Source organism: Bradyrhizobium sp. 31Argb (assembly GCF_043638955.1).
Lineage (GTDB): Bacteria > Pseudomonadota > Alphaproteobacteria > Rhizobiales > Xanthobacteraceae > Bradyrhizobium.
This window is the reverse complement of record NZ_JBEGDB010000037.1, coordinates 1-47,161: the sequence shown is the minus strand read 5'-3', so window position 1 is coordinate 47,161 and position 47,161 is coordinate 1. Positions and strand designations below refer to the sequence as shown.

Below are 47,161 nucleotides of genomic sequence, written 5' to 3'. Positions count from 1 at the left end.
GCGCGAAACTACTTCGCCGTCGTCGCCATTGCCGCCACTCTGCTCTGGATAAGGTAACTGTCCACACGGCCTAGGCCATGCGCGATCGGATGCGATCGACCAGCACCGCCACGATGATGATCACGCCCACGAGGGCCTGCTGCCAATAGGAGTTGACCTGCGCGAGCACGAGGCCGTTGCGGATCACCTCGAGCAGCACGCAGCCGACAATGGCCCCGAGCGGGCCGCCGACGCCGCCGGCGAGATTGGCACCGCCGATGACGGCGGCCGCAATGACGTTGAGCTCGTAGGACGTCGCCATGTTTGCCGGCGCCGATCCGAGCCAGCCGGAGATGATGATGCCCTGCAGACCCGCCGCGAGCGCGCAGATCACATAGACCTCGACCTTCACCCGCACGACCGAAATGCCAGTCAGCGCGGCCGCCTTCTCATTGCCGCCGAGGGCAAAGACGTGACGGCCGAAACTGGTGTGATGCAGCACGACCGCCATCGCGACCGCGAGAACCACGAGATAGATGAACGGCGCGGGCATGCCGAACACAACGCCCGATGTCAGCGCATAGAAATAATCGGCGTCGGGGCCGCCGGGAAAACTGCCGCGGCCGTTGGAGACGACGTAGCCGAGGCCGCGCACGATCGAGAGCATGCCGAGCGTGGTGACGAAAGGCGATAGCCCAAGCACCGCGATACAGAAGCCGTTGACGAGGCCGACGATCAGCGCGACGCCGAGCCCCGCCAGGAGCGAGACGAGCAGGATCAAACCCGGCACATTGGCGATCACGGTCTTGCCGTCGGCGGCCAAATGCACGAACCACTCCGCGGCAGGCGTGCCCGGCGTCGAGATGTGCGTCATGACCATCGAGGTGATCATCGCGGAAAAGCACATCATCGAGCCGACCGAGAGATCGATGCCGCCCGTGATAATGACGAAGGTCACGCCGAGCGTCGCGATGGCGATGAAGGAAAAATTCTTCGCCACATTCTGCATATTGCCTTCGGTGAAGAAATAGGGGCTCGCGAAGTTCATCACCACGAACAGCGCCACAAGCGCGAGCAGGACGTAACCGGTCTGCGAGGCAAAGATGCCGCTCTGCCACCATTTGGCCTTGCCGACATTGGTGAAGGTGATGATGGGAGATTCCGGGGGCGTGGCCATCACGCGGCCTCCTTCGCTCCCGTGATGAGGGAGGTGACTTCCTCGGGGCTGGTGTCGCCGATCGCCTTGTCGGCGCGCTTCTCGCCGCGGCGCATGACGACGACGCGGTCGCAGACCGCGAACACGTCGGGCATGCGGTGCGAGATCAGCATCACCGCGACTCCCTGCTCCTTCAGGCGGTGAATCAGGCTTAAGACCTGCTCGACTTGGCGGACCGAGATCGCGGCCGTCGGCTCGTCCATCATCACGAGCTTGGCATTGGAGAGCCGCGTCCGCGCGATCGCCACCGCCTGACGCTGACCGCCCGACATCTGCTTGACGAGGTCGTGCGGACGGGTCTCCGACCGCAGCTCTCCGAACAATTCCAGCGCACGCGCCGCCATCGCCTTGTGATCGAGAAAGGCGAATGGACCAAATTTGCGTTTGAGCTCGCGGCCGAGGAAGACATTGGCTGCCGCCGTGAGATTATCGGCGAGCGCGAGGTCCTGGTAGACCACCTCGATTCCGACCGCGCGGGCATCGATCGGACGGGCGAAATGAACCGCCTTGCCGTCAAAGCGAATCTCTCCGTGACTCGGCGGGAAATTGCCGGCGATGATCTTGACGAGCGTCGACTTGCCGGCGCCGTTGTCTCCCATCAAGCCAACCACCTCGCCGGGGAAGATGCGCATGTCGACCCCGTGCAGCGCGCGAATGGCACCGAACTCCTTGCCGATGCCTTTCAACTCCAAGACCGGCTGCCCGGCAACGTGAGGGGTTACCATTCAGAAGTGGACCTCGGTGCGCATACCAAGAACCCAGGCATTGTCGGTCTTCACGCCGTCGGCATTATACCCGCGCCCGCCGGGATTGATCACATACTGGACGTCGAATTTGAGGTTCATCCAGCCGGTTGCCTGCCAACCGTACCAAGCTTCGATCGGAACTTCGTTACCGCCTGCATTCGGGCTGAGAGCGGCCGAGTTCACGTGGGTCGTGCCCACCGCGAAGCCGACTTCGTCCTGGGGGCGCGACGCGAACGTTCCGGTGTGCTTGACGCCCCAGGCGATCTGGTAATCCTGGTACGACGTCCGGTGATCGGCGACGGTCGTATTGAGGAAGGTATACCAACCCAGCGCGCCGGGACCATCAACGGTCAACCGCTGCAGGATCGACTCATAAACGCCGAAGCGGCCTCTTTGATCTCCCAGATTTTGATCCGGAACACCGCCGACACCCGGGATGGTAACAATGATACCCGGGAGGCCACCATCAATCGTCGACTGACTGTCGTACCAGCCGCCCAATCTCCAGGTCCCGTACAGGGCACCGCTCGGGCTCCAGGTCAGCTCCATCGGCACGAATACACCCGAGACTGGTTTTGAGGAGGGGATGCCCGGCAAGAAGTACGTGCTGGGTTCTGAGGTCGTCAGATAATTCGGATTGGAGTCGTAGACGCCGACCGAAAACGTCCATTCCTTGGCGAAGTTGTAGTGGACGACACCGGCCCATTGGCTCACCGGCCAGTTGTAGATGTAGCCCCCCAGGATGTTGCCGGGCTGGCCGCCGCAGAAGGTCAGGTTGATGAACTCGCACAGACCGAAGAAGAAGTCGGAGCCGACTGGAAGACGGCCGCCCTTCAGTTCAAGGCGGTCATCGAACAGCTTCTGCGAGTAGTAGAGTTGGGTCAGGCGAAAGATATTGCCGCGGCCGAAAACTTCGTTGGTCAACTGCAAGGCCGGAATGCCTGCCTCGGTATTCAGGTTGTCGCCGAAACGCTGGACCAGCGTGAGGCCGACCGTGCCGCCCGGGATGCCGGCAAGCTTCGCCATATCGAGCTTGGCCCCGAACCACAGTTGTCCGGCGTTGGCCGCGGTATTCCTGTTTCCGCCCGACAGGTTGCCGACGGATTCATTACCCAGCGTCAGGCCAATATCGATGCCCTGCTCCTTCAGCTTGGTCCTGCCGAGATCGCCAAACAGGTATGGCCTTGTCCAGAAATCATCCGCCGCGACATAAGGAAGGGGCGGAGCTTTCGTTGAAAAATCGGCCGCATGCGCTCCTCCGCTCAACAGAGACGACAAAGCAATCCCCACGCCGCACACACGTGCGGCGTTTACAGACCTATGCAAAAACATCTTGTGGTACTCCCAGCGTCCCCGGCTTTGCTTATTTTGTGTCACGTCCCCGCCCAAAGCCTCGCGCCTGGAACGTGCTCCCTTCCCAGCACACGCCGATTTTGGCTGCCGAAGAAGCGGCCATCTGGAGCGCCTGGTCGTGGTTCTCTATCGAACTGTCATGCCTGATCGCCCATACTCGTTGGCAACGCAGCCGCGCCGCGCGGTGATGCGCTTTGCTTTCCTTGCACAAGTGTCGATTTCGGCGCCGTACGGGCCAGGCCGGCCAGCACCATCTTGCGCCGCCGACGGCTCTGCAATTGCTGATCCGCCAGCACGCCGAGCAGAATCACCGTCCCCATCACTGCGAAGTTCAGGGAATTGGGAATGCCCAGGATGTTCACCAGGTTCTGCAGCACCTGCAGCAGCGCCGTCCCCAGCACGATACCGAGAATGGAGCCCTCGCCGCCGCGCAGGCTGCACCCACCCAGGACGGCAGCCGCGATCGCATAGAGTTCGTAGAAGTTGCCGAACGAACTTGGAGAGACCGAGTTGGTGTAGAACACAAACAACACGGTCGAAACCCCGGCGAGCCCGCCGCTGATGATGTAGGCGGTCGCGATCACGATATCCGTGTTGATACCGGAGAAGCGCGCCGCTTCCTCGTTTTTGCCCACGGCATAGAGCCAGCGCCCGTAGACCGAGCGGTGCAGCAGCACGCCGAGGATCAGCGCAAGGATGATCAGGAAGACGAAGGTGTTCGGGATACCCGCGATATTGCCGGAGGCGATGTTGCTCAGTGTGCTGGCCTCGTCACCGTAGCCGAAGCCGCGTGTCGAATCGCTCGTATAGTAGCGGGCGGCGCCGCGATAGATCAGCAACCCGCACAGTGTCACGATGAAGGGCTGCATTTTCAGCCGTGTGATCAGGAAACCCTGGATGCCCCCTAGCGCCAGTCCGCCCAGCAGGACCAGCAGCAGCGCGAAGGGCCAATAAATCTGATAAGTCGTCAGAAGGTCGACGAATACGACGCCAAGCAGCGCGAACATCGAGCCGACCGAAAGGTCGATGCCTCCGGTGATGATCACAAGCCCCACGCCGAGCGCGAACACGCCGAACAGGCCGATCAGATTGGCCATATTCAGCAAGTTCACCAACGATAGGAAGGCTGGGTTGATGGCGCCCGTGATGGCGGAGATCACCACCAGCAGCAGGCACAGGCCAAGTTCTTTCTTCATCATGGCGCAACAGCTTCCATGGTTTCCAGCGCTTGGCCGACCGCCAGCCGCAACACGTTGTATTCGCTGAACTGCTCGCGCTCGAGCACGCCGCTGACACTCCCTTCATGCATCACCGCCACCCGGTCGGAGACGCCGATGACCTCCTCCATGTCCGAGGAGATCATCACGATCGCGACGCCCTGGTCGGCGAGGTCGCGCATCAGCACATAGATCTCGCTCTTGGCACCGACATCGATGCCACGGGTCGGCTCGTCGAAGAACATCGCTCGCGGCTGCATGGAAAGCCACTTGCCCAGCACCACTTTTTGCTGGTTGCCGCCGGAGAGCGTCACGGCCTCGATATCGATGCTCGGCGCCTTTATGGACAGGCTCCTAACCTGTTCTTTCGCGACCTTGCGCTCGGCCGCGCCGTTTACGAGCCACATCCGCGCATAGTTCAGCAAGCTCGCGAGCGTCACGTTCTCCCGGATCGGCAGTTCAAGCACTAGCCCGGATTTCTTGCGGTCCTCCGGCACCAGATAGATCCCTTGCCTGATCGCGTCCCGCGGCGACGCGACACCGACCGGCGCGTTGTCGATCCTGATCTCGCCACCCAGCAGCGGGTCAATGCCGAAGGCCGCGCGGGCGAGCGAGGTGCGGCCGGCGCCCACGAGCCCTGCCAGGCCAAGAATCTCGCCGCGCCGCACGGAAAGATTAATCTGCCGGTCGGGAAAGGCTGATGTCACGAGGCCGACGATGTCGCAGCCGCCCGGCTGCGACGGCCGTTTCGGCGGCGTATACAGCGCCTTCAAGTCGCGGCCGATCATCAGCCGGATCATTGCGGCATGGCTCAGCTCGTCCCGCGCCAGCTCCCCTACCGTGCGCCCGTCGCGCAGCACCACGACGCGGTCAGCGCAGGTCATGATCTCGCCCAGCCGGTGAGAGATAAAGATCACTGAGATGCCGTGCGCCTTCAGGTCGGCAATCACCTCCAGCAGCCGTTCTGTCTCCGAAATTGTCAGGCTGGAGGTCGGCTCGTCCATGATGATCACGCGGGCGTCAATCGAGAGCGCCTTGGCGATCTCCACCATCTGACGCTGCGCGATGGACAGGTCGTCGACCAGCGTGTTCGGCGTGAAATCGGCGCCCAGCCGCTCCAGCAGCGGCGTCACGCGGGCGCGCATCTCCGCGTTGTCCACCAGCTTCAGCGGGCCGCCAATAAGCTTCTCGCGCCCAATGAATACGTTGGCCGCGACGTCGAGATTCTCGAACAGGTTCAGTTCCTGGTGCACGAAGGCGACGCCGGCCCGCGTCGCCCCGCTCACCGTCATCCGGGCGTGGTCGTTGCCGCCGATGCGGATCACGCCCTCGCTCGGCGCGATCACGCCGCCCAGCACACGCATCAGCGTCGATTTGCCAGCGCCGTTCTCACCGATCAGGCCCAGCACCTCGCCGCGGTACACGCGCAGGTTGACGTTGTCGAGGGCCCTGACACCGGGATAAGTCTTGCTGATCCCGGCAAGTTCAAGCAGCGTTTCCGCCATTTGGCGTTTCCTCCCGCACAACGCCCGGCCGCCTGTGGCAGCCCGGCGGTGAAGCATACTGAAGTCACTTCTTCAGCAGTTCCTTCAGAGATGCGGTGAACTCCGCGACGTTGGACTTGCTGATCACCTTGGTCGGCACGATCAGCTTGCTGTCCGCTGGGATCCAGGACTTGTCGCCGTTCAGCGTTTTGATGATGTTGGTGGCGGAGAGATAGCCGAACTCGTACGGCTGCTGCACGACCGTGGATTCGATCGTGCCGTCGGAAATGCCCCGCAGCGTGCGCTGGTCCTCGTCGAAGCCGACAATCTTCACCTTGCCGACCTTGCCCGCTGCCTTCACCGCGTCATAGATCAGCGGTGTCTCGTAGCTCCACAGGCCGGACAACAGCGCAATGTCGGGATATTTGACGAGTACGTTCTCCATATTCGCCTTAGCCTTGGCGAAGTCCACCTGGTCGGTGAACACGTCGACCAGCTCGACCTTGGTGCCGGCGATCGCTTCCTTGATACCCTGCACACGCTCGCGGGCGTTATCAGCGTCCATCGTTCCGACAAACAGCGCGATCTTGCCGCCATTCGGCAGCGCCTTCTTGATCTCCTCGCCCGCCTGCCGCCCAGCCGCGACGTTGTCGGTGCCGATATAGGCGAGACGATTGCTCTGCGGCGCGTCGCTGTCCGTCGTGATCAACACGGTCTTGGCCGCAACCTTGTTGAGTTGTTCGGTTGCGTGCGGCGCATCGTCTACAGAGATAGAGATGCCGGCGACGCCGCGTACCAGCAGGTCGTCCAACTCGCGCCGCTGGCCCGCCGCGGTTCCATCGTTGGTGACGATCAACTCGATATTGTATTCCGGGTGCTCCTTCTGCGCCTTCTCGAGCCCGCGGCCGGCGATGGTCCAGAAGTCAGCCGCGACATTGGTCACCAGCGCGATTGTCTTTTTCTGCTGCGCCTGCACCACCCCAGTGGCCATCACGAGCGCGGCTGCGCCCGCCAGCAGCGGCACGATCAATGTCTTCATTGAGCTCTTCATGTGCACCTCCCTGTCGTCACCCCGGTATGAGGGGATCCACGCGCGGCGCTTCTTGCGCCTTATTTTGTTTACACTACGAATAAATTATCGGAACACAATCTCGAGTCAAGGATGTTGTTGCCGATTTTCTCGCGCAACGATAGTATAATTGGTACGATAAGGTAGCCTTTATTGTTCTTTTTGGCCATCTCCTGCGTCTCACGCGTTGATTAATTTCACTGAACGAATTAAAAATGGCCGCATGGATGAGCAGCCCGAGCCGCCGAGACGTGCTTCAAGCGTGGCCCGCGGATCGAATCGCGGCCGCCTCGTCGAAGTCTTGCGACGTCAGGGACCATTGCCGCGCGTGGAGCTCGCCCGCAGCACGGGGCTGAGCTTCGCGGCCATTTCGGCCATAACGTCGAGACTGATAGCGGAAGAACTGTTGTGCGAGGCCGAGACCGACACCGGGGCGGCGACGTCGTGGCCCGACGATACCGACGAAGAGGATGCGGACGGGCTGAATGGCCGTCGCCGTGGCCGGCCGGCGGTACTGCTGACCCTGAATCCGGAGTTTGGCCGCATCATTGCGGTCTCGCTACGCATGAACCTGATTGAGACGCTGATCGCGGACTTCAGTGGCTCTGGCTTGGCGCAATCGCGACTTGCACTCACGACGCGCGCTCTCGATGCAGATGCGTTGTGCGATCTCATGATCGCGCAGATCGATGCTGTGCTTGACGCGACGGCAACGCCGCGCCATCGGCTGTTGGGAATCGGGATTGCGCTGCAGGGCATCGTGAACGCCGACACCGGACGGCATCTGTGGAGCCCGGCGCTGTCGGTCACCGACATCGATCTGGCGAAGCCGATGCGTCAGGCATTCGGGGTCGAGGTCGTGATGGCGAACGACGCTGTCGCAGTTGCGCTGGCCCTCGCAGCCGCGGAGCCGGCACTGGCGCAGGGCCTCTCGGCCACGATCATGGTCGGCCACGGCGTCGGGATGGGCGTCGTTGTCGACGGTGAAGCGCGCTGGGGCGCCGGCGCCGGCAGCGAGATCGGCCATGTCAAGTTGGCGCCGAACGGTCCGCAATGCCGCTGCGGCCAGCGCGGCTGCATCGAGGCCTATCTCGCCGACTATGCGCTCTACCGCGACGCCCGCACCTTTCTTGACCTGCCGCCGGCGGCGTCGCAGCAGCCGTCCGAGGCGCAGATGGCTCTGCTGCGCGAGCGAGCACTGGGCGGCGATCCCCGTATCGAGCACTTATTCCGGCAGGCAGGCCACGCGCTTGCAGAGGCGGTCGCCGCAACGATATCGGTGCTGCGCCCGCACCATGTCATCCTGGCGGGCCCCGGCCTGCAGGCATTTGACATGATGCGCCGCGCCTATGAGGAGCGGCTCGACCAGGCTGTGTTACCGTGGCTGCTCAAGTCCACGGCAATATATGTGCGTCCAAGCGAGTCGGCGGCAATTGTCGACGGCATGGTGCGGCGGACGCTGCGGGTCGTGGACCGAAGCCACATCGAGACGACCGAGTGAACACCGGGAGCCGTGGCCCTTGTTTGAGCCGCAGCCAACGCAACCGACGCCCTTCAGGCGCAAAATCGAGAGGATGCCAATGCAGGGCGCCATCTATCCAAGTCTCAAGGACCTGACTGTACTGGTGACCGGCGGCGGTTCCGGCATCGGCGAGGCCATCGTCCGCCGGTTCGTCAGCCAAGGCTCGCGGGTCGGTTTCATCGACATCGATGTGGAGGTCTCAAAGCGGCTGGTGGCCAGCCTGCCGGCGCATGCGAGTGTGCACTTCGAGCACGCCGATCTACGCGACATCGCCGCCCTGAAACGCGCGGTCGCAGGCGTCCGCGAGGCGTTCGGACCGATCACCATCCTGGTCAATAACGCGGCCCGCGACGACCGTCACGCGATCGAGGACGTCACGCCGGAATACTGGGACGAGCGGATCGCGGTCAATCTGAAACATCAGTTCTTTAGCGCCCAGGCGGTCGCGCCGGATATGATCCAGGCAGGGGGCGGTTCGATCGTCAATATCGGCTCGGTGAGTTGGGTAATCGGCCAGGGCAACATGCCCTGCTATACCACCGCCAAGTCCGCGGTTCAGGGCCTAACCCGTGCGCTCGCCCGCGATCTTGGGCCGAACAATGTGCGGGTCAATTCCATCCTGCCCGGATGGATCATGACCCAGCGGCAGCAGGATCTATGGTTGACGCCCGAAGGTGAGGCCGAAATCATGCAGCGGCAATGCCTTAAGCGCAAGCTGGTGCCGGACGACATCGCCCGCGTCGTCCTCTTCTTCGCCGCCGACGACAGCGGCGCCTGCACCAACCAGAACTACATCGTCGATGGTGGCTGGGTCTAACCATATTGCCGACTGCGCCGACGAGATCTGGCGAGCTAGACGGATGCGTGTCGAGCCTGAAGTGCACCGTCGCAGTCAGACAATCGCGATAAGCCTTCGTTCCTGGCGAAGGCAGTCGCCGGTATTTCCAGATTGTCCAGCCTACCCGTGTCGGTCATGCTGCGATGATGAAAAATCATTCTGCCGCGAGCGGATCGGATATCTTGCTGGGTGTGATCGCGATCCGGCTTGCGGCCCTGGTTGTGACAGGTTCAATCTTGCTGCTGTTGCCGCGGCAACCTCGTGACGACGATTCAGCCTGCGCCCTCCCCCTCGCGGACAGGTCTGACTTGCAAATTGCATCGAAGGCAGAACGCGTACGCGTCAGCGATCCGGTGGCGGGCGACATGCTCCTGCATGACTAGGGCATGATCCGGAAAAGTGGATACCGGTTGCTCCGCGCCGTCCGTCGCCGATCAACCGGCTGGGGTAGTACCATGCGCACGCAAGCCACGGCGAACCAGTGAGGCCCAACCGTCTTCCGCGGTCTCCGCAAATTCAAAGAGACCGAGGTCGGCCGCAGAAATCATGCCCTCCTCGACGAGGGCCTCGAAGTTAATGATTTTGCGCCAATACCTCTCGCCGAACAGCACAATGGGCGCTGGAGGGGCCTTCCGCGTTTGCTGCAGCGTCAGCACCTCGAACATCTCGTCCATGGTTCCGAAACCACCGGGAAAAATCGCCAGAGCGTTCGCACGCATGGCCAAATGCATTTTGCGCATTGCGAAGTAGTGAAATCGGAAGCTGAGCTCTGGTGTGATGTAGCGATTGGGACTCTGCTCATGTGGCAGGGTGATGTTGAATCCGATACTTGGAGCACCGACGTCGGACGCGCCTCGGTTTGCCGCCTCCATGATGCCGGGGCCGCCGCCAGTGGCGACGACATTGTCCCGCCATCGGTTCTTGGGATCGAAGGCGCCGCCGCGTTGCGAAGCGATGCGCCCGAATTCGCGCGCGACCTGGTAGAACTCCGATTGCTGCAGCAATCTCTCGGCCACCTTCTTCTCGGCCTCCGTCCGAGCCGCTTCGGCGGCGGCCGCAGCCTGCTCCGGAGACGGCACACGCGCGCTGCCAAAAACGATGATAGTCGAACGGATCCCCCAATCCCGCAACGCGAGTTCGGCTTTGGCATATTCGAGGGCAAAGCGAATCGATCGCATCTCGTCGCGAAGCAGAAATTCGGTATCTTCAACCGCCAGCAGCGTGCTCCGCGGGCCATGCGGGGTCGTCTGTTCATTCATATCGCTATTGTCCATTCTGCAGATTAAATTCGACACGTTCTACGGTACCGCTAGCCATGACGCCGGGATATTGCCTCATCGAATCTATCAAAATATAGGTCAATCATGCTACTCGACGCTCGCAACCTGCTGCGGCGGATCGTGCGCACAGGGCGTTCACGCGCTCGCGCGCATCTGATCCGGATTGCTGACGGGCAGCAACCTCGAATGTGCGTCCCAAGGGTTTACACTGAATGTCTATGAAAAAGATCGGCTTTCTATCGTTCGGGCATTGGACGCCTTCACCGCAATCGCAGACGCGATCGGCATCCGACGCCCTTCTGCAATCCATCGATCTTGCCGTTGCCGCCGAAGAGTTGGGAGCGGACGGTGCGCATTTCCGTGTGCATCATTTCGCTCGTCAGCTCGCCTCGCCGTTTCCGTTGCTGGCAGCCGTAGGCGCCAAGACCCGCCGGATCGAGATCGGTACGGCAGTCATCGACATGCGCTATGAGAACCCGCTGTACATGGCCGAGGATGCGGGCGCGGCCGACCTCATTGCCGGTGGGCGCTTGCAACTCGGCATCAGCCGCGGATCACCCGAGCAGGTCATCGATGGGTGGCGCTACTTCGGCTACGTTCCACGCGACGGCGAGACCGCTTCCGACATGGCCAGGCACAATACGGAGATCCTGCTCGAGCTGCTGCGCGGCGAGGGCTTCGCAAAGCCCAATCCGCATCCGATGTTTCCGAACCCTCCAGGCCTCTTGCGCCTCGAGCCGTACTCGGAAGGCTTGCGCGACCGCATTTGGTGGGGCGCCGGGTCGAACGCCACCGCGGTCTGGGCGGCCAAGCTGGGCATGAACCTGCAAAGCTCCACCCTGAAGGACGACGAGACCGGAGAGCCGTTCCACGTCCAGCAAGCCAACCAGATCCGGGCTTTCCGCGAGGCCTGGAGCGCGGCTGGTCACAAGCGCGAGCCTCGCGTGTCAGTCAGCCGCAGCATCTTCGCGCTGGTCGACGACCGGGACCGCGCCTACTTTGGACACAGTGGTCAGGACGCGGACCAGGTCGGCTTCATCGACGAAAAAACCAAAGCAATCTTCGGCCGCAGCTATGCCGCCGAGCCGGACGTGCTGATTGCGCAATTGGCCAAGGATGAAGCTATCGCGGAGGCCGATACGCTGCTCTTGACCGTGCCCAATCAGCTCGGCGTGGATTACAACGCGCACGTCATCGAGGCGATCCTGACTCACATCGCTCCCGCGCTTGGTTGGCGCTAACCTCTATTGTGTGGTGCCGCCGGCAGCCCGGTGCGGGCACTGGCGCTGTGGACCCGCGCAACGCTATTTGATCGTCGCGTGCACAGTGATTACCGATGTGCCAGAAGCCGTCGGCCCCTGTCCCACTGCTTTGATGGCAAAGGTATCGCTTCCCTTATACCGAGCCTTCGCCCTGTATTCGTAAGTCGTCATGTTAAGCTTTTTCAAGCTGCCGTGCGCCGGCTTCTGTGAAATGTCCGAGCTACTCACCGTGCCGCGTATCGTAATCGGAAATAGGCAACTTTCTCCAGAGGTGACGCTAATGTCGCCGGTCGAATTCTCGCCCCAATCCGCTACTTCCAGTAATCTGGGACAGTCAGAAGCGGCCATCGCTACAGATACGGACATTGAGCCTGTAGCTACAGCGCTAAGCATCAAAACAGCGACTCTAGACAACCGCATAGCAGACTTCCTCGTTTTCGCGCAGGCCCCCGCCTCGATCGTGCCTTAGAGGGCCGTGATTGACGCAGCGTCGATGGCGGCATTGCCGGACGTCCAAGAAAACTTGGCTATCACGGACGCATCAACGATCCTGCCGGGCCGGTTGAAAGTGGCATCTGCGAACATCTCAGGAGGCACGGGTCGCGGCACGCTCTCGTTCGATGCGTTCGGTCACGTCTCGTGCCACGGCAACCGAGCCAAGCACTTCGCCAGCGGCGCTGTCCTTGACGATCGCGAATGTCATCTCAACGTAGACCTTGCGTCCGCTCTTGTGCAAGGCGCGGGTCAGCGTGGGCTTGCCTTGAAGCTTCATGACGCCGCCAGTCATTGCGGCCTCAAAGCCGCGCCAATGCGCGGCCCGCAGATGCTCCGGGATGATCAGATCGAGGCTTTGGCCGAGCACCTCCTCCAACGAATAGCCAAACAACGCGGTGGCGGCGGGATTCCAGCGGGCAATCGTGCCGGAGCGATCGGCGTAAATCACCGCATCGGCCGTTTGATCGAGAATTCTTTCCGCTAACTCGGAGCGCTCTTCCATGGGGGGCACCTGTTTGGTTCTGTCACGTCTAATCTTTCTGCGCAACTCGGCTTACATGGCATGATGGTCACGGCTTTGCGGCGAAGCCATAGAGCTTTTCAGGATTTTCTACGAGCACGTGTCTCACGGTTTGCTCGTCCGGCAGCCACGCCCACAAGGCATCGAGCACATCGCCGTCGCCGGGCATGGCACGATAGCGCACCGGATGCTTGGCTGGACGATGACGCAGCGGTCCAGCCCGAGTGTTCGCATGACGAAACGATAGGCGGAAACTCTCTCTGTGCAGCCGGCAGAAAGCGGTCATAAGGCCCGATAACGTGCTACTTCCCGACCTTCGGCCAGCGCTATGTCGGACTGGCCAGCAGCGCCGCGCTTTGGTCGAACGTGCTCGCCACAGCGGTGATGGGGACGACCTGCCTGATGTTGCGCTGGCCCGCTAGAGCAACTGCGGGCCCGCCCTGCCCATCATGGACAAATTTGAGCGCGAACAAGGCCCCAGCAACAGTTGCGGCTCAATGAGCGGTTTCCGTCCTTTCGCCCGTCAGCAACTTTCTCTGCTCGTCAGTAAGCTCGCCGCTGCCAACGATCTGGAACATGCTGTTGGGGTCGTAGTGCGTCTGGTTCTGGCTCCGTCGGTCGCGGGTATTACCTTGGTCGGTATCTTCGGGCGTCGATTTGTCCCCGCCACCATACCCGAGGAACTCGACCATAATGATCGAAGGGCGATCATTGTTGCTGGGCGCGGTCGGCTGAACCTGTTGCGTCGCTGCCGTCATGTTATTGCTGGAGGCCAATGCCGCGACCGGCGGCGCCTGCACCATGGGAACGCCGGTGACATTGCCCTGGGCCTGGATGTTCGCGGCGTTGAGGATCTGCAGCGCCGCCAGGTTGACGTTGCCCGAGGAACGGATGCCCGCCTCGCCCGCATCGATGATGCCGAGCGGCGCGATCAGGTCGACGTCGCCGGGCGGCATTCCGGCGATCTGCTGGAGCGTCGCGATGCCAGCGCCCGTGGAGGGAGCCTGCGACGAGAGACTGATATTGCCATAGTTGTCGTAGACGAGGCGCGGCGGGGTGAAGATCACCGTGGTTTTCGATCCACGGCCGGCGTTGATGTCGCCTTCGGCGGACCATGCGAGAATATTGCCGCCGAACGTCGTCATGATGCGCGACAGGCCGAGCAGGATGCTCCCCTTCGAATAGATCTGGATGTCGCCTTTGCCCTGGGTGATCAGACCCGCATCGGCTCCCGGCGCCAGCCCTTCGGTGCCGATGGTGACTAGGCCGCCCGGCGCCAGGAACTGGATGTCGCCGCCGCGATCGGTGTGCACATAACCGCTGTTGACCTTCGCTCCGACCCCGGAGGCGGCGGTAAACAGCCGGATGTCGCCGCGATAGGCGTCCTCCGCGGGGAATAGTGCCGCGATGGCGTTGCGTCCGCGGAGATACGAACCGTGCCGCGAACCCGCCTGATCGTTATATTCACGACCGCCGGCCGTCAGTTCGGCGTAGTAGACCTGCCGCAGGAAGACCCGCTGCTGCTCACCCGGCAGGGTCAGGAAGAAGCTCAGCGCACCCTCCGACGCTCCGGCATAGCCGAAGCGGTCCTTGAGCCACTGTAAAAGCTCCTGGTCGTAGGTCTTGGCGACCTTGCCGGGTTGATTGGCAAGCGCGCCTGGACCAACGAGATTGGCCGGATCGAGATAGAGCTTGGCAAAGCCGGTCCAATCCACCTGCCCGACACCCGGCGCGCCCGCACCGACTCCGGCCTGCAGCACCACGCTGGCACCCAGGCGGTTATCGCCTGTCATCAACGGACCGATGCTCTCGATGTTTCCCGTCGATCCAAAATAGATGTTCTTGCCCGCCGTCACCTCGAGCGTGCCGGGGCCAGCAACATCAAGGCTCGGGTAAATGACGCTGCCTTGCGCGACGATCATCGAAACGGCGGTCGGATCGTCCTGCAGGATCAGTCCCTTTACACTGACAATGTCGCCGCCAGCGAAGATCTGCACCGGCTTCGCCGCGCGGTAATTGTCCGTTGTCACGGTCCTGCCGTTGATAAACTGGCTGCTGGTAAAGATCTCGCCATAGCGAATACCGAGAACATCGCCGTCGACGGCATAGATACGCGATAGCGGGCCGCCGAGTGCACTGGCATCGGTCACGGTGTTCGGTCCGAACACGAATGGATAGCCACCTGGTCCATCATAGGCGTGCCCTTGCGAATTATAGTCGTACCGGTACGCGCGCCAGCCTCCGGGGGCGTCGACCGGCGAGTTGGGATCACCCCAATAATTCGAATCGACAAGGGCCCACTGATTGGTCCCCTGGAGCAGCGCCCAGCCAGGATTGAACGGCGTGGCAAGAGATGACAACGAGGTCGAGAGCGGGCCGAAGCCGAGCGTGTCCCCGCCGAGGCCGACCTGAATGACCGATCCTCGCGCCAGCAACTCAACCTGCCCGGACGGCGACGGCAACATCTCGTTGCCGCCGTTGAGATAGATGCTTCCGTTCGCCGCAGTGGCCCGCAGGATCGATGGCAGGAAAAGCGTCTTGGATTGCGGTACCAATCCGCCGGTATCGGATAGCGGCGACACGTCGCCGCCTGCCGCAAACAGATCGACCGCCGTCCGTGCCGTCCAGAGCGTGAACCAGGCGACGCCCTGACCGGCCCCGACTGACGTGCTGGCATCCGTCTGCTGATTAACGCCGGCGCGGCCGGGATCGATGATGTCGCCGACGGAGAGATCACCGCGGACGCGAATGTCGACGGCACCATCCCCCGGTGCGAACGATCCGCCCGAGACCTTGATCATTGCGTAAGGCACGAGCAAATTGAGCGGCCGCGGATCATCAAGAGAGTAGCCGAAATTTGTTGCATTCAGGCTGCCGAAATTGCCGGCCGTGACGCCAATGTCGCCGCGCAGATCAACAAACTGGTTGCCGCCGCCACCGATGCTATTGCCCGCCCTCACCGACAGCGTTCCGCCACCGGTCTGAACAAGACGACCATCGATGACACGTCCGCTGCCGCCGACGGCAACGACAACACCCCGTCCGGCATTACCGATGTCGCCGCCCGCCCGCAGCGTGACATTGCCGCCGCCCAGTGCCCCCATGCCCGAGAAGCCCGACAGCTTTAGCATCGATTTCGAACTCACGAGGTCTGCGGTATAGCTACCAAAGTTGGTGCCCCAAGCTGTCGCCTGGCCAAGTCCAGCGCCGCCCTGCCGCCAGAGCCAGTCGCCGACCACGGCCGACTCCTGGGTCTGATTTCCGCTGATATCGCCTTGCGCCGTCAGCAGGAAATCACCGCCGTGCTCGGTGTAGTACATGAATTGCGAGTTAAGCGTGGCCTCATAGGCCGGGTTGGCCGCACCAAGCACGGTCCCATCAGGCATGCGTCCGCGGGCGACATTGAAGGGATCATTGGCCGACGTTCCTGTTTCGGCGATCGCGGTACCAGCCGTGTAGACGCCGAACGGCGAACTTTGCGTGTAGTTGCCACCAGCGAGGATTTCGAGATCACCCGTGCCGGTGCGCACGACGCTGAAGCCGGCACTCGGGCTTCCGCTGCCCTGCAGATTCACGGTGAAGGGATCGGAGAGCACAACATTGCCCGCGCCTGCAAGGCTTGACGTTGTCTGCAACGTCCGGCTGTCGGCGCTGCCAAGATCGGCGCCGCCGACAAGCCGCATCGACCACGATTGCGTGCCGGGCGCCAACATCGGCGACGTCGCCCACACCTTCCGATCGCCTGCAGCGGTCAAGCTGACGACAACCGTTCCAACCGGCAACACCGTACCCGCCGGCATTACTGTATCCTGCGTGAAAGTATAGCCGCCGAAAATACTCAGATCGGCGCCCGGCGGAAGAGTGCCGTTAACGAACCAGGGGAAGCTTGTGTTCACCAATATCCTATTGAAGTAGACTCCAGCGGAGACCTTGGTGCCGATAGGCCATGTCGTCGCCGGGATAGTATCGCCGGCCTTATACATCACGGTCCCGTCCGGATTGTAGATTGTGCCCGCCATAAGCTTCCTGCCCGGGAGGGGGTCGAACTCCGCCGTCAAAACGAGATCGACGGGAACTGGATTCGACAATAGCGGGGTATCGTCGACCTCGGTGCCGGCGAGCGGCAGAGCCATGTTGATCCTACCGGTGTTCGGAAGACTGGATCCGCGTGTCAAGATTGCGCCGCTATCCGTCACGGTATAGGTGTCCGTGAGCGTGCCCGGGGCAAGCAGCGTGGTGAGTGCATCCGGCGAGTCCGGCGGCAGCGCGAAGCCGTCGTTGATGCTGCCGTTGATGTTGAGATTGCCCCCGGCGCGAACGACGAGTTTGCCCGGTTCGCCTGAGCCGCGAACCGACGTCACGTTCGGTCCATAACGGTAACCGGACAGATCGATGTCGCCTGACGTGGACAGATTACCGTTCGGGGTCTTGCTCTGGACTTCGACGCCGGGCCGGACATGGAATCCGGAGTTGTATTTGGCATCGAGCAGCCCGGCGATCTTGGTCTTCAGCTCATCGGTCAGCTGACCGCCGGCGACGTTGCCGCCATAGATGTTACTGATGAAGGTTTTGCTGTCCTGGTTGACGAGATCGAGCCAATCCTGATCGATGATCTGGCCATTGGCATCGTTCGGATCGACTGGCGCATTCTTGTAAGTCGCAAACCCGTTCAGCGCGATGCTCGAGGCGCCCACGATGTTGAGCGGTCCCGTCGCGGAAACAGCGATGCTGTCGCCTGTGGCGTTGGCCGGTCCGTCGCTACCCGTTGCGCTGGTACCGGAGGCCGTTCCGATCCGGGGCGCGTTGAGTTCGAGATGACCATAGGCAATCGGGTTGCCTGATCCGTCAGCATTTGCAGGATCAGTGACGCGCATGTCGATGGTGGCGCCCGGCGACAATGTCAACGTGCCATTCTTTGTCGTGAGTTCAACGTGCGCCGTGTTGTTCGCCTCGATCGGAGCACCGTAGCTGTCGGTCTGCAGAACCGTGCTGTGGGTATCCAAGACAGCCGAGGATGCAAGTGTGACATCGTCCCGCGCTGCAAGACGGATATTGCCGGGCTTGGCGCCGCTGGCATCGATGGTGCCATTGACCGTCAGGCTGCCGCCATCCACGGAGATGGTTACGTTGTGTGCCCTCACCTCGTTTCCGACAACGAGGTTGCCCTGCTTGATGTTGAAGGTGCGCGCGCCAAAGAAGCCGGAGTCGTTCAGCTTCAGGTTCAGTGCCGCGAAGTCGCCGAGATTTTGCGCCGCGATGCTGATCTGGCCGTCATTGTAGCCGCCGGTCGCAGCCCCCTTCAGCGTGCCACCGAGTTGCACGAGACCGTGCGCCACGTCAGTGGCGGTGGCCATAATGGTCCCGGCGTCGTTGTTCGCCGCCGTCACATCAATGCTCGAACCGGCGGCCTGCGCGATGTTGCCATGGGCGCTTTGCAGTATCAGATCGCCGCCCGAGCTATATTTGGTGGCGTCGTAGAAGGTGGTGCTGCGCCCGGAAAGGTCGATCACCGCGTTGGCGCCGAGATCGATGTTGTTCGTTGCGCTCAACGTCAGCTTGCCGCTTGGCAAAGCAACCGCGGTGTCAAGGAATATGGTGTCACCGCTGATGGAGACCGTGCCGCCAAGATCCGCGATTGCGCCGGTCGCGGCCGCGCCACCCGCAGGCGCGACAACGCGAACCACGCCACCAGCGTTATAGGCCATCGTTGCGGCGCCTGTCGCAGTCAACAGTGGCGTCGTGAGAGTAAGGTTGCCGCCCTGCAGATTGCCGGAACCATCCTTTGACAGCCCGACCTTTAGCGAGCCGTCGCTATTGGCGGAGATCCTGTCGCTGGCCGAGGCATTGACGTTGGCAAATCCGAGCGCGAGGCGTTCGAGCGTCGCGCCATCGGTGATCCGGCTGTTGGCGTCGTAGCCGAAGACGATGTCCTTGGCGGCGATGTTGAGCGTTCCGCTGCCCGTCCCCGGGCCGCCCGGCACAACCGCTGCCGGCGCCTTGCTCCCATAGGGCACGCCGCCCGTGTCGGGTAGGCCGTTGCCGGTCCGGATGCCGTTCCAGATCAGGGTATCTGCGGTGATGCTCGCAGTGTCGCCAGCGTTCCCGAGGCCGTAGATCGCCGGCGTGTTGATGACGAACTGCACCTCCTTGCTGCCAGCGGACTGACCGCGCGCGTCGAGCGCAACGCTGCCGATGAGGTTGAAGGAGCCCCCAACCGTCAACGTGAGCTGCTCAAGCGCCGGGACGCCCGCGGTTGTCGAAGGATGCAGCAGCTTGTCGAGTGCGGCCTGCGTCAAATTCCAGCCTGACGGCAATTGACCCGCGGCCTGTGCCGCGGCGAGCGCCGCGTCGGTACCCGCATTGATTACATCCTGCGTCACGGTCAGATAACGCGCACCGAAATTGACGTTGCCCATCGTGAGCGAACCAGGAGCGGCGAGCACGATGCTGCCATTGGTAAGCAGCGTGGCGCCGCTGTCGATGTTGATCGAACCCGCTCCGACCACGGGCAGGAAATTGAACGTGCCGTTTGCGACGGCCAGGACCGCCGGCGCACTCGCAAACAAGGACGAGTTGGCCTCTGACGTTACGTTGCCAAACATGTAACCCAGGCTCGAATCAAGCCCGCGCGCACCGAGGCCGCGGGTGTCGATCGTGGCACCGCTTGCGACATCGATGTTCTTGCCGACGAGGAACACCTGGCCAGCGCGCACGGCGGCGCCATCGAGAATGTTCACAGAGGACTCACTCGAAAAGTAGATGCGTCCGCCGGTGCCCCTCGTCGTATCGTTGTAGTAGGTGCTGTAACCGCCGATCAGCAAGGTGTCGGCATTGAAGGCATTGATAGCGTCGCTCGAGATCGACGTATGGCCGGCGATCGGCGCCGCGCCGGGCGCGGTGATGTCGATCTGCCCTCCATATACCGTGGAAGAGACGAACAGACTGCCGGAGATACCGTCGCTGATGCCGCCGAACAAGGTGGTGCCCTGGAACGAGAGCGATTTTCCGCTGCCCGAAGATGCGTTAAGCATCAGCTCCAGCACCTTGCCGTCTTCCGGCAGACGCGGCCGGACGGCACCGAAGGTCGCGGCCTGGCTGCGCGCGAACTCGCTGTAGCTCATCTCATTGTATTGAGAATAGCTTCGCACCGTTCGACCAGATGTCAGGATCAGTTGCGTCGGCAACGCATCCCGAATGCCCGCGTTGGCGACGCCGAGATAGCCTGACGTCACGATCGAGCCGTTGGCCATGCTGACCGGCGAGACGACCGTATTGCTCGTCGCTCCGAGCTCGACACGGAAGGCACCGGGCAACAGCGCATAGCTTGACGGCATGAGCGTGTACGTTCCGGCCGGCAGCCCCGCCACGCCGCCGGGGATCGTGACCTGCTGGCCGATCGCCGGATCGCCGGCGCCCTTGGTCGCGATCACAGGCGCGTAGGCCGACGCGTAGCCCGGCACGATGGCATAGACCTTCGCGTTTGCCGAACTGTAGCTGTTCACCGGATTGGCGTTGACGAGCGCCGTCTTCAACACGTCGACCGAGCCGCCGCGGCCGCTGATGAAGCCGGCCCCCGTCAGGTTGCCACCGCCCGAGAGATCGAGGATCGCGCCCTTCTCACCCACGATCGACGTGGCCAGCACCGAGATGCCGGTCGTGATGATGACGTTGCCGTTCACGCTTGTCTGGAGGCCAAGGTCAACCAGCGTGCCGTCCGCACCTTGGTAGGCAATACCATCCGAGGTGCCGCCAAACGGCAACGTCAGCCCGTTCGCGCTGGCCGACGTGATGCTGCCGGCGCGGAAAATCACCGTCGCGGGCGGCACGTTGGCGTTCAGGCCGTAATTGTTGTTCAGCAACACCGCCCCCAGCGGCGCACGCACGATGCCGCCCTGATCGATCGTGGCTGCGACGAATGCAAGTTTTCCGAAAACGGTGGGAGGAACATCCGGCACTGGCCCGCCATTGCCGCGAATCGTCAGCACGGTATCGAGATCAGTCGTTATGCTGTCATTCGGCCCCAAGACCTGGCCAACCGTCACGGTCGCGGTCGCGTTGCTCAACGGATAGAGCTGTGAAGCCTGGATCGCCAGATCGCCGGGCGTGAAAACGTTGCCGGAGCCAAAGCGCACGTCGCCGGCGCTCTGCAGCGTGACGTGCTTGAAGCCAGGCGCATCCACGGGAAGAATTGGAGCCAATACGCCGCTGTTTGGATCCGGAACGCTGATGTAGCCCATGCCGTGCAGCCCGTGCACACCGAAACGAACATCGGCAGAAATGTCGATCAGGCTGGCCGAGACCGTGAATGTCGAGTCCGCAGCCGTGTTCATGCTCGGACCTGAGACGTTGAGCGCAGGATCATAGCCCGCGAACGAACCGTGATCGAAGCCGTGCCAGCCGGTCAGGTTTACATAGGGCGCCGTCAGGTTGACGGTGATATGCTGGGCATCGACGGCCGCGCTCAGAATGCCGCCGGTCAGCGCAATGCTGCGATTCATCGCAAGATCGACATTGCCGTTGAACACGAACAGGTCGCGCGTGAACAGCGACAGTGCATCAAAACCGCCTGCGTGAATCTGATCGACACTGATGGCAGCCTCGCCGACCTTGAGCGTCGGGTCGGCTTCGCCCGGCGCGAGGTTGGATGCAAGTCCGCTCGGCCGCTGATGCTGCGTAATCGTGAGATTGCGCATCGTCTGCATGTCAGCCGGTATGTCGCCAATCCCATAAGGATTGGTCGGACTGGCGGGCGCCGCATAATACAGAGGGCTGATCGCGGCGAGCAGGAGCGTGCCGCCCGAGGCGCCGATGCCGCCGGCCGCGGCGCGCAGCGTCCCGTCGATGTACATGCCGAGCCCCGAATAAAGGGCGATGGTACCGCCATCGCTTGCCACCTGCGCCCGCTGCAGGCCGCCGCCGGACGAGATATCGAGCAACGCCGAGGTCCCGGACGCATCGAGCACAGCGCCCGGGCGGATGATCACGAAGGCATTGCTTGGAATCAGATATCCGTACTTGTCCGTCGCGCCGGTGCCGCCGAGCGCAATCGAACCGCCGTCCGGCACGACCCCATAGGTCATGCCGCTCGTGCCCGTCGCTGTCACTGCACGCGCCGAAACGTCGAGCGTGGCGTCATCGCCGATCCAGATCGACCGGGTCCGCGTGTAGATGCCGTTGCCCTGGTTGTAACGGATGTCGCCCGGCTGGTCCTGCAGGCTGGTGATGAGGATCTTGCCGCCGTGCGCCGTGATGTTGCCATCGATCGTGGTCTGGCGATTGGCGTAGATCGTCGCGGCACGGCCTGGATCGAGCGAAATCGAGGACCCCGGCCGCATGTCGAAATCATATAGGCTCGTCAGCGTCAGATCGGCGCCGACGCGCTGGGTCAATTTGCTCGCAACGGAATCGTCGAGATAAGTCGGCGGCAACCAGGTCTCCGCGGCGGCTGCCATGGCGGTCCCGGTCGGCGCACTGTAGCTAGCCGACGTGAAACGATAGACCGGCACCACGGGCGCAACGTTGGTGCCGTCAGCGATGGTCATGCCCGACGTGCTGCGGATGTCGTAACGGGTGAAGCCTGTCTCGAAAAGATCAGGCGCCAGCACCAGCTGTGCACCTGATCCCGATGTGGCCTGACCGATGACGACAGACTGTCCCGCATTGATGGTGAGCGTGCCGCCGCCATTGAAACCATAGCCGCGGATCTTGCCATCAAGCGCGAGCGGCGACGATAGATCGGCGCCGATGAATTCCGAGTCCGCAAAATGCGAATAGTCATTGGTCAGCAGGCTGACATCGCCACCGGAGCCGCCCCGCGTCTTCCCGTTGGCAAGAATGGCGCCGCCGGAGGAGACGTCAACGACGGAGCCCGACCGGAGCGTGATCGCACGGGTGCTCGAAATCGTCAGGTCGCCGCCGTCGAGATAAGCGAGCCGCGAATTGTCGTCAGCGCCGTTCGAAGCATTGGTCCACAGGCCGCTCAGGTCGACCGTCGCGTTGATCACGACGTTGGCCTTGCCGTTGGCATCGGTCAGCGCCCACCAGATCACGTTCCCGGCCGGCACCGGCAATGCGTGCATGATGTTGCCGAGCGACATGCTGCCGCCGTGGGCGGTGTGAACACCTACTTCCCCGTGAAGATCGCAGTCGCCATCCTTGGCCAGTTCGGCATTCCCGACACCTGGCTGGTCGAGATCATCATCATCACGCTGGTGATGGTGCTTCAGGTCGGGATCGGCGTGTACGGCTTCTACGCGATCCGGACCTTCGAGAAATATACGGTGCCGGCGACGGTTGCCATCATGATCCTGATGAGCGTGCTGGCGTGGTCGCGTCCGCGCGTCGTCAATTGGGGCCTCACCACGTCCCTTTCGGGTGGCGCGCATCTGGCGATGCTGACGCTGCTGATGACGGCGGTCGGCGTCGGTTGGGGCATCTCCTGGGTCACCTGGGCATCTGACTATTCGCGCTTCGTGCCGAGGAGCGTGCCGTCAAGCTCTGTGTTCTGGTACAGCTATGTCGGCATGTTCGTACCGAGCGTGTGGCTCGCCATCCTGGGCGCGACGATCGCCAGCACAACGCTGGATACCGATCCGGCCAAGATGGTCAGCGCGGTGTTCGGCGGTCCGACCAGCATCCTGGTGCTGCTGATGGTGCTGCACGGACCGATTGCGACCAATATCCTCAATGTCTATTCGGCTGCGCTCGCCGCGCTCAGCGCAGGCTTCAAGCTCTCGCGCGTCGCGCTAGCGATCATCGTCGGCATCGCCGGCTATCTGGTCACGCTGTACTTCATCTTCGCGCCGTCGTTTGCGAAGGCGTTCGACAACTGGATGATCAGCCTCTTGTTGTGGATGAGCCCGTGGGCCGGCGTCGTGCTCGCCGATTTCTACATCAAGCGAAGGGGCAAGATCGACGTCGCCGAACTCTACCGCTCGCCGGAGACCAGCGCCTATGGCGACATCAATTGGAGCGGGATCATCGCCTTCTTCGCGGGTCTCGTTGCCGGCTGGTCGGTGGAAGACGGCCTCGTTAGCGCACTGCAGGGTCCGATCTCGACCGGCCTCCTCGGCGGCGCGGATTTGAGCTGGCTGTTCGGCATCGGCGTATCGGCCGCAGTATATCTGGCACTCAGCAAGCGCGCGACCGCCACCACGCCTGTTGCCGCGGCCAGCGCGAGCCAGTGAAGGGATAGTGGATAGGCAATCTGATCTTAGCAGAGCGCTACGCCATCAGCTCGCGAGCGATCACCAGACGCTGGATTTCGCTTGTACCTTCAAGGATACGAAGGACCCGCGCTTCGCCGAGGAGCCCGGACACCTCATACTCTTCGAATGCCCCGTAGCCGCCGTGAACCTGCAGAGCGATATCGGCAACTTCACCCGCCATTTCGGTCGCAAACAACTTGGCCATGGATGTCTCGAGACGGAATGGCCGGTCTGCGTCTGCCAAGCAGGCAGCATTGCGGATCATGAGTTCGGTCGCGTGGATCTTCGTAAGCGCGTCGGCCAGCGGGAATGTCAGTCCTTGGTGATTGAATATCGGCACTCCGCCGATCTTGCGGCCTGCCCCATAGGTTTTCGCGAGGTCCATCGCCTTGCGAGCGAGCCCCAGGCCAGTGGCGCCGACAAGAATACGGCCGATGCTAAGGGTGGTGAGTATCTGCTTCAGCCCGTCCCCGCGCTTGCCGATCATATTCGCTTTTGGCACGCGGCATTCGTCGAGGAACAGCTCCACCGAATCTGCAATCCGCCAGCCAATCTTGCGGCCGGGCTTGCCGACCTTGAAGCCAGGCGTTCCAACCGGCACGACGAAGGTCGAGAGTCCCTTTGGGCCCAGCTCCGGGTCAGTGACAGCGACGAACGTCGACACTCCGTGCAGAGGCGTGCCGGCATTGGTGGAGAACACCTTCGATCCCGACAGCACAAAGGAATCGCCATCTTCCACGGCCCGTGTCTTGATGCTGGCGACGTCCGACCCGCCGCTGGGTTCGGTGACACCAAACGAGGCGATGAAATCGCCGCGGCATAGCGGCTCCAGCCACTTCTTCTTGACTTCGTCGGAACCGTAGCGCGCGATCACCGTCATCGGCGCGCTGTTGCAAAGATAGATCGCCGCGAAGCCCGGCTCTGCGCGAGCCAGCGTCTCGGCCACTATCGCCGCGCCTCGCGTGCCAAGTCCGCCGCCGGCGAAATCCGGATCGTAGGCCGTACCCATGAAGCCGAGTGAGAGAAACTCTCTGACGAGTTCGGTGGGAAACTCATGCCGGTCCACGAAAGGCTTGATCTTCGGCCGGATCGAACCTTCGGCGAACTGTTCGAGACCTTCTTTCAGCAGTCTTTCTTCTTCATTGAGGTCAAGGAGCATCGGTCCAGTCCTTTCTGGTTGGGACGGCGGCCATCAGCGGTGCCGGAACTTGTCAAGGGTCGCCTGGGCGGCTCTCTCCCGACAATTGTCGAGGAAGAGGCGATTGGCTTCGAAGTCCATCGCCTCGGCATTTTCCATCAGATGGCCGGAAAAGAAGCGCTTGGTTGCCGCAACTGCCGGCCTTGGAAGCAAGGCCAGCTTTTCGGCGATACTGACAGCGGTCGAAAGCGCCTCGCCATCATCGCAACAATAATCGACCACGCCGAGTTCTCGCGCCCCTTCGGCGGTCAGCGGCTCAAGGCAGAAGCAGAGCAAACGAGCCTTGACCAGCCCCACGCGAGCAACCAGCGACTTGATGCCCCAGGGAGTGAGCCATCCATGCGGCACCTCGGGCAAGCTCCACTTCGATCCGCGCCCCGCGACAATGACGTCGCAACACGTGGCGAATGTAAATCCGCCACCGATCGCGAACGCTTCAACCGCGGCAACGACGGGCTTGCTGATGAAACCGATCAGGCGGCCCAAGTCCCCGCATTCCTGCTCGAACCGCCCCATCGCCTCGAGACCGAGCGCACCGATGAACTTCAGGTCGCTGCCGGCGGAAAAGCCAGGTGGCGCACCGACGAGAACGATGGCGCCGACACTCTCATCGCGATCCAGCTCGATCAGGGCCGCCCTCACCCCGTCCACGAGCTCCTGATTCATCGAATTGCGGCACGAAGACCTCAACAAAGTGACGACCGCAACGTCACCCCGCTTCTCCAGACCAACAACTTCCTGCTTATCGCTCATGGATCACCAGCAAATAGACGTCACGCGCCAAGATACATCTGCTTGACCTCGGGAGCCTCCGAGAGCCGTTTCGCATCACCCGACGTCACGATGTCGCCGGACTGGAGCACGTAGGCGCGATCCGCGCATCCCAGAGCCATCACCGCATTCTGCTCCGCGAGCAGGATCGCAAGGCCCTCCTTGGCCAGATTGCGGATGATCTGCCCAAGTTCTTCGATAATGATCGGCGCGAGACCCAGTGTCGGCTCATCGAGCAGCATCAACTTCGGCCGAGACATCAATCCACGTCCGATGGCGAGCATCTGCTGTTCGCCACCCGACATCGAGCCAGCTCGCTGCGTGCTGCGCTCACGCAAACGAGGGAACATGGAAAAGATGCGTTCGATATCGTCTTCGACATGGTCGCGATCGGAACGATGGTAAGCTCCCATCAACAGGTTCTCATGGACCGACATTCGCGGAAAGATCTGGCGGCCTTCCGGAACGAGCACCAGCCCGCACTTGACGCGCTCGGCTGTCGATATGGAAGCCATGTCACCGCCGTCGAAGGCGATCTTTCCGGAGTCGCTCCTCTTCAACCCGGCAAGCGTGCGCAAGGTCGTCGATTTTCCGGCGGCATTCGGCCCGATCAGCGTGACGACTTCGCCCTGCCGAAGCTCAAAGGATATTCCTCTAAGGACCTTCTGCTTGCCGTAACTGACGTTGAGATCGGTGACATCAAGCATGCTTCTTGCCCAAATAGGCTTCGACGACTGCTTCGTTGGCGAGAACATCAGCGGTCTTGCCGGTGGCGATGACCGCGCCGTGATGAAGTGCAATCGATCGATCCGCCAGCCTGCCCAGGAACCCAACCTTGTGATCAATGATGCAGAGCGTGACCCCATGCGTTCTCAAATCGCGCAGGACCGCGTCGAGGTTCATGATCTCATCGTGGCCGAGGCCCGAGGCAGGCTCGTCGAGCAACAGCAGCTCAGGCTCGCAAACCATTCCCATTGCCACGCCCAACATCTTCTCGCCCCCATAGGACAGAGCTCCCGCCTCTTCGTTTCGCTTGTCGGCCAGCCTGCACAATTCGAGCATCTGGTCGATTTTGCGGGTCAACGTGCCGTTCAGTTCAGCGGGCATGCCTCTGAATAGTGACCACACGCGACCGAAGCCTAATGCGCGTTTGATATGGAGGTGGCATGCGATGCGCATGTGCTGGGCGACAGTCAGCTCGGGAAACAGTTGCGGATTCTGAAACGTCTTCACCAGTCCATGCTGCGCAACTTCAAACGGCGGAAGCGCGCTGATATCCTTGCCTTTCCAGACAATGCTGCCGTCCGTCGGCACGAGAATTCCCGCGATCAGACTGAGCGTCGTGGTCTTCCCGGAGCCGTTGGGTCCGAAGATTCCGATGATTTCGCCCCGCTCGATTCCGAAGGAGACGTTCGAAACGGCTGTCAGACCGCCGAAGCGCTTGGTCAGGTTCCGGATATCAAGCAGCATTTCTTTTGCTCCCGATCAGGCCCACGATGCCCTTCGGCATGACCAGGATGACAAAGACCAGAATCGAACCGTAGAGCGCGATACGGAGCTCCGCGCTCAACTCGATGACGTGAGGAAGCGCCGTCAATACGAAGGCGCCGATCACGGGCCCGATCAGCGACCCAACCCCGCCGAGCAGAACCATCGCAATAATGTCTAGCCCGAGTGGTATCGAGAGATAGTGCGGCTCAACGAAACCTGAATAGAACCCGTAGAAGGCGCCGACCAAGCCTGCGAGCACGCTTCCGATCGCAAAGCTCAGCAGCTTGTATTTGAAAACATCGATACCCAGGGTTTCGCCTAACTGGTCGTTCAGGCGGATCGCTGCAAAGCACCGTCCGATCCACGACGAAAGGACCCCCTGGCAGACGACGTATACGACAACCAACAGTGCCAGCGTCAGGTAGTACCAGGCAACCCCGCCCGAAATCGCAACGTTTCCAATCGGCGTCCAGAGGCTCGGCCTGTCCGCGACGGTGATGCCAAGTGAGCCGTTCGTCATTCCGTTCCAGTTCAGAATGATCAACCGCAGCACCTCCGAAAACGCCATCGTGACCACGGCGAAGTAGAACTCTTTTAGCTTGAACCGGAAACAGATCGTTCCAACGATCAGCGACAGGATGAGAACGACGGCCAGAGCCGGAGCTATGGCCAACCAGAAATTCCAACCGAACGTCGTGACAAGGATCGTGACGATGTAGGCCGACACGCCGAAGGATGCCGCGTGGAACATCGACAACTGGCCGGTGAATCCGAATATCAGATTGAAGCTGACCGCCAGCGACGCAGCCATGAAGGCGTAAATCGCAATGGCAAGAACCGAATCGCTGTGAGCTATGAGAGGCGCCAGCAGCGCGGCGAGCAATCCGATGGCGATGGCGTATCTCATGGCCGATCTCCAAAGAGGCCGCCCGGACGAACGAGGAGAATCGCGATCAGGAAGACGAGCCCGTAGGCGTCACGGAAGGCGGATGGAAGGAAGACGGATCCTATGTTCTCGCTGATACCGAGAATGATGCCGCCGCCCAGCGCTCCAATGACGCTTCCGACGCCGGCAAGGATCGCAGCTTCCACCGCCTTTAGAATGTATCCGGAGCCGATCGTCGGCTCGATGGAGTACATGCTGGCGTAGAGCCCTCCGCCAAGACCTGCGAGCGCCGTCGAGTACACGACGACGATCGTTTGCAATCGTCCGGTATGAACCCCCATCAGCGCAGCCGCCTCGGGATTCTGCGCATAGGAGAACGCCGCACGGCCAAGCCAGGTGCGCGTCAACGCGAGATAAGTGCCGAATATCACGGCCAGGAAGACGACGCAGACAACGACTTTGATCTTGGGAAGGACAATCCCCGCGATGTTCAACGCGCCAGGCAGGACGTAAGTGAGGTCCTTCGGGGTCGTGGTGAAGGCCGCCAGCACGAGCGCCTCGAATACCGAGATCATGCCGATCGACACAAGCAGGCCATTGACGAGATTGCCGCGCGTGAACTGAAACAGTGCACGATCCGAGACGTAACCGACGACACTGACGGCGCCGACGGCGCCGAGGACGGCCAATGCATATGGCCAGCCGAGCACGTCGTAGAAATACCACGTTGTGTAGGCGCCGAGCATCATGAAGGCGCCCAACGCGAAATTCACAATGCCGGTCAAACCGAAGGTGAGCGTCACGCCGAGCGCGATGATGCCGTAGAGCGAGCCGACGATCACGCCGTTGAGCATCTGCCCGATAATTAGCTGCGACATGGATACTGTGTCCGTTAGGAGAGCACGCCATGGCAAATGCCCCCTTCATCAATGGAAGGGCTTTCCCGGACGAAGAAGACATTCCGGGAAAGCCGAAGCGCGACGATCTCAGCTATTCTTTGGTCGGATCGTATTTGACGATTTCAATCGAGCCGCCCTTGCGCACATGCACCACGTCGAACCCGAACACCGCCTCCCCGGTCTTGTCGTATCGGATCTTCCACAACCCGTCGTAAGTCATGGCCAGCAACGCAGACCGGATCTTGGAAACGTCGTCGACGGTACCTGCGCTCTGCATCGCCTGGACGAGCATGTAGACATGGTCGTAGCAGGACGATGAGCACAGAGGCGCCTGGTCGTAGGGGAATTCCCGGTTGAAAGTCTTCTTGTAGCTCTCAATGAACGCCTTGACCTTCGGCTCGCTCTTTTCCGCTTCCTCGAAGTACTTCGGAACGTAGGCTACGTAGTCCGCGATGGCGTCCTTGTTCTTGAGCGCCGGCCCGATCGAGCCACGAACCAGGAAAAAGCGGTTCGCGAAGCCGGATTCAGTCGCCTGCCGCACGATGTCGTAGAGCACCGCATCGGAATAACCGGGGAAGAGAATATCGGGCTTCCCGGCGGCGAGTTTCGCAAGTACCGCACTGAAGTCCTTCGTACCGGGCTCAAAGAGCTCGACCTGCAGCTCGATGCCGGCAGTCTTGAAAAGCCCCGTATAGATATCGACGGCCGTCTTACCGAAGGCATCATTCTGGAACAGCATCGCCACCTTCTTGGTGTTCAGCTTCTTCAGGTAGTCGACCATCAACTGGCCGAACCCCGCCGAACCGGCATCCCAATTCCAGGTGCGCAACAGATAGTCGTGATCCGGCTTTCCAAGCGCGGCATGGGCCGATGTGGCCCCTGAGAACAGCAGGAACTTGCCGTTGTTCTGATTCGCGATCGGTTCAATGGCGTTGAAGATATTGGTCAAGAATGGCCCGAAAACGAAGCGGACCTTGTCTTCCATCATCTTGCGAAACTGAACCGTGGCCTCGCGTGGCTCGCCACGGGTATCCGCCTGGATCAATTCGAGCTTGTAGGTCTTGTCGCCGACCTTGAAGCCGCCCTTGGCGTTGATCTCCTCGACGGCGACCTTGGTGCCTTGCGCCGACATCCATCCGTACGTGGCGGTGGCGCCCGTTAATGCCTCGATCTGACCGATCTTGACGACATCTTGAGCGCGAACGGCCGGCGCCGCGAGCAGGCTGCACGCCATCACCCCTGTGAGCAGAAATCCTCTTGACCCGAGCACGTCTCTCCCTCCCTGACAATGTTTGTATTATCTCACTAACGTACTAGTAATATCTTACGCGACATGCGTCAAGCCTGGCTGCTTCGTTCGCATGCCGAGGCGACGTGAGAGCTACTGACTGGACTATCGGAGAAAGGTCGCGGAAACGGCGACGGACAACAAACTGGTATAGATCTGGCGTGGCTCGGTTGACTGGTGCTTGCGAGTTCTTCAATACGACTCGGTGTACTGCAAAGGCTTAGACGTCTTATGGGTAAGAAAGCTGCGATCGATGTCACGACGGAATCACAGGCCGATGCCGCGCATCGACGCCTCGAGGAGATGATTGTCACGCTACAGCTTCCTCCCGGGAGCCACTGGTCCGAAGAGGGTCTTGCCGACAAGATCGGGATTGGCCGCACGCCGGTCCGCGAAGCAGTCAAGCGCCTGCAGGCAGACTATCTGGTGAGCATCTTGCCGCGACATGGCTTGATGATCACCGAGATCAATCTCCATGAGCAGTTGCTCGTCATCGAATTCCGCAGGGAGCTTGAGATTTTCATTTCCACACGAGCGGCGCGAAGGATCATGGCCGCCGATCGCGAGCGGCTCGTTGCGGCGGCCAACGAAATCGATGCGGCCGGCAAGCAGGGCAATCTGGAAAAATACCTTCGCGAGGTGTTCAACGCGAATCAGCTCATCGCGAAGGCGGCGGGCAATCCTTTTGCGGCCCGGTCGATCTCACCGCTCCACGCGATGTCGCGGCGCTTTTACTACAAATATGAGTCCGACCTGCAGAACCTCGAAGCGATGGGTAAACTGCATGCCGAGCGGGCGCGCGCCGTCGCGCGGCAGGACGAAAAAAAGGCGCTTGCCCACGCTACGGCCCTGATGGACCAGATCGAAGGCTATACACGCAAGATCTTCGAGCGAGGGATCGGCCTGGTGTAGCCTGATCGAATCAGCGTTTGGCGACCTTCAACTGGCCCTAGCTTGGCAAGGCATATCCAGGAAGAACGCCTCATCCATGAGCTTGAGATCGTCCGCCACCTTCCATGGGGCGAATTCCATCTGATCGAGCACGTCGCGGCGAACATCGATCCCCGGCGCGACTTCGGTGAGGATCAAGCCTTCGGCCGCAATCTCGAACACCGCGCGCTCGGTGATCACGCGGGCCGTCTGACCACGCTTCACGCCATCGATCACGGAATAGGTAATGTGTTCGGTCTTGTTGACGAACTTGCGCACCTTGCCTTCTTTGACGATGCGCAGTTTTCCATCCGCGAACGCGACATCGAGGCCGCCGGTGGTGAAAGTGCCGGTGAACACCAGCCGCTCTGCGTTTTCCGCGATATCGATGAACCCGCCGGCGCCAGGATTCGCGACGCCGAACTTGGAAACGTTGACCAGACCACCCCGGTCGAATTGGGCAAAGGCCAGCGCCGCAAACCGGCAAAGGCCGCCATCGATGGCATCGAACTGGTAGACCCCGTCCAAAATCGCATCGGGATTGAGGTTGGCCGAGAACTGCCAGCCGGACATCACGATGCCCCCGTAGGAACCGTGCTCGGTCGTGAACCAGTAGTCCTTGAGGCTACCGTTCTCGAACACCCCCTGCTCAGCCATCACCAAGGGTACGTCGGCTGCTGCGCCGAAGCCGAAGATCGATAGTTCTCGCTTGCGGACCTCTTTCGATGCACGCAACGCAACGACCTTGTCCGCCGACATCGGAATGGGCGGGAGCTGCGACAGAGGAACCCGTTCTCCGCCGAAGTAAGCCGGTTCGAACTTCACGTCGGTCGTCATCATCATCGACGGATCGACCACGACGGCGTCGACGAACATGCCGGGAATCCGCACCTCGGAAGCGGGCCGCGTTCCATGAGGTACCGCTCGGCGCACCTGAGCAATCACACGGCCACCATGCGCCTTGGCCGCGAGGATTAGCGCGATGTTGGAGGAGACGAGCGCCTCGTTCTCGAATGAGAGGTTGCCTTCCTCGTCCGCCGATGAGGCGTAGATAAAGACCGTGTCCAGCTTCCACGTAGGATAGAACAGATAAGACTGACCTTCGAAATCGATGCGCCGAACCAGATTATCTTGTGCGCGCTCGGTGAACTTGCCACCGCCGTTTTCGGGATCGATGTAGGTCCCGAGACCGATCCGTGTCATGTAACCGGGACTGCGGCGCGCAACTTCGCGAAGCCAATGCATGGTCGCTCCGATTGGCCATGAATAGGCTTCGATCCTGTTTTCACGGATCAAGCGCATCAACTCCGGGCGCTTGCCCGTCGTTGGATCGACCGGATTGATGTAGGATCCGCCGACGATGCGCCTCATCAACCCTTCTTGCGCGACGTGATCCATTCGCCTGATGCCTTGGGCGTCGCCCGTTCCGACAGGGAAATAGAACGTCAGATCTTTCGGGCTCGCCGTTTTGCGGAAGCGCTCTCCAAGCGCCTTGAGCAGCGCATCCGGCGTCACCCAGCCGATTACGCCGACACAGCCGACAGTGGATCCGTCCGGAATCGAAGCGACCGCGGTCGCAGCATCAACAATCTTGCTCACGCTTTCACCATGAAACGTTCGAAGGTCTTGCGAGAGCTCGGCGTTTCGCAATTTAGTGCGAACTCCCTGGATGCGACTTCATCCAGGCGCTCCGTATCCGCCATGATGAATGGCTCAAAGAATCGCTTGGTAGACGCAATGGCCTCCAGTGGCACCGCGGCAAGCCCGTTGGCCACACTGATCGCATGCGCGAGCGCTGCGCCCGGCTCGACCACATCGTCAACCAGTCCAATACGAGCTGCTTCGACACCGTCGATCGGCGCGGCTCCCCAGGTCAAACGGCGCGCTCGAACAGGGCCGGTTCGCGCTACCAGCGATGCTAAACCCCACGGAGGCAGCCAACCGTTTGGCGCCTCGGGCAAATGCCAGCGAGCCGTCGACGCACTGACGACGATGTCGCAGGACGCGGCAAGGATAAAGCCGCCACCAAGCGCATACCCCTCCACCGCGGCGATGACCGGCTTTGCGCGATAGCCGATGGCACGCGCGAATGCCGCCGTCTCCGACTCATGCTTGCACATATCCGCTATCGATAGGCCAGCCAGCTCCTTCAGGTCGCTCCCGGCGCAGAATGCCGGCGGCGCCCCGGCCAGCACCACCGCCCTTACCGCATCGTTCTGTTCGGCACTGGATAGCGCCGCCCCGAGATCCCGCATCAACTGCGATCCCAACGCATTGCGACGCTCAGGACGATTTATTGTGACGATCGCGATCGCCCCATTTATTTCAGACTTGATCATTCGGGGATTGTCCTCATCCAATGCGTGCGCCGTCCGCGTTGACTGCGGCTCTGACATCCTTGCCGTCGATAGCGCGAGGCAGCACGTTCTCGCGAACTGCAATCGCCGCGGCGAGACCTATTGCGTGACCGTAGGAAAAGCACTGCGCGGTCACGCGCGCCGAGGCCACGGCCTCATGTTCTGCCGACAAGCACCGACCCGCGACCAGCAGCCCTTCACCACGCTCGGGGACGAAGCATCCGTAAGGAACTTCGTAGTAATCATTGAGCAGCCACTCCACCCTGGGCTTGTCCCCCGAGTGCAGTTCGATCGGCCAGGGCGACACGGCGATGCCGTCGGCGAACTTCGCGCCTCGAACGACGTCCGAGTTTGCAAGCGTCCTCACACCCGACACCTGGCGGGTCTGGCGCACGCCGACCTGAACGCCGGTGTCGTTCAGGAAAGCATCCTCGCAACCGAGCAGATTGTCACGGAAGAAGCGCGCATATTCGCGAGCCTGCAGCCGACCTTCGATTTCCGCGTCGGTAAAGTCCCGGTAAGATAGCGTGTTCAGCTCTCGGCCATCCGGCCCGATCAGGCGCGTGCAATTGCACAGTAGCTCTCCCGGACGCGTGGTAGGAAACAACCAGATCTTGGCGCGTGGGAGCTTGTAGTCGCCGGCATTGTGCTTGGCGCGGATCATCGCGGAGACCTTCTCCGGCATGATCGTGTCGACGCCGTATTCGCCGACAAAGCGCTCGACATCGACTCCCATCATACGGAAGATCATCGTCGGATTTTGCACCGCGCCGTTGTCGCCGATGAAATTCGGCAGCCCTGCCATCGCGACCACATCGGCATCGCCACTCGCGTCGATCACGACCTTCGCGCGTGCATCCACCGGCCCCTGCTTTGTCCAGATGCCAAGTCCTTCGACCTTGTCGCCCTCCATTCGCACGGACTGGGCAACCGCATGGAAGATGACGCGGACGCCTGCTTCCCGCAGCATCGCATCTGCAGCCTCACGCCACACCAGCGGGTCGTGGACGCGAGCCCATGTTTTGCCGTAGAGCAATGGCGCGCCGAGCCCTCCCATCGCCTCGAGCCTCCGACAAAACTCGTCGGCGAAACCGAAAACGACCTGTTGCGGGCCCGCCGCAATATTATTCGTCGCTTCGTAAAGACCGCAGACGGTGCCTGAGAGCCCGGCGACAGCACCGCCGCCGCAGAAACCGTAGCGCTCGACCAGCGTAACGCTCAGCCCCTGACGCGCAGAGGCGATAGCCGCCGCAACACCGGCTGCTCCACCCCCGACAATCAAGACATCGCTATCAACTCGAATGGAACCGCGAACGTCCAACGTTGAGTCCTCATTAGTATAGTAGTGATGTATTACAAATATCTCAACCGCTCGTCCGTTGCAAGACGCGCGGGCGCAAAAAACCGGGAAATTAAGAGAAGCTCATGCGCGGCGAGAGCAGCGCGCTGTCGATGGGATGGGCCCGGAAAAACGGATAATGCGGGACTTGGTACGACCCGAACGATGCGAGCAGCCGCGGATCGCGCCAAGGCGGCTCACTCGGTCGAAAGCTGCGCCAGCATTGCTCTTGCGTTTCGCAGGTCCGAAATCTCGAAACCCTCGGTGAACTTTCCGTACACGGAGGCAAGGATGTGGTGTGCGTCGGCAGAACGGTCCTGACTGGCTCTCAATCGAGCAAGACTGATTGCCGTCCTCAGCTCCCAAAACAGCGCGCCCTGGCTACGCGCCACCTGGAGCGATTTGTCGAAGGACTGCTTGGCGGCGACAACGGAGCGATGTTCGCTGGCGCGGAGCAGCAGCTCGCCTTTGATACGCAGCAGCTCGGCCTGGTACCATTGCTCTTCCCTCGCCTCGGAGCGCGCAAGCGCCTCATTGACGGCGGCAAGCCCCTGCGCGACTTCGCCGGCCTCGCCGAGACAGGCTGCCAATTCGCCAAGCGGAAGCAGGAAGCGTGGCAGGAACCGCGCTTCGCCGGCCACTTCGAGCGCCTTTCGCAGCACCGGCAATCCTGTGGCAACGCCGCCACGCCTTGCCATCACCATGCCCCTGAAGGCGCGCGCCCATAAATTCCACAGCCGGATCGGGTGCCGCTCGGTATGCTCGATCAATAGCGCACAGTAGCGTTCCGCGGCATCGAGGTCGCCGGCAAGGAAGGTGATCGGGCAGGCGCCCTGCCCCAGCACGCTGCAGAATGTCAGGGCGTGCCCGCTCGCCCGGCCTTCCTCGATGTTGTGTTCGACCACGCGCAAGGCCTGGTCGGCTAGCCCCATCAGCCACAGGATGCGAGCCTGGAAATAGTGCGCCGATACCCGGAGATCGAAGCGAAAGCGGATCACCTGCGGCTTTGGCGATAAATCCGAAAGGCGCGACAAGGTCCGCGTGATGTGATGATGCGCAAGGTTCTGGTCACCAAGGTAATGCAGCGTGGTGGCGAGAAGCCGGTCGGCCATCATCAGGTCGACGGAGTTGCTCGAGCTGTCCGCGACCTCGGCGAAGCGGTACGCGAATTCCAGCGCCTTGCGAAACTCGCCATTGTTGAACTGATCGATGCACAGTCCCCACAGCGCGCGCAGCAAATAGTCGGCGTCGCCGAGTTGCTCCGCGAGTTGCAAGGCCAAGGCCCAGGCGGGACCGGCCTCGCGAGCCCTGCCGACGCCGTACATCAGCGACCAGGCGCGTGCCGCCGAAAGCTGCATGCGCAGGCGCGACATGCCAGGGGTGGCTTCGTCGATCCTTGCCAGCGCCAACTCAGTGCGCTCGCGGCACTCCGCGAGCAGCGACAGTTGCACCCACAGCGGCACCGCGGCCGCGGTCAATGCCACGCCGGTCTGCGCATCGCCGCTGGGCGAGAATGCCCAATCAAGGCTGGTACGCACGTTGTCGATGTGCCGGCCGTAGATGGCAAGCCACTCCGCTTGCGGCTTCAACTCGCTTTCGGCTTCTGCATTGGCGAAGAAGCCACGATAATATTGCGCGTGACGGCGCGCGGCGTCGGGATATTCCCCGGAACCATGGAGCTTTTCCAGCGCGTAAGCGCGCGTCGTATCCAGCAGGCGGTAGTGCGGCCGGTCGCCACGGATGTCGGCGACGGCAAGCGACTTGGCGACCAGGTTGGCAAGCTGGTCGGTGACTTCGCCCCTCTCGCGATCGCCGGCGACCGCAATCACCGCGTCGAGCAGGAAGTCTCCGGCAAATATGCCGAGCCGCCGCAAGACCCGCGCCTCCGCCTCCGGCAGCAGGTCATAGCTCCAGTCGAGCGTCGCGCGCAGCGTTTGCTGCCGGGGCAGCGCGGTGCGCCGGCCCGTCGTGAGGAATTTGAATCTATCGTCCAGAAGCGCCGCAATCTTGGGCGGGCCAAGCATCGTCGCACGTGCCGCGGCAAACTCGATCGCGAGCGGAATGCCGTCCAGCCGGCGGCAAATGGCGGCGATGGCGCCAAGGTTCTCCTCGTCGCGTTCGAAACTAGAGCCCTGCGCCTTCGCCCTGGTCATGAACAGCTCGACTGCGGTGTGTTCAAAGATGGCGTCCGGTGCGAGCAGAGGCTCAGGCGGCACTTCCAGCGGAGGCACGCGATAGACATGCTCGCCATCGATGCGCAAGGCCTCGCGGCTGGTCGCGATAATGGTGGTGCCGGAGCAGCGGCTGACGATGGTCTCGGTCAGCCTGGCTACGGCACCAATCACATGCTCGCAGTTGTCGAAAACGAGCAGCAATTGCCGTGCTCCGATGGCACGCGCGATGGCCTCTGCGCAGATCTCTTCACCTTCCAGTTTGATGCCGAGTACGCCGGCAACCGCTGAAGGCACGAGTTCGGAATTTGAAAGCGAGGCCAGTTCGATGAGGAATCGGTCGGCGGTCAGTCCGAACGGCGGCGATCTGGCCGCCTGCAGCGCCAGCGCCGTCTTGCCGATCCCGCCGGGCCCGACGAGGCTCACGACTCGGTAGGCTGACAGAAGCTCCCACAGATGACCGATCGCCGTAGCGCGACCGATGAGATCGAACGTCGCGGACGGAATGTTGGTCGACGGCGACAGTTCGGGCGCGGCCGGCTGATCCGGCGCATCGACATGCCGGATGAGCCATGATCCCAGAAGGCGATATCCCCGGCCGACCGTCGTGGCCAGCATGTCGCGATCCGGACCGAGGGCCTTGCGGATCGCCGCGATGTGCACGCGAAGCGCGCCCTCCTCGACGAATACCCCCCGCCAAACCCGCTTGGTCAAATCACTCTTGGAAACCAGCTCGCCTTCTGCCTGGACCAATTCTGCAACGATTTCAAAGGCCCGTCCGCCCAAAGGTACGGGTGCTCCCTGAGAGCGCAATTCCCGTCTGGCAAGATCGATTTCCCATCCCGCGCATGCATAGATGGGGCGCTGGCCTGATGCGGCCGTCATTTGGAGAAGCCCCAAGGAGTTTCTAAATTTCCACCCAGGCTAGCAGCCTATCATCAGCCCGGTCGAAAGAAACAAGCCGCCGGCGAGAACGAAGTGAGGAGTGCGCCGGGCCGAAGCTTGCCACGCTTGATCGGTTCAGGCTCTGCAAGAATGGAAGCGAGTGCCAGCTATCGCACTGCACAACGGCATGCGCGTGCGGTGGTTCGTGGCCATTGAGGTTCCGGAACGGAACCCCATATTTTTGGCAAGGGAGTGCTTGCCGTGCAGACCGTAAAGGCGGCCCTCGTTGCGGCGATTGCAATCGTCGCTCTGGTTGTCTCGCTCCTTCCCGGCTTAGCGGAGGAGAACCGCAGTCTTGCACTGACTATTTCGCTCGACGGAGCGATCGGGCCGGCGTCGGCAAGTTACGTGAAGGACGCTCTGGCCAAAGCAGCCGAACGACGCGCAGACATTGTCATCCTGCGTCTGAATACACCGGGCGGTCTCACCACCAGCATGCGCGAGATCATCTCGGATGTGCTCGCTTCGCCCGTGCCTGTCATCGGTTACGTCGCTCCCTCCGGAGCCCACGCCGCAAGCGCTGGGACCTATATTCTCTATGCAACCCATATCGCGGCAATGGCGCCGGGCACCAATATCGGTGCGGCGACGCCGGTGCAGATTGGCGGTCCGATACCGGGTCTGCCGGGTGGCACCCCGGACAAGGAGGGCAAAGACAGCAAGGATAGCGACCGCCAGCACGAGCCAAAGGATGCCATGACGGCAAAGGTGACGAATGATGCCGTCGCCCTCATCCGCAGCCTCGCCGAACTGCGTGGCCACAATGCCGACTGGGCCGAGAAGGCGGTGCGCGAGGCCGCCACCCTCTCCGCCAACGGCGCGTTGCACGAACATGTCATCGATCTCATCGCACGCGATCCGGCCGAACTGCTCGCGAAGGTCGATGGTCGCGTTGTCGAGGTTGCAAGTGGCAAGACGCAACGTCTGGCGACGAAGGACGCCGTCGTCGAAATAATCGATCCTGGATGGATCTCCCGGTTCCTGGCGGTCATCACTGATCCCAACGTCGCGTTCATTCTCCTGATGGTTGGCGTCTACGGGCTAATCTTCGAATTCATGTCCCCCGGCACGGTCGCCCCCGGAGTCGTCGGCACGATCTGCCTGCTGCTGGGCCTCTACGCCCTCAATTTGCTGCCGATCAGCTACGCCGGCCTCGCCTTGATGCTGGTCGGGATCGCGCTTCTCGCCTTCGAGGCCTTCAACCCGACGGTCGTGATCGGCCTCGGCGGAGTCATCGCCTTTGTGCTGGGAGCGGTTATGCTCTTCAGGGTCGAAGCGCCGGGCTACCGACTGTCGTGGTGGCTCATCGCCATCGTGACGGCGACGTTCATCGGCTTTGTTCTCGTCGTGCTCGGTTCGCTTCGGCGCGCTCGCAGCGGTCCGGTCCGCGTCGGCGCGCAAGCCATGCGAGGCCTGTCCGCCAAGGTCCTCGATTGGTCCGAGAATGAAGGTCATGTCTTCACGCACGGCGAGCGATGGCAAGCGCGCGGCACCGAAACCTTCAAGCCGGGCGAGGTGGTTGAAGTCGCCAACATCATCGATCTGACGCTGGTGGTGCGGCGCCAGTCCCGACCGGCGAAGGAGATACATCATGATGCTTGATTATTTGACCTATGCAGCGCTTGTGCTGGTCGTCATCCTCTTTTTGACCCAGGCCATTCGCATTCTGCGGGAATATGAGCGCGGCGTCGTCTTCACACTCGGCCGTTTCACTGGCGTGAAGGGCCCGGGCCTCATCATCCTCATTCCAGTCGTGCAGCAACTCGTGAAGGTTGATCTCAGGGTGATGGTGCAGGTCGTGCCGCCGCAGGACGTGATTTCGCGCGACAACGTCTCGGTCAAGGTCAACGCCGTCCTCTACTTTCGCATCGTTGATGCCGAGCGCGCGATCATCAAGGTCGGCGATTACATGGCCGCGACCAGCCAGCTCGCACAGACTACGCTGCGCTCGGTACTCGGCAAGCACGAACTCGACGAGATGCTCGCAGAACGCGACAGGTTAAACGCCGACATCCAGGAGAGCCTCGACAAGCAGACCGACGTCTGGGGCATCAAGGTCACGTCGATCGAGATCAAGGATGTCGATCTCAACGAAACCATGGTGCGCGCGATAGCCAAGCAAGCCGAGGCGGAACGGCTGCGACGCGCCAAAGTGATCAATGCGATGGGTGAGCAGCAGGCCGCCGAAAAGCTCGTCGAGGCCGGCCGCATCCTCGCCCAGGAGCCGCAAGCGATGCAGCTACGCTATTTCGCGGCGCTGCACGACATCGCGGGCGAACGGTCCTCGACCGTGGTCTTTCCGCTCCCGATGAATTTGTTTGACCATCTTGGCCTGCGGGGCGAGTCAACATAACCGCAATCATTTGCCTGAAGAGGCACGAATCCTGTCATTGATTGTTTCCAAGCTCATCACGCTTTCGCCCTAACAATGGGCTCCAGGCTGCGCAGCCAGGCAAGCCGCGCGATGGCACGCTCCGCCAGCGTCTGCAGAAGCTCGACACGCGCCGGATCGTCCGAGCGTTCGGCACCGTCGAGATAGGCGTCGGTCAGAGCCTCGGCGATGATCTGGGCATCAGCTCCCTGCAGTGCCGCAGGAAAGGACCCGAACCCCGCGGCATGGGCCGACATCAGTTCGGCCTCTTCGCGAAGCTCGTGAGCGCGGCTCTGCGAACGTCCTTGGACGCGCGCCCCGAGGTCCGTGAGCCGCACGGCCAGACGAGATTCCAGCGCGCCGGCATCCACCCGAGCTGCTGCCTCAGCGCCCCCCTCACCCGCGCGCTCCTTGTGCTCAAGGTGATAGGCGCTCCGCCGCTCCTTGCGCAGGGTCGCCACATGCGCAAGCTCCTCCCGCGCCATAGCCTCGGCGGCCTTTCTGATCTCGGAATCGGCGGCGAACGCCGCGACATAGGACCAGAAGGCAAACGCGCGCTCTTCATTGCGCACCGCCATCGCCAGGGCACGATAAGGTGTCGTCAGCCGCGACGCCTTGATCTCTGCCATGGTCTCGGCATCGAAAGTCTCTGGCGCATCCCAGCGCATCAGTGCCGGATCAGGCGCCTTGCCACGGCGCGATAGCGACCAACGTGTCACACTATCGACGTGCTCGCGCTCGGCGGCCGCAAGCTGCGCGAAAACTGCCGCAAGATCATCTCTGTCCTGCGCCCGCATCTCTTCGGCAAGCTCCGAATAGCGATCCGCGGCCTCCTTCTCCATCGCATTGGCAAGCGCAAACAGCTCATCCAGCGACTGCAAGGTTCCCGCCGGTTCGTCTTTCAAAAGCAATGCTCGCGTTAGCAGCATGAGCCACCTGCATAGCTGTGTTTGATCCAGAACAAACTCGCGTGTCCCGGTTACGACTAGACAGCCGGTCTGAACAGGAGTCAACTTTCGGTGGTTGGATCGGTGATCCCTTTAGGGTTGTCAGCGCCGACGCCCCCTTGTCCCAGTTCAGCGTGTCATGGCCGCCGACGAGCGGCTGCATTCGCGCTGGCCGTGATTGTCGCCGTTGGCATCATCTTCTGGACACGCGCGGCCCTGGCTGCGAGCGATCTCACCACCTATCTGCCAAAAGCCCAACCCAGCGACTTCTTCACAGGTGCGGATCGCTTCGGTCCGCCGCAGGGCGACCCGCCGATTGTTCCCGTCTATCGCGGCGACCAACTGCAGGGCTTTGTTTATCTCAACTCGGATTTCGCCAATTCGGTCGGCTATTCAGGCAAGCCGATCCACATCCTGGTCGGCATCGATTCCGACGGCATCGTCAGGGGCCTGAAGCTCATCGACCACAAGGAGCCGATCGTCCTGATCGGAATTCCGGAGCCGCGTATCGTCGCCGCCGTAAACAGCTTGATCGGCAAGGATATGAGGCCGATCGCGCGAGGTGCGGAACGGCCGCCGCAGGTCGACATCATCAGCGGCGCGACCGTGAGCGTGCTGGTCATGAGCGACAGCATCGTACGCTCCGCGGTACGGCTGATTCGAACCGGACGAATTGGCGGCGGGAGCGTCGCGGCGGCGGCGTTGCCGCCGGTCACCAAGACGCTTGACCTCGGAAAGAGTGAGATTCGTGACTGGGCCAGCCTTGTCGGCGACGGCTCGGTGCGGCGGCTGCACCTGACGATCGGCGAGGTCAATGATGCATTCGCGAAATCGGGAAACACGGCCGCCGCACAGAACCCTGAAGCGGGCGAGCCAGGCGATACCTTCATCGACCTCTATGTTGCGCTTGCCAGCGCCCCGACGATCGGCCGCAGCCTGCTCGGCGACGAGGGCTATGAGCGGTTGAAGGAGCGCCTGCAGCCGGGACAGCAGGCGATCATGATCGCTGGCGACGGCATCTATTCCTTCAAGGGCTCTGCCTATGTGCGCGGCGGCATTTTCGACCGCGTCGAAATCCTTCAGGAAGGCTCCAGCACCCGCTTCCGCGACCGGAATCATACGCGCCTGGGCGCGCTTGCCGCCGACGGCGCGCCGGACTTCCACGAAATCGCATTGTTCGTCACGCCGCCCGAATTCACGCTCGACCCGACGCAGCCCTGGGAACTGCAGTTGCTCGTGCAAAGAAACGTCGGCAGCCGCGACAAGGCGTTTCTCACCTTCGACCTCGACTACAATCTGCCCGATCGCTACCTGCGGTCCGAGCAACGTCCGGTGACGGTGCCGTCCGGCACGCCGGCGACGCAAACCTCCGCTCCGGGCGCACAGGTGTCCCTGCCAGCGGAGGACGGCGAAGAGCCGCTATGGACGCGGATCTGGCGCTCGCAGCCGGCCTCTATCGCGATCACGGCGATAGCTCTGATCGTACTGACCGCCATCTTCTTCTTTCAGAACATCCTGGTGCGACGGCCGACGCTCTATACCTGGATTCGCCGGGGCTATCTCGCCTTCGTGCTGATCTGGCTTGGTTGGTACGCCAACGCGCAGCTCTCCGTCGTCAACGTCGTGACCTTCACCAACGCGCTGGTGACCGGCTTTCACTGGGAGTTCTTTCTTGCCGCGCCGCTGATCTTCGTGCTCTGGTCGGCAATCGCTGCCGGACTTCTGTTCTGGGGACGCGGTCCGTTCTGCGGATGGCTGTGCCCGTTCGGCGCGCTGCAGGAGCTGACCAATACGGTCGCGAAATGGCTCAAGGTGCCGCAGATCACGGTGCCCTGGGGTCTTCACGAGCGTCTCTGGCCGATCAAATACATTATCTTCCTCGCCCTGTTCGGTCTGTCGCTCTACTCGGTTGCGCTTGCCGAGACCTTCGCGGAAGTCGAACCGTTCAAGACCGCGATCATCCTGAAATTCGCCCGCGGCTGGCCATTCGTCGCCTATGCGGGCGGCCTGCTCTTCATCGGCCTCTTCATCGAGCGCTTCTTCTGCCGCTACCTCTGCCCGCTCGGCGCCGCACTGGCGATCCCCGGCCGCGTCCGGACCTTCGAATGGCTGCGCCGCTGGAAGGAGTGCGGCTCGCCCTGTCAGCGCTGCGCCAAGGAATGTCCGGTGCAGTCGATCCATCCCGAGGGGCACATCAACGTCAACGAGTGCATCTACTGCATGCACTGCCAGGAGCTCTACTACGACGACCAGCGCTGCCCGCACATGATCCAGGTGCGGCTCAAGCGTGAGAAGTTCCAGGCCATGTCGTCGTCCTCGATGCGTGCCGGCGGAAGCGGACCGAAGACGGTCATCACGCACGCCGGCAAGCCGGTGCCGGTGCTCGCGACCGCGCAATCACAAGCTCTAACCAGCCGTTCAGACAAAGGAGACGAACATGGCAAGTGAGAAACATGACGACGACAAGTCGACGACGATCAGCCGTCGTCAGATCGTGGGAACAGCAGCGATCGGCGCCGCCGGCATCGCGGGTGGACTGAGCCTCGGCAGGGGTCTTGCGCCCGAACCGGCCGCGGCACAGACCAAGGCGGCGCCGGCGCGTGCCGGTGGCCTGAAGTCGGAGATCGCGCCTGGCGAGCTCGACGAATACTACGTCTTCTTCTCCAGCGGCCAGACCGGCGAAGTCCGCATCGTTGGTATGCCTTCGATGCGCGAGTTGATGCGCATTCCGGTATTCAACCGATGCAGCGCGACTGGCTGGGGCCAGACCAATGAGAGCCGCAAGATCATGACGGAGGGCCTGCTGCCGGAGACCCGCGAGCGGCTGAAGAGCCACCTCGGCATCTGGACGAACGGCGACTGCCACCATCCGCATATGTCGTTCACGGACGGAACCTATGACGGGCGCTACGTCTTCATCAACGACAAGGCAAATACCCGCCTCGCCCGCATTCGCACCGACATCATGAAGTGCGACAAGATCATCGAGCTTCCCAACCAGTACACGATCCACGGCATGCGCCCGCAGAAATATCCGCGCACCGGATATCTTTTCTGCAACGGCGAATACGAGGTGCCGCTGCCAAACGATGGCAAGGTGCTGGACGACAAGAGCAAATACTGGTCGATCTTCTCCGCCGTCGACGGCGACACCATGAAGGTCGCCTGGCAGGTGATGGTCGACGGCAACCTCGACAATACCGACTGCGACTACCAGGGCAAATATGCGTTCGCGACCTGCTACAACTCCGAGAAAGGCGTGACGCTCGCCGAAATGACCGCAAGCGAGCAAGACTGGGTCACTGTCTTCAACATCAAGCGAATCGAGGAGGCGGTCAAGAAAGGCGACTACAAGGAGATGAATGGTGTGCCCGTGATCGACGGGCGGCATGGTTCGCCTTACACGCGCTACATTCCTGTCTCCAACAGCCCGCACGGATTGAACACCGCACCTGACGGGATTCATGTCGTCGCCAACGGCAAGCTGGCTCCGACGGTGACCGTCCTCGACGTTCGCCTGCTCGACCAGCTATTCGATGACAAGATCAAGCCGCGCGATGTCGTGGTCGCCGAGCCCGAGCTCGGACTCGGCCCGCTGCATACGGCCTTCGACGGCAGAGGCAACGCCTACACGACCCTGTTTCTCGACAGTCAGGTGTGCAAGTGGAACATCGATCAAGCCAAGCGAGCGTTCAAGGGCGAGAAGGTCAACCCGATCATCCAGAAGCTCGACGTCCACTATCAGCCAGGTCACAACCATGCCTCGATGGGCGAGACCAAGGAAGCTGACGGCAAATGGCTGCTGTCGCTGAACAAGTTCTCCAAGGATCGCTTCCTCAATGTCGGTCCGCTCAAGCCGGAGAACGATCAGCTGATCGACATCTCGGGCGACCGCATGCGCCTCGTCCATGACGGTCCGAGCTTCGCCGAACCCCATGATGCCGTGATCGTGCACCGTTCGAAGCTGGAAGGCCGCGTTCTCAGCATCTGGAAGCGCGACGATCCGTTCTTCGAGGAAGCGCGCAAGCAGGCGGCTGCCGACGGCGTCAAGCTCGAAAGCGACGCCAAAGTCGTCCGCGACGGCAACAAGGTGCGAGTCTACATGTATTCCGCCGCACCCGCCTTCGCGCTGGACAAGTTCGAGGTCAATCAGGGCGACGAGGTGACCGTCTATATCACCAACATCGACGACGTCGAGGACCTCACCCATGGGTTCTGCATCGTCAACTATGGCATCAACATGGAGATCGACTCGCAGCAGACGTCGTCGGTGACCTTCGTCGCCGACAAGCCGGGTGTCTATTGGTACTTCTGCACTTGGTTCTGCCACGCCATGCACATGGAAATGCGCGGGCGCATGTTGGTGCACCCGCGAAACGCGTGATGGTGGGGGCGCCACACCATATGGCGCGGTTCGGGCTGGCGGCACTTGCCGCCGCCAGCCTTGTCGCACGCGCATCGGCAGCGCAGCTCGCGGTTACACCGGAGCTGGGCGACCTGCAGGCGGTGCTCGACCAGGCGGCGGATGGCGATGAAGTGCGCCTCTCCGCCGGCACCTATCGCGGACCGTTGCGGATCGCCCACCGCATTAGCCGGAGCCGTCGTCGCGGGATCTCGCCAGGGCAGCGTCGTGACGGTCACCGCCCCCGGCGCCGTGGTGCGCGGCATTGAAGTGCGCGGGTCCGGACGCTCGCTCGAGACGATGGACTCCGGCATTTTTGTCGAGCAATCCGCGCGCGACGCCGTTATCGAGGACAACCGCATCGAGGACAATCTGTTCGGCGTCTATGTGCACGGGGCTCCCGATGCCGTGGTTCGCCACAACCGCATCACCGGCTTGCACCAGACGCGCGTCAGCGAGGCCGGCAACGGCGTGTCGGTGTGGAATGCTCCCGGGGCCAAGGTGATCGACAACGAATTCCGCTACGGGCGCGACGGCATCTTCGTCATCTCGAGCCGCAACAATCTTTTCAGCGGCAACCGTTTCAGCAACCTGCGCTTCGCGATCCACTACATGTACGCCAATGACGGCGAGATCACGAACAACTTCTCGACCGGGAATACCATCGGCTACGCATTCATGTTCTCCAACCGGCTCGTGGTTCGAGACAATGTTTCCGAGCGCGATCGGGATCGAGGCATGCTGTTCAACGCTACGAATGGTTCGAAAATCCTGGGGAATGCCGTGATCGGCGGATTGCAGCCGGGCGAGCGCTGGGCGACGTCCGACAGCCGCGCGGAAGAAGGTATTTCGCAAGCGGAAGCCGGCACCGCCGCGCAGGCAAGCCAGACCAAGGCTCCGCGCCTAGCATTACAGTTGTAATTGACTGAGGATTCTGAATCCATGGGCAACCATGATTCGAAGATCGTGGACGCAGGC

Annotated in this window: 33 protein-coding genes; 12 read left to right on the top strand and 21 right to left on the bottom strand. The window is 61.9% G+C overall.

The genetic code is table 11. The annotated features are described in order from the left end of the window. Positions 1-70 precede the first annotated feature (70 nt). The 6 genes from AAFX91_RS10300 to AAFX91_RS10275 form a co-directional block, all read right to left on the bottom strand. On the bottom strand, positions 71-1,156 hold the full coding sequence (locus AAFX91_RS10300) for an ABC transporter permease (RefSeq protein WP_394566378.1): 1,086 nt from the start codon (positions 1,154-1,156) through the stop codon (positions 71-73). Further along, positions 1,156-1,920 (bottom strand): ATP-binding cassette domain-containing protein, encoded by a 765-nt coding sequence (locus AAFX91_RS10295; protein ID WP_394566377.1) that lies wholly within the window; start codon positions 1,918-1,920, stop codon positions 1,156-1,158. Before AAFX91_RS10295 ends, AAFX91_RS10300 begins: the two co-directional genes overlap by 1 nt. Further along, positions 1,921-3,273 (bottom strand): carbohydrate porin, encoded by a 1,353-nt coding sequence (locus tag AAFX91_RS10290; protein WP_130582551.1) that lies wholly within the window; start codon positions 3,271-3,273, stop codon positions 1,921-1,923. Positions 3,274-3,431: 158 nt separating this feature from the next. Further along, positions 3,432-4,493 (bottom strand): ABC transporter permease, encoded by a 1,062-nt coding sequence (locus AAFX91_RS10285; protein WP_282527907.1) that lies wholly within the window; start codon positions 4,491-4,493, stop codon positions 3,432-3,434. Beyond that, positions 4,490-6,016, bottom strand: a complete 1,527-nt coding sequence (locus AAFX91_RS10280) for a sugar ABC transporter ATP-binding protein (RefSeq protein WP_394566376.1) — start codon at positions 6,014-6,016, stop codon at positions 4,490-4,492. Before AAFX91_RS10280 ends, AAFX91_RS10285 begins: the two co-directional genes overlap by 4 nt. 64 nt (positions 6,017-6,080) lie before the next feature. Beyond that, positions 6,081-7,046 carry a sugar-binding protein gene (locus tag AAFX91_RS10275; protein ID WP_394566375.1) on the bottom strand — a complete coding sequence of 322 codons (966 nt, stop codon included), beginning with the start codon at positions 7,044-7,046 and terminating at the stop codon, positions 6,081-6,083. A 241-nt stretch (positions 7,047-7,287) separates the two neighbouring features. On the opposite strand from AAFX91_RS10275, the gene AAFX91_RS10270 reads away from it, so the two are divergent. The 3 genes from AAFX91_RS10270 (at position 7,288) to AAFX91_RS10260 (ending at position 9,807) form a co-directional block, all read left to right on the top strand. Beyond that, positions 7,288-8,565: an ROK family protein gene (locus AAFX91_RS10270; RefSeq protein WP_394566374.1), complete on the top strand. Its 1,278-nt coding sequence runs from the start codon at positions 7,288-7,290 to the stop codon at positions 8,563-8,565. 79 nt (positions 8,566-8,644) lie between these two features. After that, entirely contained in the window at positions 8,645-9,403 is a 759-nt protein-coding gene (locus AAFX91_RS10265; protein WP_394566373.1) for an SDR family NAD(P)-dependent oxidoreductase, read from the top strand. A 167-nt stretch (positions 9,404-9,570) separates the two neighbouring features. After that, positions 9,571-9,807, top strand: a complete 237-nt coding sequence (locus AAFX91_RS10260) for a hypothetical protein (RefSeq protein WP_394566372.1) — start codon at positions 9,571-9,573, stop codon at positions 9,805-9,807. 51 nt (positions 9,808-9,858) lie between these two features. Here AAFX91_RS10260 and AAFX91_RS10255 read toward each other — a convergent pair whose 3' ends face one another. Further along, entirely contained in the window at positions 9,859-10,683 is an 825-nt protein-coding gene (locus tag AAFX91_RS10255; RefSeq protein ID WP_394566371.1) for an LOG family protein, read from the bottom strand. A gap of 239 nt (positions 10,684-10,922) precedes the next feature. On the opposite strand from AAFX91_RS10255, the gene AAFX91_RS10250 reads away from it, so the two are divergent. Then, on the top strand, positions 10,923-11,945 hold the full coding sequence (locus AAFX91_RS10250) for an LLM class flavin-dependent oxidoreductase (RefSeq protein WP_394566379.1): 1,023 nt from the start codon (positions 10,923-10,925) through the stop codon (positions 11,943-11,945). 607 nt (positions 11,946-12,552) lie between these two features. Here AAFX91_RS10250 and AAFX91_RS10245 read toward each other — a convergent pair. Next, positions 12,553-12,963 (bottom strand): PAS domain S-box protein, encoded by a 411-nt coding sequence (locus AAFX91_RS10245; protein WP_394566370.1) that lies wholly within the window; start codon positions 12,961-12,963, stop codon positions 12,553-12,555. 512 nt (positions 12,964-13,475) lie between these two features. Beyond that, a complete protein-coding gene (locus tag AAFX91_RS10240) occupies positions 13,476-23,078 on the bottom strand; it encodes a filamentous haemagglutinin family protein (protein ID WP_394566369.1) in 9,603 nt (3,200 codons plus the stop codon). Positions 23,079-23,087: 9 nt separating this feature from the next. Here AAFX91_RS10240 and AAFX91_RS10235 point away from each other — a divergent pair, with 9 nt between their 5' ends. Continuing rightward, positions 23,088-24,167 (top strand): cytosine permease, encoded by a 1,080-nt coding sequence (locus AAFX91_RS10235; protein WP_394566368.1) that lies wholly within the window; start codon positions 23,088-23,090, stop codon positions 24,165-24,167. A gap of 37 nt (positions 24,168-24,204) precedes the next feature. On the opposite strand, the gene AAFX91_RS10230 is transcribed toward AAFX91_RS10235, so the two are convergent. The 7 genes from AAFX91_RS10230 to AAFX91_RS10200 all read right to left on the bottom strand — a co-directional run bounded on the left by AAFX91_RS10230 (position 24,205) and on the right by AAFX91_RS10200 (position 30,703). Continuing rightward, entirely contained in the window at positions 24,205-25,347 is a 1,143-nt protein-coding gene (locus AAFX91_RS10230; RefSeq protein WP_394566367.1) for an acyl-CoA dehydrogenase family protein, read from the bottom strand. A 33-nt stretch (positions 25,348-25,380) separates the two neighbouring features. Next, the gene (locus AAFX91_RS10225; RefSeq protein ID WP_394566366.1) at positions 25,381-26,139 is read right to left on the bottom strand and encodes an enoyl-CoA hydratase/isomerase family protein; all 759 of its coding nucleotides are present in this window, start codon (positions 26,137-26,139) and stop codon (positions 25,381-25,383) included. 20 nt (positions 26,140-26,159) lie between these two features. Continuing rightward, on the bottom strand, positions 26,160-26,864 hold the full coding sequence (locus AAFX91_RS10220) for an ABC transporter ATP-binding protein (RefSeq protein ID WP_394566365.1): 705 nt from the start codon (positions 26,862-26,864) through the stop codon (positions 26,160-26,162). Continuing rightward, positions 26,857-27,627: an ABC transporter ATP-binding protein gene (locus AAFX91_RS10215; protein WP_394566364.1), complete on the bottom strand. Its 771-nt coding sequence runs from the start codon at positions 27,625-27,627 to the stop codon at positions 26,857-26,859. Before AAFX91_RS10215 ends, AAFX91_RS10220 begins: the two co-directional genes overlap by 8 nt. Beyond that, positions 27,617-28,555, bottom strand: coding sequence for a branched-chain amino acid ABC transporter permease (locus AAFX91_RS10210; protein WP_394566363.1), 939 nt, complete (start codon positions 28,553-28,555; stop codon positions 27,617-27,619). Before AAFX91_RS10210 ends, AAFX91_RS10215 begins: the two co-directional genes overlap by 11 nt. Beyond that, positions 28,552-29,412 (bottom strand): branched-chain amino acid ABC transporter permease, encoded by an 861-nt coding sequence (locus AAFX91_RS10205; protein WP_394566362.1) that lies wholly within the window; start codon positions 29,410-29,412, stop codon positions 28,552-28,554. Before AAFX91_RS10205 ends, AAFX91_RS10210 begins: the two co-directional genes overlap by 4 nt. Before the next feature lie 112 nt (positions 29,413-29,524). Next, positions 29,525-30,703 (bottom strand): ABC transporter substrate-binding protein, encoded by a 1,179-nt coding sequence (locus AAFX91_RS10200; RefSeq protein WP_394566361.1) that lies wholly within the window; start codon positions 30,701-30,703, stop codon positions 29,525-29,527. 249 nt (positions 30,704-30,952) lie between these two features. Here AAFX91_RS10200 and AAFX91_RS10195 point away from each other — a divergent pair, with 249 nt between their 5' ends. After that, entirely contained in the window at positions 30,953-31,633 is a 681-nt protein-coding gene (locus AAFX91_RS10195; RefSeq protein ID WP_394566360.1) for a GntR family transcriptional regulator, read from the top strand. Positions 31,634-31,660: 27 nt separating this feature from the next. Here the strand turns inward: AAFX91_RS10195 and AAFX91_RS10190 are convergent, their stop codons facing one another. From AAFX91_RS10190 to AAFX91_RS10175, 4 genes are all read right to left on the bottom strand, one after another. Then, complete coding sequence (locus AAFX91_RS10190) at positions 31,661-33,250, bottom strand: acyl CoA:acetate/3-ketoacid CoA transferase (protein WP_394566359.1); 1,590 nt, start codon at positions 33,248-33,250, stop codon at positions 31,661-31,663. Beyond that, positions 33,247-33,990 (bottom strand): enoyl-CoA hydratase/isomerase family protein, encoded by a 744-nt coding sequence (locus tag AAFX91_RS10185; protein ID WP_394566358.1) that lies wholly within the window; start codon positions 33,988-33,990, stop codon positions 33,247-33,249. The genes AAFX91_RS10190 and AAFX91_RS10185 overlap by 4 nt, the downstream gene beginning before the upstream one ends. A 13-nt stretch (positions 33,991-34,003) precedes the next feature. After that, positions 34,004-35,290: an FAD-dependent oxidoreductase gene (locus tag AAFX91_RS10180; protein ID WP_394566357.1), complete on the bottom strand. Its 1,287-nt coding sequence runs from the start codon at positions 35,288-35,290 to the stop codon at positions 34,004-34,006. Positions 35,291-35,544: 254 nt separating this feature from the next. Further along, positions 35,545-38,403, bottom strand: coding sequence for an ATP-binding protein (locus AAFX91_RS10175; protein ID WP_394566356.1), 2,859 nt, complete (start codon positions 38,401-38,403; stop codon positions 35,545-35,547). A 261-nt stretch (positions 38,404-38,664) separates the two neighbouring features. Between AAFX91_RS10175 and AAFX91_RS10170 the strand changes: the two genes are divergently transcribed. Both AAFX91_RS10170 and AAFX91_RS10165 read left to right on the top strand, forming a co-directional pair. Then, complete coding sequence (locus AAFX91_RS10170) at positions 38,665-40,065, top strand: nodulation protein NfeD (protein WP_394566355.1); 1,401 nt, start codon at positions 38,665-38,667, stop codon at positions 40,063-40,065. Further along, positions 40,055-40,816 (top strand): slipin family protein, encoded by a 762-nt coding sequence (locus AAFX91_RS10165; protein ID WP_394566354.1) that lies wholly within the window; start codon positions 40,055-40,057, stop codon positions 40,814-40,816. The genes AAFX91_RS10170 and AAFX91_RS10165 overlap by 11 nt, the downstream gene beginning before the upstream one ends. A gap of 56 nt (positions 40,817-40,872) precedes the next feature. Here AAFX91_RS10165 and AAFX91_RS10160 read toward each other — a convergent pair whose 3' ends face one another. Beyond that, positions 40,873-41,763, bottom strand: coding sequence for a ferritin family protein (locus tag AAFX91_RS10160; RefSeq protein WP_394566353.1), 891 nt, complete (start codon positions 41,761-41,763; stop codon positions 40,873-40,875). A gap of 192 nt (positions 41,764-41,955) precedes the next feature. Between AAFX91_RS10160 and AAFX91_RS10155 the strand changes: the two genes are divergently transcribed. The 4 genes from AAFX91_RS10155 to AAFX91_RS10140 are packed head-to-tail and all read left to right on the top strand — an operon-like array spanning position 41,956 to position 47,104. Beyond that, on the top strand, positions 41,956-44,229 hold the full coding sequence (locus AAFX91_RS10155; RefSeq protein ID WP_394566352.1) for a 4Fe-4S binding protein: 2,274 nt from the start codon (positions 41,956-41,958) through the stop codon (positions 44,227-44,229). Next, positions 44,219-46,165: a TAT-dependent nitrous-oxide reductase gene (nosZ, locus tag AAFX91_RS10150; protein ID WP_394566351.1), complete on the top strand. Its 1,947-nt coding sequence runs from the start codon at positions 44,219-44,221 to the stop codon at positions 46,163-46,165. The genes AAFX91_RS10155 and nosZ overlap by 11 nt, the downstream gene beginning before the upstream one ends. A 2-nt stretch (positions 46,166-46,167) precedes the next feature. Further along, a complete protein-coding gene (locus AAFX91_RS10145) occupies positions 46,168-46,452 on the top strand; it encodes a hypothetical protein (protein WP_394566350.1) in 285 nt (94 codons plus the stop codon). Further along, positions 46,412-47,104 carry a NosD domain-containing protein gene (locus AAFX91_RS10140; protein ID WP_394566349.1) on the top strand — a complete coding sequence of 231 codons (693 nt, stop codon included), beginning with the start codon at positions 46,412-46,414 and terminating at the stop codon, positions 47,102-47,104. Before AAFX91_RS10145 ends, AAFX91_RS10140 begins: the two co-directional genes overlap by 41 nt. Positions 47,105-47,161: the final 57 nt, after the last annotated feature.

Excerpts from the sequence above, each read along its gene's own strand:
- AAFX91_RS10300 (WP_394566378.1), bottom strand. The coding sequence starts at position 1,156 with ATGGCCACGCCCCCGGAATCTCCCATCATCACCTTCACCAATGTCGGC.
- AAFX91_RS10295 (WP_394566377.1), bottom strand. The coding sequence starts at position 1,920 with ATGGTAACCCCTCACGTTGCCGGGCAGCCGGTCTTGGAGTTGAAAGGC.
- AAFX91_RS10290 (WP_130582551.1), bottom strand. The coding sequence starts at position 3,273 with ATGTTTTTGCATAGGTCTGTAAACGCCGCACGTGTGTGCGGCGTGGGG.
- AAFX91_RS10285 (WP_282527907.1), bottom strand. The coding sequence starts at position 4,493 with ATGATGAAGAAAGAACTTGGCCTGTGCCTGCTGCTGGTGGTGATCTCC.
- AAFX91_RS10280 (WP_394566376.1), bottom strand. The coding sequence starts at position 6,016 with ATGGCGGAAACGCTGCTTGAACTTGCCGGGATCAGCAAGACTTATCCC.
- AAFX91_RS10275 (WP_394566375.1), bottom strand. The coding sequence starts at position 7,046 with ATGAAGAGCTCAATGAAGACATTGATCGTGCCGCTGCTGGCGGGCGCA.
- AAFX91_RS10270 (WP_394566374.1), top strand. The coding sequence starts at position 7,288 with ATGGATGAGCAGCCCGAGCCGCCGAGACGTGCTTCAAGCGTGGCCCGC.
- AAFX91_RS10265 (WP_394566373.1), top strand. The coding sequence starts at position 8,645 with ATGCAGGGCGCCATCTATCCAAGTCTCAAGGACCTGACTGTACTGGTG.
- AAFX91_RS10260 (WP_394566372.1), top strand. The coding sequence starts at position 9,571 with ATGAAAAATCATTCTGCCGCGAGCGGATCGGATATCTTGCTGGGTGTG.
- AAFX91_RS10255 (WP_394566371.1), bottom strand. The coding sequence starts at position 10,683 with ATGAATGAACAGACGACCCCGCATGGCCCGCGGAGCACGCTGCTGGCG.
- AAFX91_RS10250 (WP_394566379.1), top strand. The coding sequence starts at position 10,923 with ATGAAAAAGATCGGCTTTCTATCGTTCGGGCATTGGACGCCTTCACCG.
- AAFX91_RS10245 (WP_394566370.1), bottom strand. The coding sequence starts at position 12,963 with ATGGAAGAGCGCTCCGAGTTAGCGGAAAGAATTCTCGATCAAACGGCC.
- AAFX91_RS10240 (WP_394566369.1), bottom strand. The coding sequence starts at position 23,078 with ATGTCGCTCGGCAACATCATGCACGCATTGCCGGTGCCGGCCGGGAAC.
- AAFX91_RS10230 (WP_394566367.1), bottom strand. The coding sequence starts at position 25,347 with ATGCTCCTTGACCTCAATGAAGAAGAAAGACTGCTGAAAGAAGGTCTC.
- AAFX91_RS10225 (WP_394566366.1), bottom strand. The coding sequence starts at position 26,139 with ATGAGCGATAAGCAGGAAGTTGTTGGTCTGGAGAAGCGGGGTGACGTT.
- AAFX91_RS10220 (WP_394566365.1), bottom strand. The coding sequence starts at position 26,864 with ATGCTTGATGTCACCGATCTCAACGTCAGTTACGGCAAGCAGAAGGTC.
- AAFX91_RS10215 (WP_394566364.1), bottom strand. The coding sequence starts at position 27,627 with ATGCTGCTTGATATCCGGAACCTGACCAAGCGCTTCGGCGGTCTGACA.
- AAFX91_RS10210 (WP_394566363.1), bottom strand. The coding sequence starts at position 28,555 with ATGAGATACGCCATCGCCATCGGATTGCTCGCCGCGCTGCTGGCGCCT.
- AAFX91_RS10205 (WP_394566362.1), bottom strand. The coding sequence starts at position 29,412 with ATGTCGCAGCTAATTATCGGGCAGATGCTCAACGGCGTGATCGTCGGC.
- AAFX91_RS10195 (WP_394566360.1), top strand. The coding sequence starts at position 30,953 with ATGGGTAAGAAAGCTGCGATCGATGTCACGACGGAATCACAGGCCGAT.
- AAFX91_RS10185 (WP_394566358.1), bottom strand. The coding sequence starts at position 33,990 with ATGATCAAGTCTGAAATAAATGGGGCGATCGCGATCGTCACAATAAAT.
- AAFX91_RS10175 (WP_394566356.1), bottom strand. The coding sequence starts at position 38,403 with ATGACGGCCGCATCAGGCCAGCGCCCCATCTATGCATGCGCGGGATGG.
- AAFX91_RS10165 (WP_394566354.1), top strand. The coding sequence starts at position 40,055 with ATGATGCTTGATTATTTGACCTATGCAGCGCTTGTGCTGGTCGTCATC.
- AAFX91_RS10160 (WP_394566353.1), bottom strand. The coding sequence starts at position 41,763 with ATGCTGCTAACGCGAGCATTGCTTTTGAAAGACGAACCGGCGGGAACC.
- nosZ (WP_394566351.1), top strand. The coding sequence starts at position 44,219 with ATGGCAAGTGAGAAACATGACGACGACAAGTCGACGACGATCAGCCGT.